This is a genomic window from Pontibacter diazotrophicus, from assembly GCF_003367245.1.
In the GTDB taxonomy this organism is placed as follows: domain Bacteria; phylum Bacteroidota; class Bacteroidia; order Cytophagales; family Hymenobacteraceae; genus Pontibacter; species Pontibacter diazotrophicus.
Genome location: NZ_QRGR01000002.1, coordinates 1 through 57,671, shown reverse-complemented (window position 1 = coordinate 57,671; position 57,671 = coordinate 1). Strand labels below are relative to the sequence as shown.

The following is a 57,671-nucleotide window of genomic DNA, read 5'->3' as shown; positions in this document are numbered from 1 at the left end:
TGTACCTGATGGGCCCGGTAGGAGGGGGTAAGAGCTCCCTGGCTGAAAAGCTGAAGCACTTAATGCAGCAGCACCCTATCTATGTGCTGAAGGCAGGTGAAGAGGTAAGCCCGGTATTTGAAAGCCCGCTGGGTTTGTTTGCCGATTATACCGAGGAACTGGAGCAGGAGTATAATATCCCGTCCCGCTATGTGCCGGGTTGCATGAGCCCCTGGGCTTCTAAAAGGCTTAGGGAGTTTGGTGGCGACATCAACAAGTTTAAGGTGATCATGCTGTACCCTTCTATTCAGGAGCAGATTGCCATCTCCAAAACAGAGCCGGGTGATGAAAACAACCAGGATATTTCGACGCTGGTGGGTAAAGTCGATATCCGGAAACTGGCTGAATTTCAGCAAAGTGATCCGGATGCTTACTCCTATACCGGTGGCCTCTGCCTGGCAAACCAGGGCCTGCTGGAGTTTGTGGAGATGTTCAAGGCCCCGATAAAAGTGCTCAACCCTTTACTGACAGCCACACAGGAAAAAAACTACAAAGGCACGGAGCCCATCGGCGCTATTCCTTTCGATGGCATCATCCTGGCGCACTCCAACGAATCGGAATGGTCCAAGTTCCTCAACGACAAAAAGAACGAAGCCTTCCTGGACCGTATCTACAAAGTACAGGTGCCTTACTGCCTGCGCGTGAGCGAAGAAATCAAGATTTACGAAAAGCTTATTCAGGAAAGCTCGCTGAAGAAAGCCCCCTGCGCTCCTAAAACCATTGAGCTGCTGGCAGAATTCTCTGTTATGTCGCGGCTGAAGGAGCCTGAGAACTCCACTATCTACTCCAAGATGCGGGTGTATAACGGCGAAACACTGCGGGAAACAGATCCGAACGCCAAATCTATACAGGAATACCGCGATGATGCCGGCATTAACGAAGGTATGCAGGGTATCTCCACCCGATTTGCCTTTAAAATCCTTTCCAGGGTGTTTAACTTCGACAGTGAGGAAATTGCTGCCAACCCGGTGCACCTGCTTTATGTGCTGGAGCAGGAGGTGATAAAAATGATGCTTCCTCCTGAAACAGAAACGAAGTACCTGCACCTGATCAAGTCGGTGCTGGCCAGCAAGTATGCTGAGTTTATTTCTGATGAGATCCAGAAAGCTTATATCGAGTCTTATTCCTCTTACGGGCAGAACATCTTTGACAAGTACGTGATTTATGCTGACCACTGGATGCAGAACAACGATTTCCGCGATCCGGACTCAGGGGAGATCTTCGACAGGAGCATCCTGAACGCCGAACTGGAGAAAATCGAGAAGCCAGCCGGCATCGCCAATCCAAAAGATTTCCGGGCGGAGGTCACCAACTTCACGCTGCGCTACAAGGCCAACCATGGGGGAGAAAGCCCAAGGTGGGACTCGTACGAGAAAATCAAAAACGTTATCGAGAAAAAGATCTTCACCAATACAGAAGACCTGCTGCCGGTGGTTTCCTTCACTGCGAAATCCAATGAGGAGGATGAGAAGAAGCACATGGACTTCACCAGAAGGATGAAGGACAGGGGCTATACCGATAAGCAGATCCGCATACTGGTGGATTGGTTTATGCGGGTAAGGAAGACGATGGGATAGGGGGAAGTTAGAAAGTTGGAAAGTTAGAAAGTTAGAAAGTTATGCTAAGTCAGAATGTTAGGAAGTAGAAAGTCGAAGTGCAATCCTTTCCTTATTCCAGCTAGACATTACATCCTAACTTCCATTTTAAAACTTTCTAACTTTCTAATTCTCTAACTTTTTAACTCAAAATAACTCTCTAACTCTCATGAGTAGCATAATCGATAGAAGAAAGAATGATAAGGGGAAGTCTACTGGTAACCGGCAGAAATTCCTGAAGCGGGTCGAGCACCAGATCAAAAAGGCCATCCCTGATATTATCAGCCAGGAAAGTATTACTGACAGCCAGACCGGGGGCAGTGTAAAAGTGCCTGTGCGTGGGCTGGATGAGCCGAGCTTCCGGCATGACTCCAAAAGCGGGAAAAAGCAAATCGTGAAGCCGGGGAACGATAAGTTCCAGGAAGGTGACCGTGTGCCCAAACCAAAGGAAGGCGGTGGAGGAGGCGGCAACGGGAAAGGTTCTAACAGCCCCGATACTACGGAAGATGAGTTTACGGTGGTCTTGTCGCGGGAGGAGTTTCTGAAGTATTTCTTTGATGACCTGGCGCTGCCCAACATGGTGAAGAAGCTGATGGAAAGCACCGAAAACTTCTCGATGCGGCGGGCCGGCTATACCAGAGACAGCGTTCCTTCCCGGTTAAACATCAAAACCAGTTATCAGCAGTCGCTGGGGCGGCAATTAGCGTTGAAAGGTGTGTTTGATAAAAAACTGAAGGCCCTGCAGGAGCAGCTTGCCGCGGCCACCGGTCCGGAAGAAAGAGCAGCCCTTGAATTTGAAATTGAGAAAGTGACCCGGCAGGCCAATACAATTCCTTTTTTCGAAGACCTCGACCTGCGGTACAACAACTTTGAACGGGTGCCGATTCCGGTTACCTCTGCTGTGATGTTCTGCATCATGGACGTGTCGGCTTCGATGGGATATCACGAAAAAGACATTGCCAAACGGTTTTTCACGCTCTTATACATCTTCCTGACAAGGCAGTACAAAAATGTGGAGCTCGTTTTTATCCGGCACCACACCGAGGCCAAAGAAGTAAACGAGGAGGAGTTTTTCAACTCAAGGGAAAGCGGCGGCACCGTGGTGGCCCCTTCCCTGAAACTGATGGACAAGATTATCCGCGAAAGGTATGACGAGAGTTGGAACGTGTACTGCTGCCAGGCATCCGACGGGGACGTATGGTCCAGGGAAGATGCGCTGGAGTGTAAGAAACTGCTGCAAAGCACCATATTACCTGCTATCCAGTTTATGGCCTATATCGAAATTAACAGGAAGGCAAGAGAAAGCGATCTGTGGCAGGCCTATAGACGGATCAGCAACAACGAGGATTTCTCAATACGCCACGTGTACGAGACCTACGAAATATGGCCTGTCTTCCAGGGGCTCTTCAAAAAGCGGGAGACCGTGGCGGCAGGGTAATTGTCTGCATCAGGAGTTTTGTCTGAATCAGGATTTTCTTGATGAGGAAGGATTTAGAGGATTTCTGGAGATGTAAAATCACCTTCATCTCCTGCTGTTACAATCTAGTGGACGAACCGTTGGTGAGAGCTTGCAGTTTGTACCTCTCTACCTGAAACAGGCCTGCTTGTGACGTACATTCCAGATAAGCTAATTTTGTGCTTCACCTCGAATGCCATTTATATTTGACAAAGCAAGTATTGTTTTTGAAGTATTAGCTGTTAGCAAATTTTAGTGCAGGGAGAGAGTTGTCCAACCACCCCTGCCCCTCCTTGTCTAAGGAGGGGAGTCTTGTATTACTAATTCACTCTGCCTTTACCATAGCAGGCTTTATTAATTTACGAGGTACAGGACTGAAAAAAGTAAATGAAATAAGATATGAAACAACCGTTTGCTATACAACAAGAGAGGTAAAGCCGGAAAAGCAGGCTCCCCTCCTTAAACTCTAAAGGGGGCCCCTGCACCCCCAGGAGGGGTTAGGGGTGGTTGGATACAGGAACCGGGGCAAACCTCAAGATAAAAGCAAAAACCCACGCTGCAAGTACGCACCTGCGACGGCAGCTACAGCTTTACATAATAAGCAAACTAAAAATCTTTAATTAAACCACTCATGATGGATAAAGATAAATACAGAGCGATGTTTTGTAATCCCAACTGGGACTACGACACGCTGGAGGCGGCCGATGAGGTGATCAGCAGATTCGGGCGGGAGTACCTGAAGCTTAAAACCTATCCGAACCAGATAGAAATCGTGACGTCGGAGCAGATGCTGGATGCTTATGCCCTGACTGGTTTGCCTACTTCTTACCCGCACTGGAAGTTCGGAAAGGACTTTGTCCTGAACCAGAACAACTATACCAAGGGCCGCATGGGGCTTTCCTATGAACTGGTCATCAACTCCAACCCCTGCATCAGCTATAACATGGAGAACAACTCCACCTGTATGATGCTGCTCGTGATTGCGCATGCCTGCCAGGGCCACAATGCCTTTTTCGCCAACAATTACATGTTCCTCGACTGGACCTCGGCCGACTCTATTGTGGACTATATGGTTTTTGCCCGCGAGTTTATTATGAAGTGCGAAGAGGAGCATGGGGAAGAGGAAGTTGAAATGGTGCTGGATGCTGCCCATGCCCTGATGTACCACGGGGTAGACAAATATAAAAAACCCTCTAAAGTAACTGCCAGGGAAGAAAACGAAAGGTTGAAAAAGCTGACGCACATCAAAAGGGAGAATTATAACGAGTTATGGAAAACGCTGCCGACACCGCCCCCCACGCCGGAGGCTATGGCAGGAGAGGAGGATAAGTTTCCAGACGAGCCGGAAGAGAACATCCTGTACTTTATAGAAAAGTATGCCCCGGCACTGCCGCAATGGAAAAGAGAAATTATCCGGATTGTGCGCAAAGTATCGCAGTACTTTTACCCTCAGGGCGCTACCAAGGTAATGAACGAGGGCTTCGCCACTTTCACGCACTATCACCTCATCAACAAAATGTTTGAGGAAGGCTACGTGAACGACGGCTTTATGCTGGAGTTCTTCAAAAGCCATAGCGGGGTATTGTACCAGCCCGAGTACAACAGCAAATACTACTCAGGCCTGAACCCCTACACGCTGGGCTTTAACATTTTCATGGATATCAAGCGCATCTGCCAGGAGCCGACCGAGGAAGACAGACAGTGGTTCCCTGACCTGATTGGTAAGGACTGGCTGCAGCAGGTGCATTATGTGATGGAGAACTTCCGGGACGACAGCTTTATTTTGCAGTACCTGTCGCCGAAGGTTATCCGCGACATGAAGTTGTTTACCATCGTGGACAACGAGCTGGAAGATACCTATGAGATTGGGGCCATCCACAACGAGCGGGGCTATAAAAAAGTACGGCTGCAGCTGAGCAACCAATACGACCGCTCTTCTTATGTACCCAATATACAGGTAACGAAAGTAGACCTGCACCAGACAAGCAAACTGTACCTGACGCATTACATTCAGAAAGACCGCCGCCTGGACACGGACAGCACCCAGACCACCCTCGAGCATATCCGTTATCTGTGGGGATTCCCGGTAGAACTTCAGTCTAAAAACAAGCTGGGAATAAATGAGAGCACCTTTGAGGTGAAGTAGGCAGGTGAGTGGGCGGAAACCTTCTGGCTTTGCAGCTGTACAAGCCCTACTTTATCATTTTCACAAAGTGAAGACAGCTTTACAGCTACTGCGCAGTCCCTTATTCAATATTTTTAGTCCCAGCGGGACGACCTGTTGATAGTATAATAGCCATCGGCACTTTTAGCTCCAGAGGAGCGGTCTGTAATTATATCCTAAACAGGCCGCTCCTCTGGAGCTTGGGTGTTATGAAGACTATTCGGCTATCAACAGGTCGTCCCGATGGGACTTTGTGGTGCCATCAGTTTTGTAAACCTGCTAAAGTCGGGATGAAGGCACGTTTGAAATTTATTACAAGGCTCACCTGCGCTTCAAAAACAAATTTAAACAGGCGCTAAAAGCCCTTTAACGAAATGGCCCCCTGTTTTGTGGAATTTCCACCGAGCAGGGGGCCATCATGTTTGCCTAGTTACCCGGCCACGAAATCCAGGGAATGCGGAGGAGAATCAGCGCCAGGCCAATCCCGTAAAAAATGGCGATGGACTTGAACCCTGCGTTCTTGCCCAGCATGCGCTTTGCGCGGGAGTAGCCAATCGTTATCAGCACAACGGCTATGATCATGGTAAGCGGGTGCTCCAGCATATAAAGTCTGGCTACGCTGTCGCCCATGGCTTCGCCTGAAAAGTTTGGCAGACCCCTTGGCGAAACAAAGTACAAAATAACGCCTATTACCCACTGCAGGTGCACCGGAATAAGGCCGAGCAGGCTTAGTTTTCTGTCTTTGTCCGAAAAAGTCCTGTTCCCAAACAAGCCGGCAAGCGCCGCTAAAAAGCTGATAATGAGCCCTAGCAATACCAGATAGGCTATGTAAGAATGTAAGTGCTGTAATCCTGTATACATTGTATCGTTTAATTTTTCAGCTGTAAATATAGGAAATAATAGTAAAGGAGAGGCGCATAAAACGCAGGCCTGTTTTTGTTGCGCTGTGTTTCCGGTGTTCCTGCCGGGCGAAATCAGACAAATTCATTTTCCGGCGTTTTTCAGGGAAAGGAAACCAGTCGCTTGCCTTTACAGGTCCCCGTCTTCCTGTTCACTGGCCCCTGGAGGGTTAAACAGGCCCCAGTCGTCCCAGACATAATTCCAGGGATCGAAGCCGGCAACCCACTCCAGGAAAAGCAGCCGGTATTCTTCAATGGCGTGGCGGAGGAGGGGTAGGTAGGTGGTATCCTGAAAGCCGTAAAGCTTTAGAGCTGTGCAGTTGGTGAGCAGGTCCCGGGCCGCTTTGCGTATCAGCACGGCGTTCTCCATCCGGATACTGTAGAGGTCGGCACCTGCCGCACCCGCCACCTTCACTGTGAGCAAGGCAGCATCCTGAAGCATAAACTCCCGGATGTGCTGCAGCATGATGTCTTCTTCGGGCACCAGTTCTACAATGCAGGAGGTGAGGTGATAAATTTCTTCCCCTTTGCGGTATATAGGGAGATTCTTGTGTTGATGCATTTGTGCCTTTCTGGTTTGTAACGCGTTTCTGAAGAACCGGCAGCCTTTGCCTTTGTACGAATAAACCCAATTCATGCGAAAAAGCCTATTGATCCCTGGCTGCTCCATCTGCCCATGATAATATATAATTAAACATTATAGCTACTCCTTAGTTAACCTTCTGAAAACCAACCAATCATTTAAATTTAAAACTATGAAGAAGGTAAGTATTTTTGTTTGTGCAGCTTTGTTCCTATATGGATGCGGCGGCAACGAACCAACCACAGAAAGCGCTGAAGTAATGACGGATAACACAGAAGCCATGGCGACTGATGCCACCACCATGGAAGCAGCAAACCCGAATATCGTGGAGCTAGCTTCCAACACGCCGCAACTGTCTACGCTGGTGCAGGCCTTGCAGGCAGCAGATTTAGCTGGCACCCTGCAGGACGGAGGCCCCTATACCGTTTTTGCGCCTACCAACGAAGCGTTTGAAGCTCTTCCGGCAGGTACGCTGGACGACCTGCTAAAGCCAGAGAACAAGCAGAAACTCATCGACATCCTGACCTACCATGTTACATCCGGAAGTGTGATGGCTGCAGACCTGTCTGACGGGATGAAAGTAAGCACCCTGAGTGAGGATGAAGTGGAAGTGATGACGGAAGGAGATAAAGTGATGATTAACGACGCCAATGTAACCATGCCCAATATAGAGGCATCTAACGGTGTCGTGCATGTGATTGATAAAGTGATGCTGCCTCCTTCAGCAATGTAATTTAACCAACACAGCACCTAAGTGGCCAGCCAGGTTTAAAAAACCTGGCTGGTTTTTTTATTTCTTCAGGTGCCGTGCACAGGCGCCGCCGCTTTAATTCAGCGGCACGCTGGTAAAATCTGCGCAAGCTATACAGCTTTTACCTCATAAAAGACAAAACAGGACGATGCAAAAAGACAGGACATCAGGGGGTGCTTTACGAATGGGATCAGAAAATATACCAGAACCTATCCTTTGCTGAAGTTGCTTTTTATCTGATCCGCAATATTGCCGCAACACCCTCTTCACGTCATATGGATTATTATCTTTGTAAGCATGTTCCGGCTTGCGCTCCGGCAAAAGCAATCTCACCTTATATTGTTATATGAATAAAATGAAAAAGAACCCTTTCGTGCTGCTTTTCTGCTTTTTGGTGGTAGCACTTTCTTCACATGCTCAGAATGGTAAGGAGCCTGTCAAGGTAACAGACTTACTGAAGATAAAGCAGATAGGCAGTATAGCACTTACACCCGATGGGAATAAGGCCGCTTTCTCCGTCACCAGCATTGAGCCAGACCCTGCTGATGCGGCCGAGTACAAGTACAGCACGCAGCTGTTCTTAATGCCTGTTAATAACACAGCGCAGGCTCCCCGGCAGATAACCTATGGCAGCAACAGCGCTTCGCAGCCTGCCTGGAGCCCCGACGGGAAGCAACTGGCTTTTGTAAGAGCAACAGACGGCAAGCCCCAGATTTACCTGCTTTCGATGGAAGGGGGCGAGCCGGTGCAGTTGACGAAGTTTACCTACGGCGCGAACAGCCCGGTGTGGAGCCCCGACGGCAAACAGCTTCTTTTTACTTCCGGCTTCGGCTTAAAGGAGTTTTTATCTGATTCCCTGCTCAACCCGAACAAGGAGATACCCAAGTGGTCTTACGAGAAGCCGGGTTTCTTTCAGAACGAGAACCTGAACCTAAATCCAACCAGGCCAAATGCTGATGGCTCCTTAGCTGAAATACGCTCTTACCTGGATAAAAACGAAAAGGACAACAAAGCCAAAGTTATTAACCAGCTCGACTTTCAGGAAGAAGCGGGGGTAACGGGCAGCATAGAGTTGTCTCACATCTTTATCATGGATGCCAGACCGGAGGCTACGCCACGGGATCTGACGCAGGGCTTTTCTACCAGCTACAATCCGGCCTTCACAAAGGATGGCAAACGAATTGTTTTCGAAGGAGACAACGACGAGTCTGAGCACCCCGACCGCTCACGGGAGTCAGAAATCTTCAGCATCAACACAGACGGAAGCGGGCTACAGCAGCTCTTAGGGCAGAAAAAAATGGCTTATAGCAATGCTGCCTTGTCACCTTCAGGCAAATGGCTGGCTTTCCAGTACCAGCCCATCAACGATGTCAGAATTCCGCAGCTTGCCATTATGCCTTTAAATGGTACGGAAGCGGACATGGTTACTATTCCTTATGACCGAAATAAAAGCAACCTCACCTGGACCGAGGACGACAAGTACCTGTATTTTACATCCCCCTCTAATGGAGGCGTGCTCCTGAACAGGGTAAGCCCTAAAAGCAAAAAAGTAGAGCAGCTCACAGACTTCACCAGTGGCGTGGGGAGCTTTGCTGTTCATAAAAACAAGCTGGTGTATGTAAAAACGGAGGTAGCCAATCCGAGTGAGTTGTACCTGGCGAATGCGGCGGCTAAAAATGAGAAGCGGATTTCATCCTTTAACCATGATTGGGTAAAAGACAAGAAACTGAGCCTGCCGGAGAAAAAGACCTTCACCAACAGCAAAGGCCAGACAATTGAATATTGGGTGATGAAGCCAACAAACTATGAGGCTGGCAGAAAGTACCCGATGCTACTGGAGATACATGGCGGCCCTACGGCTATGTGGGGGCCGGGTGAAGGCAGTATGTGGCACGAGTACCAGTTCTTCGCTTCAAGAGGATATGGGGTGGTATACAGCAACCCGCGTGGCTCAGGCGGCTATGGAGAGGAGTTTATGAGAGCCAACATGAAAGACTGGGGCAACGGACCAGCCACCGACATCCTCACTGCCCTGGACCATGCCGTAGCCGAAGGCTGGGCAGACACGGCCCGTTTAGCGGTGACAGGTGGTTCTTATGGCGGCTATATGGTGTCCTGGATACTTGGCCACGACAAGCGCTTTGCTGCGGCCTGCTCGCAGCGCGGTGTGTACGACCTGGGCACCTTCTTCGGAGAGGGCAATGCCTGGCGCCTGGTTCCGAACTATTTCGGAGGGTATCCCTGGGAAGCAGACAGTAAGCCTATTCTGCAATCAGAATCACCGCTCACCTACGTGCAGAACATTACGACGCCGCTTATCATTTTTCATGGGGAGAATGACTTACGTACCGGTGTGATACAAAGTGAAATGCTTTACAAAAGCCTGAAGATTTTAAACAGGCCGGTAGAGTACGTGCGCCACCCAGGAGCAACACACGAAATTACCCGTAGCGGAAACAACCGGCAGCGCATCGACCAGATGCTCCGAACCTATGAGTTTTTTGAGCGCTGGCTGAATAACAGCGATACTGCCAAACTCTAACTCCTAATTTTTATTTAAAACACAAAAGCCGCTTCATCTGTGAAGCGGCTTTTGTGTTTTAAAACGTTCTAATGCAGGAAGTAGATCAGGTACTTAAGTCAACCGTATTTGTCATTAAGCTAAGTGAGGCTCACCGAATAAGAAGATTTATAAATCTCTATAGCCGCCCTTGAAGACTTCGTTCACATGCCAGATAGTGAATTCCGGATCAGGATAGAAGAATTTCTTTTACGGTGGCTGGATAGATTTCCCATGGTGCTGTAGTAACCATTCGTTTGCACCTAAACCATTGCATTGTTTTTAATAAAATTAACCTACAGCCATTTTAGCTGCTCCTTTCCATAAGAAAGCAGGCATAGGCTCATGTAATTCCCAATTAATATTCATAGGTCTTGATCCACTATGAGAAAGATACTCTACTGGGCCTAAAAAGTAGTAAGGACTAGTAAATCCATAAGCATCCTTTTTCTCTTCTCTAACAAATAGAAGTAGATTCTTCTTGTACTCCTTGTGTTTGATGTAGGAGATACCTACTGGGCTTTCAGGAGCTGTTTTGTTTTGTGACTGCCAATGGAATATTTTTTCGTTAATGGCATAGTCTTCATACTGCGTGCTCGGGGAAAAATCTTTATCTGATTTATTCAAGGTAACTAGCAGTAATTCTGTATTTAGATCAGAAATATTAATAACGCCTTCCTGAGATGGAAATGCTCTTTCAGGAGTAGTTTTGCCAAAGGCGCACAATATTTCATCTCTCGAATAGCGAGCATGTACTTCCATCGCTACCGGATAGTCTAAATCAATTGCTTTGGTAGTATGGGTTAGATGACCTCTCAAGTAAGCGACAATCTCTTGTAGCTCATTCTTAAGCACCGGGTATCTCGCTATCTCCCGCAGCCCTTCTTCTATACTTGCAAAACCATATTCCCCAATGCCCTTTTGCCAAATGTCATAATAAAACATTAAAGCAAATTGTTTATCAAGCGCATCGGTGCTAGCGAAGTAAAAACCTTTGTCTATAAGATTAGCGATGAATTGTAAATAGGAGGGAGAGTCAATTTGAACCAGCCTCTTTAATCCTTTAGCTAGCTGGCTGTGATGCTCCTGTGTTTCGTCATTTAGCAGTCCAGCATCCTGCTTTAATTCAGACCATGTACTGTATTTATAAATTGAGCGGATATCCAGATGATGATATGTTAGGAAATTAGCAAGTGTCAATTCCTGGTGTGTATGATGCTGAAAGCTGATAACTTCACTTCGTAATCTCCTGATATTGAAAATAGCATTTTTTATGTTATCCAAAATATAGTTCTTGGCTTGCTTTTCCATTCGGATATTACAGCCCGGAGGTAAATGAGGGAAGTTGTTTTCGATTTCTTTTTGAATATTAAACCTCGATTTACCTGCTAACGCTCTAAACTTATCAGCAAAATTATACCGCTCATGTGCCTGGCTCACAAAGTCCAAAACCGTTAAACATTCTTTGCCTTCCGAAATCCTGAGTCCACGGCCCAACTGCTGCAGGAATACAGTTAAACTTTCTGTAGGCCGTAAAAATAAAATCGTGTCAATTTCAGGAATATCTACCCCTTCATTAAATATGTCAACCACAAAAACGAAGTTGATCTCACCTTTAATGAGTCGCTGCCGAATAGTAGCTCTTTCCGAGTCGTTGCCATTACCGCTAACTAAAGAAACCGCTCTATAGCCAGCCCTAATAAATGCTTCGCTCATAAATTGTGCGTGCGCTTTTGAGGTACAGAAGCAAAGTGTTTTCGATTCAAAGGGATCTGTCAGGTAATGCTCTACGGCATCTATAACTAAAGCTACTCGTTGCCTGCTCGACAAGATATGTGTTAAGTCAGTGGTGTTATACTTTCCCGCTTCCCACTTAACTTTTCTCAGATCGACGCTATTATCTGAAATACAGAAGTACTGAAACGGGCTGAGCAGTTTTAAAGTAAGCGCATCTGCTAACCTGATTTCCGCAGAAATTTTATCGTTGAAATCTGGCAGCAAACTTTTGCCGTCCATTCGTTCCGGTGTAGCAGTTAGTCCAAGTAAGATCTTAGGCAAAAACAGATCAAAGATAATACGATAGGTATCAGCTTGACTGTGGTGCGCTTCGTCTATTACAATGAAATCATAGTAGTCTGCTGAGAACCTTTCTCTAAAGAACTCCTTTTGAGAATTGAAAGTTTGTATGGAGACAAAGAGATGCTTTAAGTCACCATCTTGTGGCGTATGGTTCCCTACCCACAGTTGGCCGAAGTCGTTATACCCAGCACCGAGTACGGCTCTAAAAGAAACAACGGCCTGCTCTAAAATTTCTTTTCTGTGCGCTATAAACAGCAGGTTTGCTTTGCCTTTTTGTGACAGGAAAAACCGTTGGTAATCGAAGGCTGAGATAATCGTTTTGCCTGTACCTGTAGCAGCAACAATAAGGTTTCTATAGTTGCTGTATAACTCCCTTTCCACCTTCAGCTTTTCCAGTACTTCCTTCTGAAAAGGGAAGGGAGTTATCTTAAAATAATCGGTTAACGAAACTACATTATCTCTTTGCTTTTCCTGCTGTATGGCTTCCTTGAATTTAGTTATACCACCGATAGTAAAGTCTTCGAAATCGATGCTGTTCCAGTAATGGTCGAATGTAGCTTTAGCCTTTTCTATAATGTGCGGATTCTCCTGGCTGGTTACTCTTAAATTCCACTCCAGTCCTTTTGTTAAAGCTGATTTAGAAAGATTAGAGGAACCGATAAAAGCGGTATTAAATGCAGTGTTTCTTTCGAAGATATAAGCCTTCGCATGGAGTCGTTCAATCTTTGTTTGATAGGAAATCTTGATGTTCGTATTTGGAAGCCTCGATAAGAAATCCAAAGCTCTTGCCTCTGTAGCTCCCATATACGAAGTCGTGATAATGCGAAGTTCGGCGCCTTCACGCGCTGTAAACTCTTTTAAAGCTCGCTCAAATATTCGCAGTCCAGACCATCTTATAAAGGAGACTATCCAATAGATCTTATCAGCAGATAAAATGTCACGCTCGATTTCTGTATCAATAGAGATATCGGAGTTACTTCCTGTAAATAGGTTACTAACTGATAAGCCAGTTTGGGGAATCTTGCGATTCAGGTCTTCTAACAGTTGCTTGTCTTTTTTACCTATTTTGGCAAGTACAGCTGTCAGAATTTGTTCTTCAAAATATATCAAGCTATCACTAGCATCTAGGTTTATCTTTTCATCTACAAACTGAATGATCTCATTGCAGAATTTTACCTGCTTTTTAATATCTTCCTTTTTTAACTCCCTTAAAGCAAGTTGTATTAGACAGATCAAGTACTCAGACAGTATCTTAGCTGCTTCTTCTTTATCAATTTGAGCCTGAGCTATAAAAAACTTCTCTGATGATAAGCTTTCGATTTTGTTCTTTAGCGAAGAGGTAATTAGCTGTTCGTAAATTCCTTCTTTAAGCATCCTTTGTGGAAGTATAGTAAATCAAAATAAAATGGGGAATGATTTAGCCTTTAAAAACATGCTGGCGATGCCACGCCAGATTACCAGCCTCTGGATAGTGCTTTGCTCCAAAAGGTAAAGTCAATGGTTTCCTTTTTAGGTGTCGAAGTGCATAGTTATTTGTAGTATCTTCAGCTATTGCATCAGAAACCAGCACAGTTAGTCTTTCATCAACAGAGATAAGCCCCCGATCAAAAGCGCGGTGCAGGTTAGGGCAAAGAGCCAAACCGTTGTTTATCTTATCGTCTTTACTTAAGCTAAAAGGTACAATGTGGCAAGCATCGATCATTGAAAAGCCGTGATTGGAAACCAGACGCATACCTGAAATGCAACAAGTATGATTGTATACTTGTGGTACCAATTTTTTAAATAAGCCACCACGAATAAACAGCTCTTCTTCGTCTGTATCGGTTAATGCCAAAGCATAGCCTGCAGGGCTTTCGTTAAGCAGGTAGCTCTGTAAATTTTGTATATAACCGCCTTGCTTCGTCTTCAGATATTCTGATTTTGTATTAGGGAAATAATGATCTAAGAGCACTGTCTTTAGTATGTTCCGGCTCTCCGTGTTGGTCAGTAAACTATAAAGATCATCGGCAAAGCAGCCGTAGTCAACAACTTCGTTCAGAGTATTAATGCTTTTAATATGCACATTCAAAGCTGTTCCTACTTTTGTTCTTACAGTCCAGAAACCTTCAGCAGTTAAGTGGTAAAACGGTAGTGAGAAATCGGAAGTATGCGCCGTCCTTACCAAAAGTGCAAAGGTTTCTTTAAACAGCGCCACCAGTTCTGGTGAAATGTACACCATGTTGTCTGTGATTTCTCTTTTCTCAAATAGCTCAATAAAAGAAAGCAACAGTACAGGTTTATGAGGTGCTTTCCCATACTTGGTAACGCCCTGACGCAGTCTGGTAAACTTCTTTAAATAGGTATTAAGTGCAGAAGGATTAGAAGCCATTCTTTTTTACATAAATAAGCAAAAAAAACACCTTGATGATTACTTGACTTTCTAAGGTGATTCTCAAATATACAAACTTGAATATATAAAATATGTGAGCCTAGCTTTTAAGTTTACAACCTACTAAGCCTTTAACACCTCCAGCACCTACTAATGAAATTATGAAGAACCTCTCTTGCTTCCTCCTCCTGGCATAATTCCATTTCTCCTCTCATTCCCAGACTATCTCCAGACATGACGGAGGCAACATAACCGCTGCTGCCTTAGACCAGAAGATACAGTCGCAGATGGATGCCGCGGATGTACATCACGGTTTTCAATAATCAGGAGCCGGTATATTAAAAGAACTTTAATTATAAACGCCACGACATTATTCCCTGACACCTCTCTGGATACCTGCAGAGCGCGAAATTACAAAAACCGAAGTCTCAGGAACTTACGAGGTAGTATGCTAAACCTCCTGCCTCTGTTTGCGTTCACAACCTTATAATCCAAATACTAATGAGATAAAGCAAATGGGGCAGAACACAATTATTGATGCCATTGAAAAACAGGAGTGGCTTAAAACGGCAGGAGACGCTATACATCCTGCGGTTGTCAATGCTTTTGAAGCAGGCGGTGAAGCCGGTCAGCAGGTGAAGGATGCGCTGCACGGTACCTGGCTTGGCCACCCCTTGCATCCTGCTCTAACCGATGTTCCCATCGGATCATGGACGACGGCTGCCGTGCTGGACACCATGGAGCTCATGGGGAAGAAAAAATATGCCCCAGGTGCCGACGCCGCTGTGGCAGTTGGTCTGGTTGGAGCAGTTGGCGCGGCAGTAACAGGCCTTACCGACTGGACCGGCACGACGAAGGAAAGGCGGAAAATCGGGATGATGCATGGTATGCTGAATGCAGGTGCGGCCGCTCTTTACGTCACATCGCTGTTGCTCCGCCGGCGCAAAAATACCCGCGGAACTGCTATTGGCCTGTCTATGCTGGGGTATGGGGTGGTGAGTTTCGGTGCCTACCTGGGAGGGCACCTTGTGTTCGGCAAGCAGTTAGGTGTAGATCACACGGCTACGGCTGCAGAATATCCGGAAGATTTTGTCTCTGTTTTACCGGAAAATGAATTAGCCGAAAACTCCATGCGCTGTGTCAAAGCCGGAGAAGTTCCCGTGCTTCTTGCCCGAAAGAACGGGAAGATATTTGCCCTGGCCCATACGTGCTCGCACCTTGGCGGCCCCCTCTCAGAAGGTGATCTGCTTGACGATGGCCGCGTGCGCTGTCCGTGGCACGGGTCTGTTTTTTCTTTGGAAGACGGCAGCGTGGTACATGGCCCGGCAACAGAGCCGCAGCCCCGGTTTGAAGTACGGGTAAGAGATGGTCAGATTGAGGTTCGGACCCCTGCAAAAGAAAACAAATAGCGCAATTGTTCATGCGGACAGGTAACAGCCTTTTCGCACAACAGGCGTAGCCTTGAAACAAGGAATATGATACTGTCGCAGAAAACCTTGGCGCTGGGAAGCCTCAGGTAATTGCCTGTTATTCTTTGTATTGAAGGAGCATGTGTTATAAGTTTAAGTATGCTTGCTGCTTTATTCCCTGCTACTATGAAAAAACTGTACTTCCTTCTTCTTGCTGTTCTTCCCCTCACCACCCACGCTCAAACCATCACCAAACTTGACGGAAGTAAAATAACCGCTACAGCCTTAGACCAGAAGATACAGGCGCTGGTGGATGCTGCTGATGTTCACGGATTGGCGATAACTGTATTCAATAAGCAGGAGCCGGTCTATAAAAAGACCTTTGGCTATAAGCGCCTCGATACAAAGGAGCCGATAAAGACCAGCACTAACTTTTATGGCGCTTCGCTGAGCAAGGCGGTGTTTGCGGTGCTTGTGATGAAATTGGTAGAGGAGGGAGTGCTGGACCTGGACAAGCCCCTGCAGGACTATCTGCCCAAATCCATTTACACCTATACCCCCACCAAAAAATGGCACGACGACTTCCGTGATCTGGCACATGACACGCTCTATCAAGACATAACCGCCAGAATGTGCCTGGCGCATACAAGCGGATTCCCCAACTGGAGGTGGTTCGAGGAAGACCAGAAAATAAAAGTAAAGCATAGCCCCGGCACAAAGTATCTTTATTCAGGGGAGGGGATGGTGTACCTGCAGGTGGTGCTCGAAAAGATGACGGGCAAAGAACTGGAGGCACTCATGCAGGAAAAGGTTTTTACGCCTTTGGGCATGAAGCAATCTTCTTATACCTGGCAACCGCAGTTCGATGCGGATTATGTGGTGGGGCATAATGCAAAGGGGGAGCTTTACCCGAAGGACAAGGACAACGAGGCCAGGTCCGCCAGCACCCTCGAAACCACGCTTGATGATTATACCCTGTTCACGCAGGCGGTGCTTCAGAACAAGCTGTTAAAGTCTTCTACCACAAAGGAAATGTTCAGCCCGCAAATCAGGCTCCGGTCTGTCAGGCAGTTCGGCCCTTTGAGTGCGCGCGATACCACCGCCAACGATGCCATTGCCTTAAGCTATGGCCTGGGCTGGGGCCTGCTGCAATCGCCTTACGGCACGGGAGCTTTTAAAGAAGGGCATGGCAACGGTTTCCAGCATTACTCCATCGTCTTCCCGGAGCAGGGCACCGGCATCATCATTCTCAGCAACAGCGACAACGCCGAAAGTATTTTTAAAGCGCTGCTCGAAACCGCCATCGGCGACACCTACACCCCCTGGTACTGGCAGAACTATATTCCCTACAACCAGAAATAGAAAAGCATACAGTCAGCTTATTTTTGTGGTGCAGCCCGATGCCGCAAACATATGCTTACGCCTGGATGTACTTTTTGCCTGCAACGTGCCTGTTACTGCGCCTGAAATTCCTGATGGCAGCGGTGCTGCCTGTGCCGTGTCAGCTTTCCTGCACCTGGTGCAGACGGCTTTTCCCCAATCAAAAGATTAAGTTTTAAAAAAAATACTTTCTCCAGCAGGCAACGGTTCATGTATCGGCTTTGTCTATCAGTCAAAATAAACCTATGAAAATTAATATCATGAAACCAAACCATTTTGTGCTGCTGGCAGGACTAAGCCTATCCGTTTTCCTTTCTTCCTGCGACAAAGAAAACATTTTACCTTCCACGCCAGGTCAACCTTCTACAGGTACACCATCGCCAACAACTCCTACAACTCCACCACCGCCTGTTACGCCGCCACCCACCGACAACACGCCTACGCCTGTAACTACCAACAGCCTGCTCACGCAGCTGGGAACCAGAAACTTCCGCTACGACACACAAAACCGGCTGGTAGAGGTGAGCTATTCTGACCAGCAAACACAGGGCTATACTGTGGTGTATGAAGGCGATAAACCCGTGCGGCTCAATTTTAAGGGCGGCACGAATTACCTGCTGTATACTTATGATGGCGATAAAGTAGTGGAGGCCAAGCGCTATTACGGGGAGAACCTGGTAAACTACCACTACACCTTTGAGTACAGCGGAGAGAAGCTGGTGAAAAAGACCACTATGAGCTACGCCCGCTATGACGAAGGCAGGCTCGGAATTGCGGAATATAAGTATGATGCAAACGGCAACCTGACGGAAATTGTGCAGGCATGGTCGTCCAGCAACAGGTTAGAAGACCTGAGCACACTATATACAATATACTGGGGCAGTTATGACGACAAACCCAACCCCGTGCCTTACGCCGAAAGTGAGATGTACCTGCCGGGTGTGAAACTGTTTGAAAATAACCCAGGCTTTCGTGATGCTGAACGCTATACCTATGTTTACCACGAATCCGGCATGCCGCAGCAACGGTACACGAAGCTGGAGACACACCCGCACGTGCCCGCTTTTATAGATAGCTATAATTATGAATAATGGACGTGAGGTAATCATTTCTTATGTTCTCCTTTGAGGAGGGACCTTTATACCGGTTAGTAGTTGCAGCCTGGCATTTTTTGGTTGGAGCTTTTTTGCATGACGCTTTCATAAGTAAAATTTAAACAGGCTACAGCAGTCAGGCAGCCTTTACAGGCTATAGAAGAAGAACTGGTTTTTACCTGAACGAAAACAGCCGCTTTACCTCAACAGGGAAGCGGCTGTTTCTTTTTTATAACAGGGAATGGCGTTTCCGGGTATCCGTTGCCTTACCGGGTGCTGAGTAAGTGGGGGATGCTTTAAAATTTAGTGCAGCTAAATCGTTGACTGTGAAATGTATGAAAGGTTTTAGTGTTATACACCGTCATAAAAGGTACAATTTATTACGTCCTCCCCTATACATATGCCCGTATACAGGCCGATTAATACCCAACCAAATACAATACGATTATGATGAAGAAACTATTTTTTGCAGCCGCCCTGATAATTGGCTCTTTCTCTGCTGCGCAGGCGCAGGCCACTTTCGGCGTAAGGGGAGGGGCTAACCTCTCGAACCTTTCCGGTGATTTGCGTGACGAAGATATGTTTGAGAATAAAGTGTCCTTTCATGGCGGTGTGACTTTAAACCTACCGGTGGTGGAGGATTTCGTTTCCATTCAGCCGGAGCTCCTTTACTCCAGGAAAGGCTTTAAGAGCAGTGGGGTGGAGTACACTAACCTGCTTTTACAGCAAAGAAGACGCGAAGGCCGCGTGAACTATAATTACCTGGATCTGCCTGTGCTGGCCCACGTGAACGCCGGTCCGGTATACTTTGAACTGGGGCCGCAACTGAGCTACCTGCTCAGCGTGAACAACGAGACGGAAGTGTATGATGGCAATGGAAACCTCATCTCCAGCACCGAAAACGAGCAGAACAAAGAAGGCCTTGCTGATTTTGAGATCGGCTATGCCGCCGGCATTGGTTTTGCCGCCGGCAACGGCATCAGCCTTGGCCTACGTTACAATGGTGCTTTCACTGATTTTGTGAAGGATGATTCCAACTACATGGAAGGAGACCTCTCCAACGCCCGCCACTCCGTGTTTATGCTGACACTAGGTCTACGTTTCCCATCCGGTAACTAAGATAACATAAAGGCCTGTTATACCAGCCAGCCTTGCCCTTCGGGCAGGGCTGGTTTTTTTATGGGTTGATTATGGTTGTTACTTCTGTGGCTGATTTGTCGTGCGGAAGTCTGTTTTATCTTACGGGGTATTGTTATGTATGCTGTTATAGCTATACTGCTCTCATGGCTGCTCCGAGTAGAGGTTAGTGAACTGACTGTCAGGTATTTAAAGGTTGTTCCGTGTCCAGTTGCTGTAAAGTTTTTAAAGGGTTTGGTGCCTGAATTTCCAGTTAATGCCGAATAACCTGTTTGTTTGGTTATACTTCGCTATTATTTTATTCGTTCTATTTGTTCCCGAGTTAAACCGGTTGCTTTTGAAATTATGTCCAAATCAACTCCATTTTTTAGTAACTCCTTTGCTATTTCTAAAGCTTTTTCTTCCTTTGCCGTATCCAAAGAATTTTTCATATCCCGGTAATACTTCAAGCTATCTTCATAAAAACGTACTTGGTCTGGAGTGAACCTTGCTATCTCGGCGGTTTCAAAAAGCTTATTGAAAACCCTTTCTCTCAATTTATCCGGCACTTTGTCAAGTCTATTCAGGTTTCGTATCACGTATAGCCACTTATCAAATCTTGTTTCCAGTTCATCTACCGTTTTATTGAACTTAGGCATTTCCAGGTAGATGAATGTGAGCTTATTGTAGAACACCTCCTTTGTTTCAGTATCTGTCAACTTGATGTCATACCGGAATTTAGCAGGGTCATTCTTATCCTCATCAAATACAAAATCAAGGATTGCTATAGTATAAACAGCCTTCAGTTCATAGTTCCAGTCTGCCCGCTTTGCCTGTTCACGAATGGGAAAGGTGGAATAATAGACAGTTCTGTCTTTAAAATAATTTTGTTTTGTCTTTTGTAATTCAACAATGAACTTTTCACCTTTCTCATTTTCGCAATAAAGGTCAAAAATTGCTTTCCTATCCACTTCACCTGTTCCAAGTTGTTCACCTTTTAGATAAGTCAGGTCTTTAATCTCCCCTTGCTCTTCTTTTAAAAGTACGTTCAAGAAATCCAGTAATAAGTCTTTATTAGGCTCTTCCCCAAACAGCTTCTTGAAACCGTAATCGGTAAATGGATTAATATATTTTTCTGCAAATTCAGTCATTGTCATTATCCTTTACTCAAATATACAATTTTTTTTAGGTTGAATGTTTCTGCTTTTCCGGGTCAAACCACCCCTAACCCTTCCTGGGGGTGCAGGGGCCCACTTTAGAATCCAAGGCGGGGAGTCTGCTTTTTTCATTCGCTGATAGCTATTGCCATTGTTATTGTTTTAGGCTGTTCTAGTTTGGTCTACTGGTCGAATTCAGCTTGTTGGTTCGGAGGAAGAACGATTCCAGTTTTCCCGGAAGGCGCCTTGTAAATAATGCGGTGCCGAACGAAGTGAGGCAGCCTGCAGCGGAGCGAAAGAGGGCCCCTACCCCCGGCAGCTTTATTTACACAGCGCTGAACGGGAAAACGCGCCCCCGCGGACGTGGAGCGCAAAGGCAGAAGCGATGGAAAAGGTGGTTAATGAGTAGCTGAATAAGCCAATACTACGGCAGGTAAGATAAAAGCAAAGCTGAGACAAAATATGATATGAAAACCTCGGAAATAGCGTTAAGTATATAATTACTGCTTACTGAGGATAACAGGCTGATGAGCCCTCAACTCGTCGGGATGACATCGTTCCTCGTATAGAAAAGTAAAATCTAAACCTTACCATTACCTATGCTAGTATTCTGGACATTTGTTGTGGCGGCACTACTCGGGTACGTGATCGGCCACTATGTAAAACCAAACCACCGCTTACAAAAAGAGATAAAGAAAGCCAGGGAAATTTGCATGGCTGCGCTGGAGCAGGGGAATAAAGGTGTGTACCGCACCCTTGTAACGGAGCAGAATAAGTCGTCGGAACTGGTGATAGAAGTGAAGGAGCTGGCTGTAACCCAGGGGGGGCAGGTAAAGGTGGAGTACCTAGAAGCCTACTATAAAAATCCGGAATTCAGGACAAGGAAAGGAGAGGCCCTGTTGAAAGAGGTGCGGGAATTATTAGGAGATTACCTCCCTTTAAACGATATTGAATGGTATGAAACGACGGAGCGTCATGATAACATAAAAAAGCACCTTAACACTCTGGATAACCTACGCAATCACCAACCCGAAGAATAAAAACCATGGAAAACACCAATATTTCGGCTGCCGAAAACAAAGAGCAGCAACAGCAAAGAGCAGTGGAAATCTCTAAGACCATTGATTTTTCCAAACCGGATTCCCTGACCAATTTCGGGGTGGAGACGCAGCGCAAGCTGGGCTATTATTCAAACGAGCTGCTGACCAAAGTGAAAGCCAAGGATTCCGGTGATGCCGGTACCGCCATCAATGAGTTGCTGACACAGGTGAACATGATTAAGATTGACGAAGAGGAGAAAAAGGGCTTTCTGTCCCGCCTTCCTTTCGTGAATAAGATAAAGGACCGGTCGCAGCGCCTGGCCAGCCAGTACAACAGCATTGCCGAAAACGTGGATGATGTAGTGATCAAGCTGGAGAAAACGCGGCAGAGCATCATGAAAGACTCCACCAGCCTGGATGTGATGTTTAACCAGGCAGTGGAATACATACACGAAGTGCGGGCCGTGATTGCTGCCGGTAAAATGAAGATTGAGGAGCTGGAGAATGAGGCAATTCCGAAGCTGAAAGCAGAGGCAGAGGCAAGCGACAACGACGAGCTCATCGTGCAGCGCCTCAGCGACATGATTGCCTTCAAAGACCGCCTCGAGAAAAAGGTACATGACCTGACGCTTTCCCATACCATCGCCACCCAGTCGATGCCCCAGATCCGCATGATCCAGACCACCAACGATGTGCTGGCCCAGAAGATCCAGAATTCCATCGTAACGGTGATACCCGTGTGGCGCCAGCAGGTAGCCATTGCCCTTGGCCTGGAGAAGCAGCGCAAGGCACTGGAAATACAGAAAAAGGTAACCGACACCACCAACGAAATGCTGCTGAAGAACTCGCAGCTGCTGAAGACCAACGTGGTAAGTGCCGCCCAGGAAAACGAACGCGGCATCGTGGACGTGGATACCCTGAAAAAGGTGAACAAGGATATGGTGGAGACCTTAGACGCCGTTTTAAAGATATCGGAAGAAGGAAGCAAGAAGCGGGCAGATGCCGTGAAAGAACTCGCGCAGGTGCAGGAAGAGCTGAACAACAAGATAATCGGCACGTTCGGCAAGTCAAAGAAAATTGAGACAGAATAATGGCAGACGAAAAAGATCGGAAGAAGGCCTCCAACAACGTGCTGACGGCGGAGCAGGACGACCTCCTCGATCTGTACATACAAAACCTGGACGGGTATTATGAGGAACTGAGGGCGTCTGATGCCATACAGGTCGAGATAGAAACGCAGCATCTTAAAAAGATACTTAGTACATGACGAATTTCTGGCGTTCCCTTTTCGGGCTCAACGGCGCGGCTGGCGACAGAACCGTTGTCGGGACTCCGGAAGGTATAGAGGTAAAGGATGTACACTATATAAAAGACTCAAAAAAGCGGCTGACGGCACTCCAGGAGCTGCATAACAGGTACAGTGCCACGCCGCATGCAGACAAGATAGAGGCAGTGTACCATAAGACCAAAGAGATCCACAGCTACCTGATAGACAGGAAAAGGGTGCATGAGCTGGAGCTCTTCCACCTGCAGCACACCGACCACTTCCTGAATACCTTCACGGTGATAATGGATGCGCACCAGCAGCATTATGCCAAGGCTGCTGCCCTTAAACGGGCCGCAGCCAGAGCGGACGGTGTTATCCGCAAAGTGGCGTCCGTCACCTTCCGGAAAGACAGGAAAGAGGTGAAGGCCGCGCAGCAGGCCAACCGCGAGACCAGCGAGCGTGCTTTCGCAGACCTGAACGAAGCCAAATTAGAAGTGCCCGGGCTTACCGTTCCCCAAATCTCCATTAACACCTATTCCAAAATAGTCTACCTCAGAGAAAACATATCCGGTGGCCTGGTCACCAATGAGATTGGCTTTACCTCCTCGCCGGAAGAGAAAGAAACCTTTATAGACTACGTTTGCGAGCGGTTCGGCATTGACAGCGTCGCCTACCTCGGCAACGCCATGGTGTTCATCCCCACCCACAACACCTCCCCACCAGCAGAAATGATCCCGGTCATCCACTGGAACGGCTCCCCCTACGCCCTCATCCTCGAAGACTGCCGCCTCTTCCCGGTCCGAACGTACAGGAAGAGCAGGTGAGTGAGAGTTTTATGGTGCCAGTGGGTGCTTTAGAAAAAGAACGAATGACACAGTATAAGAGCAATAACGGGAACAAAGGAAAGTCCCATCAAAGAAATCCCCCCTTTGAAGGTAGGGTCGTTTCATTCTAGCATATTCTCCCCTTGAGGGGAGCGGGAGGGGTGTTTACACCTGTGGAAAGAACGCAAATAGGGTAAATCAGGCAATATAGATCCGAAATTTAAACCTCTTGAGCTACGCTCGCAAGCTACGAACTCGCGTTCTTGCTTGTCCTCAAGGAGATAGTCTTGGAGAATGAAACAGCCCTGCCTTTGAAGGGGGTAGGGGGATGTCTCTGTATGAGAGGATAAAACAATATTATGTCTTTATGAAGCGAAACAGCATAATTCCTTACCGACCAGACCTAAAGCTTAAAGCCCGAGAGCTAAGGAAAAACAGTACTCTTTCGGAGGTGTTACTGTGGCAGGAAATTAAAGACAAGAAGCTACTTGGTTATCAGTTTCACAGGCAGGTTCCTATGCTGGATTACATTGTTGACTTTTATTGCCATGAATTAAAATTAGCAATTGAAGTAGATGGAGATAGCCATGAGTACAAAGTGAGCTATGACATTATGAGACAGAAAGAACTAGAAGCTTATGATGTACACTTTTTGAGATTCGATGATATGGACGTGAAGAAGAAAATCATGTATGTGCTGAGCGAAATAACATTTTTTATACAAGACAACAAAAACAAACAATAAACACCCCTCCAGGGAAGGGCCGTTTCTTTCTCAAAAACTATACCCTTTAGGACAAGCAAGAACGCGAGTTCGTAGCTTGCGAGCGTAGCTCAAGGGGTGTCTGTAACGGAGGTAGACAACTAGAAAAACGGTTTTTGTAATTTCTCTGCACATGTAAACACCCCTCTTGCTCCCCTCAAGGGGAGAATCCTGTAGTATCAATTGGCCCACGACTTTCATAGGGAGACTTTTGTCTTGCCACTATAAGAAACATTTCATCTCACTCCCGCCACCAATCCTGCTGCGGCACCTTAGACTGTAAGATAACCGGTTCCCCGATACGGGGAGTTGTGACCGGCACCCGGAGCTCCGCCGCTTTATTGGTAGCACGTTCTATAGGGTCCGTCCAACTGTGCATGGCCAGGGTAAAGGCGCCCCAGTGGATGGGCATTAGCAGTTTCCCTCTCAGGTCGATGTGCGCCTGCACGGTTTGCTCGGGCATCATGTGTATGTTGGGCCAGAGTTCATTGTACTGGCCGCACTCCATCAGCGTGATATCAAAAGGCCCGTACTTCATTCCAATTTGTTCGAAGCCGTTAAAGTAGCCGGAGTCGCCGCTAAAGAAGATACGGTCATCGTTGCCGAGAATAACCCAGGAGGTCCAGAGCGTTTTCATTCTGTCGGAGAGCCCGCGGCCGGAGAAATGACGGGAGGGGGTGGAGGCAAAGGTTAATCCCTGGTACGAAGTTTCCTGCCACCAATCCATCTCCGTTATCTTTGCTGCAGGCACCCCCCAGCGTTCCAGGTGCGCCCCCACACCGAGCGCCACGAAAAAGTGCCCTGTTTTCTCTGACAGCTTTTGAATGGAGCTATAGTCGAGGTGGTCGTAGTGGTCGTGCGATATCAGAACGGCATCTATACGGGGCAGGGCCTCAATGGAAACAGGCAGCTCAGAAAACCGCTTCGGGCCAATAAAGCTGAAAGGGGAGGCTCTGTCGCCCATCATCGGGTCCAGGAGCAGACGTTTGCCGTCTATCTCTACCAGGAAAGCAGAATGCCCCAGCCAGGTGATGACAGTGGCCGTGTCCTGAACAACATCAAATCTGCTTGTATCGATTTTCTGAACCGGGAGGTCATAATCCGGCTGCTGTTCATCCGATTCCCCGAAAAGCCTCGAAGATAGTAATTTCATATAACCTTTAAAGCCGATGTCCATGTTCGTTTCGACCGGGTTATGAAACTCACCTTCAAAGTAATTGGGAGACCTCTTAATGGTCTCTAATCGATCTCCTTTCGCCTCGGCGCCAAACTGCGGGGAGAGCCTCTGCAACGAACAGCCTGCTACTATAGCCAGCAGGAGTATGAAACCAAGAACGTACAAAGAGACCCGTATACTTTTCTTCATCAAATTTTAAGTTTTAATCCTTCTGTCAGTCTTATCAATGCCACAGGCAGCACCAACAGGCAATAATAAAGTCCCTGTATGCCTGCGCTTTTGTTACGTGTATTTTGTGTAGACAGTGTATAAGGCAGGCTGAAGGTACATAACCGTTCGGCAGAAGATTAGTTTCAAATTTATTATTTCCAGGCTTCATCAATGCCAGGGCCTTCCTGTAAAGCCTGTAACCGTAACGTGCTCTATGCTATCTCTGAGAAAAAAGTAACCAACAGCATTCATTTCCGGTCTAACCTATAGTAAAATGCTTAACACCTGTTCTTGTAAAATAAAAAATCTGCAACGGTATGCCGACACTTAGCGACCTGACTGCCATGATCACCCCAGTGGTGCTCATTCTGGCGGCAGGACAACTCATTTTAACTACCTCTCAGCGACTTGCCCGCAGCGTGGAGCGTGCCCGCAAGTTATCGGAGCAGTTCGAGGAATTGGTTTTAAATAAAGATCAAAATGACTCGACTGTTAAAAGGGAGCTGATCTATAAGCTTCTGGAAAGAGCCGCCAGCCGATCCAGGAAATTGCAACAGGTGATGAGCCTGCTTTACATCGCGCTGTCCATTTTTGTGGCCACCACCTTATCCATTGGTCTGCTAGAAGTATTCGGCATCTTAGTCGTCTGGGTGCCTGTTATGCTGGGTTTAGTGGGCGCAGGCTTTCTGTTTTATGCCACTATCTTACTCATTGTAGAAACACGCATAGCCCTGGGTGCCATCGATATCGAAATGGACTACCTGGTAAAAAACTACAGCGAAGATTTGCCTGATACTGCAAATAAAGGGGAAGTGTAAAGCAGAGACACAAGCGCTGAAGCTAAGAGGTGGTTTTGTAATAAACAGAAACTTTTTAGCTCCATTGCAATACCTTTACATTTTATAATTGTGAATGCCAACCAGGCAAATACGAATGCTATGAATAATATTAATTGGGCCGGAAACATAAGCTACAGGACAGAAAGTGTTCATTATCCCGCAACTGTTGCGCAGGTACAGGAAACCGTAAAGAAATGCAGCAAAATCAAAGCACTTGGCTCCCGGCATTCTTTTAACAGGATAGCTGACAACACAGAGCACCAGATTTCGCTGAACGCTTTGAACAATGTTGTATCCTTAGATACAACTGCGCATTCTATAACGGTAGAGGGTGGCATGCGCTACGGCGAACTTGCGCCATACCTGCATGAGAAAGGCTATGCGCTGCCAAACCTGGCTTCTCTGCCACATATATCCATTGTGGGTGCCTGTGCTACGGCTACACATGGTTCCGGAGTAAGCAATGGTAACCTGGCAACGGCTGTTTCTGCCATGGAGTTGGTTAATGCTGACGGAGATATAGTCCAGCTATCAAAAGAAAAAGATGGAGAGGTTTTTAAAGGTGCTGTTGTCAGCCTGGGGGCACTGGGCATCGTGACAAAAATAACGCTCGACCTTCAGCCTACTTTTAACATCAAGCAGGTGGTGTACCGGAATCTGCCAATGGGGGAACTGGAAAAGAACTTCACCGCCATTATGTCCAGTGGCTATAGTGTGAGCCTGTTCACTACCTGGAAAAATAAAAGCATCAACCAGGTATGGGTAAAAAGTGTTGCCGATGAAAGTGACCCGGCAGTAGCGCCTGAATTTTATACCGCTACGCTTGCCACACAGCACATGCATCCCCTGGAAGAACTATCGGCGGAGCATGCGACAGAGCAAATGGGTATCTCCGGGTTTTGGCATGAACGGCTGCCGCATTTTAAGATGGGTTTTCAGCCAAGCGCGGGTGCTGAACTGCAGTCGGAGTATTTTGTGCCGTTAGAGCAGGGATACGAGGCGATGATGGCAATAGAGCAACTGCACGAAAAAGTCTCCCCTTACCTGTTTGTTTCGGAGATAAGGGCCATTGCTGCGGATGATCTCTGGATGAGCCCTTGCTATAAGAAAGCCTGCGTGGCTTTTCATTTTACCTGGAAGCAGGAGTGGCATGCTGTGAAAGCCTTGCTTCCGCTGATAGAAGAAAAACTGGCCCCGTACAATGCAAAGCCGCACTGGGGGAAGTTATTTACCATGGCTCCAGCTGTTCTACAGTCCCGCTTCCCTAAGCTGGCTGATTTTAAGCAGTTGGTTCATCAATACGATCCGGAAGGAAAATTTCGCAATGAGTTTTTAGCAGATAATCTTTACAGCTGATTCGTTTGTAGATAGAACAGCATCAGCCGGTCATCACCCCTCTCTTAACTGCGAAGCCAGGAACATAACCCGCACCAACACGTTCTGCTATAGATAACCAACACTAGTATCGCTTATGCTCGAACGCCAGGTATACCGCATGCCGAAAGCTGGTTCAATCAATGATCTGAAACTGCTGACGGAACAATTAGGACAGCCAAAAGCCAATGAAGTGTGCGTGAAAGTGAAGGCGGTCGGGCTCAACTTCGCAGACATCTTCGCTATGCAGGGCCTCTACAGCGCCACACCTGCAGGTTCTTTCATCCCAGGATTAGAGTTTTCAGGGGAAATTACAGCAGTAGGCGATGAGGTGGAAGAGTGGAAAGTGGGTGACAAAGTGATGGGGGCCACTAAATTTGGGGGCTATGTTTCGCACATCAACATCCATCACCGCTATGTGCTTCCCCTGCCTGCCGATTGGAGCTTTGAAGAAGGGGCAGGTTTCCTGGTGCAGGGACTCACAGCCTACTATGCCCTCACAGAATTAGGTAACCTTCAAGAAGAAATGACGGTGCTCATCCACAGTGCTGCAGGTGGAGTAGGAATTCTGGCGAACCGCATTTGTAAAAAAGTAGGGGCCTATACCATTGGTAGCGTCGGTCAGGCGAACAAAGTTGATTTCCTGCAGAACGAAGAATCCTATGATGCTGTCATTCTCCGGGACAGTCTATTTTATGATAAGCTGAAAAATGCACTCGGAAACCGTTCGCTACTTCTGATAATGGAATGCATTGGCGGTGAAATTCTGGAGCAAGGCTGGAAGGCAATGGCCCCTATGGGACGTATGGTGGTGTACGGTAACGCCAGCTTTGCCAGCCATGGGGCAAAACCCAATTACCCAAAGCTTATCTGGAAGTTCCTGAGGCGGCCCAAAATAGACCCCCTGCGTTTGCCCACCCAGAACAAATCGCTCATGGGTTTTAACCTCATTTACCTTTATGAACAGACGGATATGATGCATGACATGCTCAGCGGGCTGCAGGCGCTGCATCTGAAGCCACAGCATATTGGCCATGTCTACGACTTTGAGGCAATGCATGAAGCCATTCACCTGTTTCAGCAGGGCAAAACGATAGGGAAGGTGGTCGTGAAGTTAAGCTAAGCCGGCTTTTGTTATCGCATCAATTTTTCTTATTATTAGGCTTACAAAGTTTTGCTTATGGTTCATTTCCTGAGTTGCGACTGGGGCACTTCATCCTTTAGGTTACGGCTTGTAGACGCTGAGAGTGCAGATATAATCGCATTCAGGAAAGCTGATAGAGGTATTGCCGCCACCTTTAACAATTTAGACGACAGGAAAAAGGAAGACCCGGAGCAGCGATTGCTTTTCTACCTGCGCATCATACAGGAGCACATTTCTGAGATTGAACAAGACCAAAATATCAGTTTAAAAGGTGTTCCGCTGGTTATCTCCGGAATGGCTTCCTCCTCCATTGGCATGGCTGAACTGCCTTACCGAAACCTGCCTTTCAGCATAGATGGAAGTGATATTGAAGCAGCTTATTTTGAAGTAAGCGCCAATTTTGCACATCCTGTGCTGCTGATTTCCGGGGTTAAAAGTGAAGTGGACGTGATGCGGGGCGAGGAAACGCAGCTCATCGGTACCATCAGGGACAGTACTGCTGTAGAAGGCCAAGTACTTTATATTTTCCCTGGAACACATTCCAAGCATATTGTGGTCAAAGGCAAACAGGTCATAGATTTTAAAACCTATATGACAGGTGAATTCTTTGCGCTTTTGTCGAAGCAAAGTATATTGAAAGGAGTAGTAGAATGGAATGATGATCTGCAGACTCCTAATGCCCTGCAAAGTTTTAAAGAAGGTGTTCGGGATGCCAAAGGTGCTAATTTGCTGCATATGGCTTTTCGGGTCAGAACGAATGATCTCTTTGAGAAACTCACAAAAAAAGAAAACTACCATTACTTAAGCGGATTGCTAATCGGAGCGGAACTGGATGGAATAAAGCCTTCAGATTATGCGCAGGTGTCTGTCTGCAGTGATTCCGGTCTCAGGTTGAGTTACGAAACAGCCTTGGAAACTTTAGGCCTGAAAGAAAAAGCACATGTCTTTCCCGATGAGTGGACGGATGAGGCAGTCGTGAGGGGGCAGTTAAAAATATACAAGCAATTTACCCGCAAACTATGAAATCATCCTTTTCCTGGGAAGCTTTTGACAAGATTCCGGTAGTAGGAATATTAAGAAATGTGCCGTCACAACATCTGCAAAAGCTGTTTGCCGTTTACCTGGATGCCGGATTGACTACGATAGAAGTGACCATGAATTCAGCGGGTGCTACAGAAGCGATATCCTCGCTGGTTAAAACCTATGGAGACCGGTTAAACATCGGTGCAGGCACCGTCTGTACCCTGGGAGATCTGGATAAGGCACTTTTAGCCGGGGCACAATTCATCGTAACGCCAATCCTGAATGAGGAAGTTATCAAGGCATGTGTAGCGCGCAATGTGCCGGTATTTGCTGGAGCCTATACACCCACAGAAATATACCGGGCCTGGGAGTTGGGAGCAAGCATGGTGAAAGTATTTCCGGCTGGCCAGTTGGGTGCCCGCTATATAAAAGAGGTGTTGGCGCCACTCAATCAAATAAAGTTGCTGCCAACCGGCGGCATCAGCCATGATAATTTTGCAGAATTTTTAGAAGCTGGAGCCAGTGGCTTGGGCATGGGAAGTCAACTGATTCCTAAAGCACTTGTTGAGAAAGAGCAGTGGGAAGAGCTAAGTAAACATTTGTCTGAGTTTGTGGAGAAGTACCATTCTTATAAACAACAACATGCCTGATTTGAGCAGCTGTTTAGTTTAGCTTCGTAGATCAGGCTGTTTATAATTTTAAATTTAAGGTTCTTCTAAGCTTTTCGCCTCGCCGGCGGGGCCTCACTTTTCTCCTTGATGAGAAAAGTAAGCAAAAGAATCAAGACAATTCGAAACTCGCTGAACGCTCAAACATCGAATTGTCAAATGGTGCACCTGGCAAGCTTTTGAGCTTCATAGTTTGAGCTACATCAGAATTTGAAAATGGCTTAATTGACTGATAATTCTAAATTTTAGGCATTAGCACGAAGTGAAACAGATTCCAGTCTTTGGGTTGAGCGCCTTGTATTTGATGCGGTGCTGAGCGACAGCGAGGCAGCCGGAGCAGAGCTAAAGAGGGCCCCTACCCCCGGCAGCTTCAAATGCACAGCGCGATGCCCGAAGACGAGGCCTCTCGGCCTTGAGAGCTCAGAGAGAAACAATGGAACAGTAGGTGAGATGCCGCTGGATGAACTAAATCTACGGCAGCTTAGACAAATATTCCCTGAACTAATTTTCAGATTATCAATACAAGTATGATTACCTGATATTTATGACTCCATCAACAAGCAAAGAAACTAATGAAAATTAAAAGCTACGAATTATTCCAGGTGCCGCCGCGCTGGTTGTTTTTGAAGATTGAGACAGATGAAGGAATCGTTGGCTGGGGCGAACCTGTAATAGAAGGAAAAGCGGCAACCGTGAAGACAGCGGTGGAGGAACTGATGGAATACCTGGTAGGGAAGGACCCGATGCACATCGAAGACCATTGGAATGTAATGTACAGGGCAGGATTCTACCGGGGCGGACCCATTCTAATGAGTGCGATTGCCGGAATAGACCAGGCACTGTGGGATATAAAAGGCAAGTACTACAATGCTCCGGTCTATCAATTGATAGGAGGCAAGGCCCGGGACACCATGAAGGTCTATTCCTGGATTGGGGGAGACCGCCCGGCAGACGTAGGAAGCGCAGCGAAAGAAATGGTGGCCAAGGGCTTTAAAGCCGTTAAAATGAATGCGACCGAGGAACTTCAGTATGTGGATTCCTATGATAAAATAGATCTCGCCATCGCCCGTATCGAGGCCGTTAGAGAAGCAGTTGGCCCGGCGGTGGGTATAGGAATTGACTTTCATGGTCGGGTGCACAAGCCGATGGCCAAAATACTGGCGAAAGCACTTGAGCCGTACCGCCCCATGTTTATAGAAGAACCAGTATTGCCTGAGAATAATGAAGCACTTCGGGAGATAGCGAATCATGTTTCTATTCCGATTGCCACCGGGGAAAGGATGTTCTCGAAGTGGCAGTTTAAAACTTTGCTGAAGGAAGGGTACGTGGATATCATCCAGCCTGATTTGTCGCATGCTGGGGGCATCACAGAATGCAAGAAAATCTTTTCCATGGCAGAAGCCTTTGATGTGGCGGTAGCCCCTCATTGTCCGCTGGGCCCTATTGCATTGGCAGCCTGCTTACAGGTAGATGCCACCTGCCATAATGCTTTTATACAGGAACAAAGCCTGGGAATCCATTATAACCAGGGCAGCGACCTGCTCGACTACCTCGTGGACCAAACGGTTTTCGCCTACCACGAGGGCTATGTCAACATTCCGGATGGCCCCGGACTTGGAATAGAAGTAAACGAGGCGCATGTCAGAAAAATGGCAGCAATTGGTCACAACTGGAAAAACCCGTTGTGGAGACACTCTGATGGAAGTATAGCAGAATGGTAATATGATGGATGAAACGACCTACCTCTTAATCATTACCGTACTTTCAATTCTGCTGCTGCTGGTGCTGGTAATGCGCCTGAAAATCCATGCCTTTATCTCTTTACTACTGGCCAGTGCTTTTGTAGGACTGGCAGCCGGAATGCCCTTTATGGAGCTCATTCGGAGCCTTCAGACTGGGATGGGCAACATCCTGGGGTTCATTGCTATAGTAGTTGGCTTAGGCGCTATACTGGGGAAATTACTCGAAGTATCCGGTGGCGCTGAAACGCTGGCGCACTATATCATCAAAGCCTTTGGAGAAAGCAGAACCTCCTGGGCCCTCATGTTTACCGGGTTTATCGTTTCTATTCCGGTATTTCTGGATGTGGGCTTTATCATTCTAGTCCCCATTGTGTATGCACTCGCCAAAAAATCAGGCCTGTCGCTTTTAAAGTTTGCCATACCCTTGCTGGCTGGCATGGCGGTTACCCACTCCTTTATTCCCCCGACACCGGGCCCGGTGGCCGTGGCGGAAATTCTGAATGCCCCGCTTGGCTGGGTGATTGGTTTTGGAATAGTGGTGGGTTTGCCGGCTGCTGTTGTAGCAGGTCCACTTTTTGGCAACTATATCAGTAAGAAGATTATGGTAGGGCCGCCGGATTTTGTGGAGTATAACACAGACAAGGTGCTGGCAAGCCGCAAGGATTTCTGGATGATCCTGTTTATCATCGTCCTGCCTCTGTTCCTCATCCTAATTGCCACTTCCCTTGACATGGTGGTGGGGATGGGAGAGTTGTCCGGGGAGAATTACTGGGTGTCCCTGTTTCAATTCTTAGGACATCCTTTTGCCGCCCTGACCATTGCCACGCTTGTAGCCGCCTACTTTCTGGGAATCAGAAAAGGATACAAAGCGAAGCAGCTACTGGAGTTTTCTGACAGGGCTCTGGCGCCTGCCGGTTTAATTATCCTGATAACGGGTGCCGGGGGTATGTACAAGGAGATACTGATAGAAAGTGGTGCCGGGGAAGCGCTGGCGCAACTGTTTATCACCTACAATGTAGCGCCACTCTTCATGGCCTATGTGTTGGCGGTGATTATCCGGGTTATACAGGGTTCGGCCACGGTGGCCATGATTACGTCTGCTGGTATGATGGCTCCCATTATCGTGCAACTGAATATCTCTGATCCGATGAAAGCCCTTATCTGTTTGGCAGTGGCAGCAGGAGCCACCATCTTGTCGCATGTGAATGACAGCGGTTTCTGGCTGGTGAAAAAGTACCTTGGTCTAACCGAAAAAGAAACGCTGCAGTCCTGGACAGTCATGGAAACGATCATCTCCATATCAGCTTTTATTTTTATTCTGTTGGTTTCATTTTTTATAGACTGAGATAAAAGGCCTTTACAGAGAGAAATAGATGAATGAAGGCTATTATATGAATCCTGCAGTGCAGGTGCAACGGGAGTTTATCTGAAATAATGCGTAAAGCATAAATCATAGGTGAGTCAAAATTTCCCGTACGCTACATAAAAAGCATCTGGTATGAAAGATGAGAAAAAATTCAGTGACAAGATTAATATTGCATCCACATCAGGATCCAGCCGAATCAGCCATTCTAAAGAGGCGATAAAAGCCTCCTTCTTAGACAGTCTGTTCTATGGCATTGGTCGCGTTCCAGCGCTAGCCACGCCAAATGACCGGTATACTGCCCTGGCCCTGACCATACGTGACCGGATTTTTCAACAGTTTATACTCACTACTGAGAGCATTTCAAAGCAGGATGCCCGGGCTGTTGCCTACCTCTCTGCAGAATACCTGCCTGGCCCACACCTGGCCAACAACCTGCTTAATTTAGAAATCACAGCGCAGACGCGTGAGGCAATGGAAGAACTGGGCATTGAACTGGATGATTTGATTGCGATAGAAGAAGAACCTGGCTTGGGAAACGGTGGCCTGGGCAGGCTGGCATCCTGCTACCTGGATTCTCTTGCAACCCTGGGTATACCTGCTATAGCGTATGGCATCCGGTATGAATTCGGCATTTTCGACCAGGTGATAAAAGACGGGTGGCAGGTTGAACTTACTGACAAGTGGCTTCATTATGGTAACCCCTGGGAAGTGGTGCGCCCTGAAATAGCCTACGAAGTAAAATTTGGTGGCAGGACCGAGCATGGGGCAGACTCTAACGGTAAATTCCAGGTTACCTGGGTTCCCGGTTCAGAAGTAAAAGGGACCGCATATGACACGCCCATACTGGGGTATAAGGGCAATGGAGCCGTCCTGCGGCTCTGGAGAGCGGAAGCCATCGAGTCGTTTGATTTTGCTGCTTTCAACCTGGGGGACTACTACCGTGCTGTTGAGGCAAAAATGCTTTCAGAAAACATCACCAAGGTACTGTATCCGAATGACCAGGCGCAAGGTGGGAAAGAGCTAAGGCTGAAGCAGCAATACTTTTTTGTCACCTGCTCACTGCAGGATATTATTCGTTTACACCTGATTCAGGGGCGGAACCTGGAGCGTTTGCATGAGAAGTTTGCCATCCAATTGAATGATACCCATCCCGCTATTGCCATTGCGGAACTGATGAGGCTGTTGGTGGATGTGCATCAGCTGGATTGGGCGAAGGCGTGGCATATTACTCAAAATTGCTTTGCTTATACCAACCATACCCTCTTGCCTGAGGCACTGGAAAAGTGGTCCATTCCTTTATTTGAAAAAGTATTACCCCGGCACCTGGAGATTATTTATGAAATCAACCATCGGTTTCTGGAGGAAATCCGCCATCAACACTCCTACAATAACGCGCAGATTGCCGGGATGTCTATTATCGATGAAAGTGGTGAGCGTTATATTCGCATGGCCCATCTGGCAACTATTGGAAGCCATAGCGTTAATGGAGTTTCCGCGATGCATTCTGAGTTGCTTAAAAAGGAGGTGCTTCACGATTTTGCAGGACTTTGGCCGGATAAGTTCTGTAATGTAACAAATGGAATCACTCCCCGGCGATTCCTCTATCTTAGCAATACGCCGCTGGCTGAACTTATCTCCAGTTACATCGGAAATGGCTGGATAACAGACCTGGACCAGCTAAGGAAGCTGGAGCCTTATGCGGATGATGTCTCCTTTCAAAATAGTTGGATGGAGATCAAATTAAACAACAAGCAGCACCTGGCCGCACTTCTTCAAAAGCAAACAGGAATAGAAATAGACCCGGCCATGCTTTTTGATATTCAGGCTAAGCGTATTCATGAATACAAGCGGCAACACCTTAAAGTGTTACATATACTTAGTGTATACCTCCGCCTCAAGAAGGGAGAACTGATAAACTTTTCCCCTTCCGCGTTCATTTTTGCGGGAAAAGCTGCACCCGGATATATCATGGCAAAGCTACTCATCAAACTAATTAATTCGGTTGCTGATTTAGTCAATCAGGATACAGAAGTTAACGATAAGATGAAAGTTGTTTTCATGCCTGACTTCAATGTGAAAAACGCGCAAAATCTGTACCCTGCAGCAGACCTTTCTGAGCAGATTTCGATGGCAGGTATGGAAGCCTCGGGTACAGGAAACATGAAGTTTTCCCTTAACGGGGCATTGACCATAGGCACATTAGATGGGGCAAATGTAGAAATCAGGCAGGAGGTAGGGGAGGATAACTTTTTCCTTTTTGGGCTAAGCGTAGAGCAGGTGCAGGCAAATAAAACAGCAGGCTATCAACCTTATGACATATATCAGCAAAATCAGCATTTACGGGAAGTGCTGGATTTTATAGTATCAGGAGCTCTATCGCAGGGCGACACGCAATTGTTCCGACCGCTGTACGAAAACCTCCTTTACCAGGACCCTTTTATGCTGTTAGCAGATTACCAATCTTATATCGACTGTCAGGAGCAAGTGCATGAACTGTGGCGTGAACCAAAAGAATGGGCCCGAAAATCCATTCTAAATGTAGCACGCATGGGAAAGTTCTCTTCCGACCGATCCATCAGAGATTACAGTGACCTGATATGGAAAGTAACTCCCATCAACAAGAAGTAGTCTATGTTTGCATAGCGCATTGAATCTTGTTCCCTCTGATTGTCTGCTCTTACAAGGTTCAGGTTGCTCTTCCATTCTGTTGGCTGGAGCCTTCGGGAGGATAGGAGATTGAGTTTCTTAAATTCTGAATGCGATCAGAATTGAAGCTGGGGATTTGCATCTCACCGGCTTCACGCCACTTTCGCACCTGTTCTTCTGCTTCCGCCCCTTTTTCTTTAGATAAGCCCTGGTCACGTGCAATGTAGAGTGTCTGAGAAGGGAAGGCGAAGCCGGTACCACTTGCCTCCACTATATCCATCATGCGCAAATACAAATCCTCCTGCACCTCCAGAAACTGATCAAAATCTTTGGCAAGAATGTATGCAAAAATTTCTATGTTAAGTGAGTCAGCCCCAATTTCAATAAAACGTACCCGTGCCGGAGTAGGGGATACTTTCGGGTGTGCATACAAAATTGCGCGAAGTTCTACCAGTAGAAACCGGAGCTGATCCGGAGTAGATTCAAAGCGCAAGCCGAAAGTTGGATGAAACCAGAAGCGGTCACGATGCGCGTAATTTTCAATTTTTGTGGAGGCGAGTTCTCCGTTGGGTATGGTGACAATCGTACGGGCAAGCGTACGGATACGCGTGGAACGCATTCCTATCTGTTCAACGGTTCCCACTATATCGCCTACTTTGCAGAAGTCACCTACACGCAAAGGCTGATCGGCTATAAGGGTTACGCTCCCGACAAAGTTCTCCACTGTTTTCTGGGCACCCAGTGCCAGTGCAATACCGCCAATACCCAGTGCGGCGAGTCCGGCGGTGACATCAACCCCAACTGTGTCGAGTATGGCGATAAAGCCCAGTACCACAATAGCTATTTTGGCAGCGCGGCGCAGAAACAGCACAGCGGAAACCCCGGCCATATTGTTGCGCCGTGTCAGCCGCCTTTCTGTAAACCGGGTGGTAGCATCCAGAAGCCGCCATATTAACAGCAAAATAGCGGCCACACCTACTATAATCGTTACTTCGCTGAACCGCTGGCGCACGATAATGGAAACACCTACCTGCTCGCTCGCAACCACAAAAAGCCACACAGCAAGGTAAATTTTTATGGGCAAAGCAAATGCTCTGATGATGCCTGCTGTGGCTTCCTGTCTGGCTTTGTACCAGAGTAAGCGGAGAGTGTAGAGCGTGAAGGAGGTGATGCTCCATGCCAGCAGGTAAGCTCCTATTACCAGCAACAGCATAGCCATCCAGTGCGCAATAGGCACACCGCCCCACTTGGTTTCTCTCAGGAAGCGGGGCGAAAGCCTGTCAACAACTGAGCCGGTTGCCTCTTCTTCGGTGAGAAGCGGCACCCTTTGTACTGTCTGTGACGAGAACAGCCAGATCGGACCGCCATCTGGTCCTTCCGTCTTTTCAAGAATCACATTGAAAGTCTCACCGTTAACGGTGGCTGTACCTACTCGGTCCAGGTTCGGCCCCAGGTTATCATCTTCAAGCCCCCCGGGGTCATTGCTAATCTGAGAGTAGGGAAATATTCTTCCATTCTGATCCAGTAAGCGTTGCAGGGACTGTGCCAGTGCTGCTCCATCCATGTCATCCTGCAAGTCTGGGTCCAGCCTTAAAAACTGCGCGGCTTTGTCGTAGTCTTCGTTTGCTACTGCTTTGATGAATCCCTCTACAGTTCCACGCGGGGTGCGTCTGCCGAGGGAATCGTTCGCCCACTCTGGCTCCGCTTGTTCAGTGTTATTAGTTGTGTCAGTAGACAGCAGCTGAGCATGTGCCTGGGTAATGGGAAGCTGAAGTGCCAGTACGCTGCAGATAATGAAGAACAGCCAGCTATAGTCACGAAAGAGTTTTTTTGATATTTGAGATGATGTTGACACAGGTCTATCAAAAACCATATAAAGTATTCAAATGTAATATTAAAAACGGGTGCTTTGTACGGTGAACAGCGGAATGGGCACCGTGCTTTAGCATTGCCACAGCGCTCTCTAGTGATGCTTTCACCCGGAACAAAGCCTTTGATTGCTTCATTTGTAACGTTCCCTGCGCGCAGTAGTTGCAACAGAATGGAGGTGTTTGAAGGTATGGACCTGTTAGTCTGAAGGTTTCAGTATGATAACCAGGAAGATATGGAAACAGAACAAGGTACTCATTTTCTACGCGGCAACATTAGCGGGAAAAAGTTCAAAATCGGTAGTACAGATAGCCGTTGTTACTGATTCTCTTGCATCTGCTTATAGGCTGCAGTCCACAGCAGGAGGGTTGCTGGCAGCCGTGATAGTTGCGGCCCTAAAACTCCAGCCAAACGATATAATTGTTCTTAGAGCAGCATTATGAGTATGATGGCGAAGATCACCTTTTTACGCGCCACTACTCGTTTATTCAATGCATTCAGGATGTACAGTATAACAAAGCCTGGCAAGACGCCAATACCAATGTGCTGGTTATTTACGGGGGAGCCGATATTCCTTCTATCAGTCCGCACAATTCAGAGTTGCTCGTAAATGCCCTCAACACCATGCATCCGGGAACGGCTTCTTATAAATTTTTACCTGATACCGATCATAGCTTTATCAAGGTCGGCACGAAGCAGGACTTGTTGCGCCTACGGCAGAATGGTCAGTTCGAAAACTACGCGCGTGATAACTTTAACCCGGCGCTTATAGAAATGGTGGATACCTGGATAAAGCAGATTCGGGAAAATCCGAAGGTTGGCAGTAATTTATAAGGCCTCCAAGTGCGGATGAACATTTGTAGCGTAAATATTTCAGCTACAGGTTCGTTTGCTCTCAGGCTATTATTCAGTTTATTAGCTCCATATCAGTTGCAGTCGAATAATGCCTGCCTTCCACTGTTGTATGTATACCTATTTCTCTGCCCGTATTTAGGCAAAGAAGTCCTGTTAAGGTAATTCTTCTCTACACTGTACAAGTGCTAGAGTTGTTCAAGCGTACCTGCTATTTCCTGCGTACAGTGCTCTTTATAACTGCTTTCTCTTTAATACTACAAGTATGATCGAAGTAGATGCTGGCTGATCAATCTAACATCAGCCAGCATATCACCTTATGTAACTGAATTTTCTACTGTTACTTTTCTGCTGTTTTATGTAACCTTAAAATTAGATAACTGTGCGTTTGAATGAGTTCAACGCTGTTTAAAATTATTGAAGCCATAAAAAGATTAAAATAATTATGTTACTTCTAATAATCATTATTCCTTTTGAATTAGTTATATTTAATATTATTTTGTTTATAAATAATTAAATTCAAGTAAAGATAGAGGTGGAATTTATGATTTCCATCATTACTGGATTATAGCTTCTTACACTTAATTCCCTATTTCTTCTGTATCCAAAGGATATATAAGAATACAGTTCTAAACGCTGCACTCTCCCTTCTAACCATCCCCATTGGTTTGGAATTGTTGATGTCCTAAAGATTTGAGTAAACCAACACATCGCTTCACATGCAGCCATTTACAGATAATACAGTAAATAAAACTTATCCGAAAGAGTTTTACGATTTAATAAAGGTTTGGCAAAGTAAAGCCTATGGTTCGGTTCCAGTAGATTACAGCCAAAGCTTTCAGAACAATCCGGAATTTTTAGCTGTACTCAATCATTCCCCGTGCGTCACTTCAATTCTGGACCTGCGCACGCAGCAGTTCGCTTTTATCAGCAGCAATGTAAAAGAAATCTTAGGATATGGCAGCTGCCATTTTATGGAAGAAGGCATAACTTTTTATAACACCATCGTTCATCCCCAAGACCTTCAAATAACCTGGAAGCTTAGAAAAGCTATCTGGGACTTTATACTAACACTGCCGCCCTCTGAGCAGGCCCAATATAAATTCAACTATGATTATCGCATCCTCAAACCGGGTGGAAAAGAGGTAAGGGTATTGGCTCAGAATTCTGTCTTGCAGTCAGATTGCAAAGGTAATATCACGCATATACTGGGAATGTATTCAGATATATCCCATTGGAAGAAAAGTGAGCAGCAGGTAGCTTCTCTCATTTCAACTGCCCATGACACCTGCCTTTTCTTTTCCCAGGAAGACAACGATAAATTTCATCCACAAAGCAGCTTAAGTAAGCGGGAAATTGAAATTGTAAAGATGCTTGCTGAAGGCTACAGCAGTAAATTGATCGCAGATAAGCTCTTCATCAGTTTTCATACTGTGAACACACACCGGCAGAACATAATGGAGAAAACGAAAACTAAGAATACAGGAGGGCTGGTACAATTTGTGGTATCTCATGGGCTGATATGAAAATATACTGAAAATAGGTATTGTTTACAAGGGCAGGAAAAATTGTATCATGAAGGCAGTTGTACAGGAATGGTTTTATCAGCGGTATTTACGATGGAACCATTAGTGTCTGGGATTTGATAAGTGGCTCTCTTGCTACCAGTATGCACACGAATGAGGCAATCTCCCTGGTAAAGATGATATATCCAACAACATCATAGTGGCAGGAGGAACAAGAGGAGGGATGTTCTTTTACAGGCTTAACGAAGCGAATATTCTTTCCCGTTGATGAGTACAATCGCAAGTAAGACTGGTGAGATACCTCATCTTTGAAAGTTATTGGAAAAGATAAAGTTTATCTCTTCTTTATTAATTCCTCTCCCAGGAGGTGTGGGTTGTTCTTGCTAAACAAGCGCATAAATATTATAGAATATCTTTTTAAGAAGCTTTGAAATACTGAATTTTAAGTATTTCCTGATTCAGCAGTACACTGTACATTGCACTAGTTCAAATTCTAACATCATTAATCAACAAAATTTTAAATAAAAGATTTTGAAGCTGTACCTCTGTGCTACCATATCCCTTTTTGTCACAGAACAATATTAGCTATCAAGTCCTCTAACTGCAGTCTGCTTAATTTATAACAAATCAAAGTAAATAATATCTAAAAGCTAGCTAACGAAATTTATTGCTTCACATGAGCTATATGAAAAGAACTCAATGAATATATAGCAAATAGCCTCCCGGAAGAGGAAAGTACTTTCTCACTTGTGTTCTCATTTCATATTTATAAATTTTAAGTTTCTTATTTATTTAATGGCTTATGAAATCTTTGAAGAGTAAAGCTATTAGAAAATATAAAGTAGTAGCCATGTCAGTTCCGATTTGGTTTAACAAGTGGGGAGACCACAATCATAATGGAATGCTGTTTGCACTTAAACAGAATGAGGAAAACATAAAGAAGTATAAAAAGGAAGCAGGTGAAAAACCTGGAGTCTCTGATGAAGAAAGAGTAAAACATCCGTATTACCATCTTGTAAGGCCTTTAGTTCTTCGGGCCTGTGTAGGGGAAACGGTTAAAGTCAAATTTAAAAATAAGATTAAAAACAGAAGTGTAGGAATACATTTGCTAGCTGATGGCTATGATGTTACAAAATCTGACGGAGCGGCAGTAGGAAATAATCCTTCCACTCTTCATAAGAAAGGAGAATGCTCAATTACATATACCTGGACATGTCACCACGAGGGTGTTTATGTTTTCCATGATGCGGGAAATCTTTCAGGAATGGAAGACGGTACTAACCTACATGGACTTTTCGGAGCTTTGGTGGTTGAGCCTAAAGGAACAACCTGGCGTAATCCGGTAACAGGTAAAAATGATCGTGAACCTACTACCATGGTAGATGGAAAAACATCTGAAATGAAGTGGTACGGAGATGGCCTTTACGTGGACGTGATACCTAATGAAGCAAATGAGAAAAACAAAACTCCCTGGTTAGACATCCCAAAGAAACATCCGGAAGATGTGAACCCTGGTGTGCCCAGAAAATGCTTTAGGGAATACGTTATTTTTTTTCATGATGAGCCTGAATTCAGGATGTCTCACACCAACCATGAGAGAGACATTTGTCATGATCAGCCGGACCTGTGTGGCAATCCTCCGCTTCTTGAACATGCAGCACATCCTATAATGCCTGTAAGTTATAGGGCAGAACCTATGGTGTCCCGACAAAAGGAACTTTGGAAAAAGATTAGGCAGGGATTCCTTGAAGCTCCGGTTGTCCATGAAGAGCAGCATCATTCCTCCTGGCTCTATGGCGATCCTGCCACTCCGATATTGAAAGCTTACATTGGTGATCCGGTTCGAATTAGAATGGTGGACGCCGGCGTAAAGGAGACCCATGTATTCCATTTACATCTGTACTCCTGGTATCACGATGCCAACAACCGAAAGTCACCCATCATCGACGCTATTTCTATTGGACCTCTGACAGCACATACCATTGTTCCCCTTTGGGGGGCCGGTAACCGACAAGGCGCTACCGGGGATATAATCTGGCACTGCCATTTGTATCCCCACTTTCACGAAGGGATGTGGGGAATGTTCCGCACCTTCGATCGGTTACAGGATGGATCTAATTTTTATCCTGACAAACAAACCCCAATCGAGAAGTTAGCGGTATTGCCAGATCGTGAAACCCCACCTACCTACAAGGCTGCGGGATTAGGTTTTCCCAACTTTATAGAAGGGATATTTGGTCAGCGCTCCCCATTACCCCCCTGGGAATCAGACAATCCAGCGGATATCCCGGAAGGTTATGATTACCGACCTTTATCAGCAAAAGAAAAGAAAAGGCTAGAGTGGTTAAAGGATGACCCCCGGGCTCATCTAAATCACCAGCCCCGGGCAGGTTGGATGTTCAACGCCTTCAAATTACCAGAAGACGGAAAGGCGCCATTAGACGGAGAATCTGAGGTGCCTATCCGCTTCAAGAAAAATGTTGTTCACTTGTCTGTTGAAACAGAACGTTTTAAATACAATAAGCACTGTTGGCATGACCCGGAAGGACACCTTTACAAGCTTATTGATAAACCCAGGATTTTGTCGGGTGATAAGCCACCTTGTGTTTTGAATCAACAGGGGCAACATGAACTGCTTCATATTGCCTGCAATGAATCTGACACTTTAAATACCAAAGAAACTAATACCCCTGGCAGTGCGAATGTTTCTCCTGAACCAACGGATCCTTACAATAGCGATGATAAGCCACTTTTTATTCGGGCAAACCATGGCGATGTGGTAACACTTGAATTGGAAAATTGCCTGCCCCGGGCTTTTTGTCGTAGTCCATTTGATGAGCCTCTTCCCCCTTGCGAGAAATATACCATCCCTATCGAATCTAATGGGGAATACTATAAAAATGACCGGTACTGGAAGGCAGACTTAACCCCACCTATGCAGTGCGGCTTGCATGTGCACCTGGTAAAGTTTGATCCTCTTGTGTGTGATGGCGCCTCTACTGGTTGGAACTATATTTCTGGTCCCCGAGCCCCGTATTACGATAAGGAAAAGGGGAAATGGCGGTACTTAAGGATGCGCTACATTTGGTGGGTGGATGAAGAGTTTGGCGTAATTTTTACCCATGATCACCTTTTTGCTAATTTTCGGCAGAAGCGTGGCCTTTTTGGCGCAATGATCGCTGAACCACATGGGGCTCAGTACTTAGACCCTACTAATCTGACTAAAGAAGTAAAGAACGGAGATGTGGCCGTTATAAAATATACTAAAGATGGTAAACCGACCTTCTTTAGGGAGTTCTGCTTTGGCTTAGGAGACTTTGTTCCGCTATATAACCGGCAGCATTTGCCTTTAAATGAACCTCCCATTCCAGGAGGCCATAGCGACCATGGGGTAGTAGGCGTCAATTATCGATCTGCCCCAATTCGGGAACGGACCGTGAGGACGCACGATCCAGCACTTTATCACGGTGGCGAGGAACTAAAAAAAGACCCAGCCTACTGCTTTTCTTCTCGTGTATGGTGCGATCCTGACACGCCTATTTTTCACGCAAACCCAGGCGACCCTATCCGAATCAGGCTGTTACAAGGTTCCCACGAAGAACAGCATAGCTTCCAGATTCACGGCATGCGGTGGCGCCGTTTTCTGGACGATCCTGATTCACCATTGGTGAATCAGCAAACAGTTGGGATCTCCGAAACTTTCAACTTTCACATCGACCATAACTATGGACCCGGAGATTACCTGTACAAGTTCGGAACATCCGATGACTTGTGGATGGGGGCATGGGGCATTATCCGGATAGGGGAGAAGGCAGATTTACCCTATCCTGAAGGTGCTAAACCCACAGGGAAGGGTAGTCTCTACGCGTCTCCTGGCGCCAATGTTCGCCGTTTTATCATAGTAGCGGAAAGCCAGGAAGTGAATTACTGTGCCAATCCAGCCCTCTCAGACCCTAAAGGTATGGTTTACCGGCTATTAGATGAAATCAGTAAAGATGGAAAACCATTAGGAAGGAAAAAGCCTCCCTTAAGCCAGAAAGGGGCAGTTCGAGAACCTCTTGTTTTAAGGTGCAGAAAGGGAGAGAAGATAGAGATTGAGCTCCATAATGAAACAAAGGAACACCCTATAATAGAACCAGCCGCTCCGATGGTGCCTGTTGATATTTTAGACCGTCCGGTTTCGGGAAGAGTTTCTATCCATGCAGATTTGCTATTGTATGATATCACAACTAGTGACGGTTGTAATGTAGGGTATAATCCGGTTGATCATTGGATGAAGCCAGAGCCTGATAACCGAATCGATCAAACAGTTGGACATGGCAAGAAGAAAATTTACACCTGGTACGCGGACATTGAGGGGCCCATATTGCTTCAGGATTTCGCTGACTTCCGAAATCACCGGCACCACGGCCTTATTGGGGCGCTTATAGTTGAGCCAGAGGATGCCAAAATAAATTATAATTATGAAAAAAATGGAAAAATAAGTTGTGCTGTCAATGTGGTAAGCAAAACCCATGGAGTGTTTGAAGAGGTGGTACTGATCATTCAGGACGGGCTGCGGCTTTTTCACTTTGGCAACCTCTCCCTTCCCATGGGTGATGCTCCCCCTGATTTAGGAGAGGACAAGCCAGATCCAACCGATCAGGGCCAAAAAGCATTCAATTACCGCGCCCAACCCATCGGAAAACCACACTGGATGCACCTGAGAGAGGAAGACAACTTAACTGACAGACAACCTCTTCCGGAGCCACTACTTTATCATCTGCCTCGGGAAAGGAACCTACGCCTGCATTTATTAACAGCTGCAGATAAACCACGAAACCATAGTTTCCATTTGCATGGACATACATGGCCGGAGTGGCCAACAACAAATAGTTTAACTCAAGTTGGCAGTGCCACTTCTCTTAGTGCTGGATCGGTACAGACATTAAAAATTAAACTAAATAAAAAACCGGCTGATTATGCCTTTAGTTCTGGAGCCTTACGATGGTCTGTGTCTCAAGGTCTTTGGGGAATCCTGAGAGTGAAAAAAAGAGTAAGGTCTAGCTTTATTGCGAACTCGATTTCACTGGCCATCATAGGAGGTATTGGATATGGGTTATTTAAAATTTTTAACAAGAAACAAAAAGTAAATAGAAAGTAAATGTAATCTTCCAATTAATTATGACCACATTTTATTCAAACTATTTCCGATGCAAAAAGTAAAGTGTTACTTTACATTTGTGAAAGTTAATTAGTTGCCATTAAATTAGAAGCGAAGAGGTACAAAGGAGGAGCAGTTTCTTTCAAGGTACTTTATATTTTTCAGCATTTAGTATTTTCTTATAAGTTTTAATCTGAACGAAAGTATCGGTTTATAGTTAATGAGATTATGAGGCGGGTCAAAATCTCTTGCTGTTTTACAAACTATAGAATTAGGTTACAAAGCAAAATAGAAAATGTTACTTAGTTATTAACTACTTTTTTGATGCCTTTAAGCGGGAGCTAAAGATAGTAACACTGATAGCTGAAGGATGCATTAGCAAGATCATCGCAGACAACCCCTTTATTAGCTTCCACACAGTCAATAACATCTTCGAATGATCATAGAAAAGACCCAAACCCAGAATAAGGGAGGCCTTGTACAATTTGCTATCCCTAATCAGCTAATATAATAATACTTATTTTTCAGTATTGTAGGTTCAAAATGGATTTAAGTTATTTGATGAATAAATAAAATGTCAAAAAACTTTTTAATTAGTTTTAAATCTATAACAAGAGGTGCTATGATTGTAAATGCTGCAAATGTTAAATCTATTCATTGTAACAAATCATTTTGCCCAGTTCCTCCATCTCCAAAGCTTCTTTTACAATTATTTGTAAACTACAAAGGACTGAAAGATGAAGGAAAGCTACCACATCATCTAACTTTTGAAGACTATTATTATGTTTGGTTATCTAGTAGACGGGGTGAGAATTATGTAGGCTTAGATGATGGAAAAACAAAAAAAGGGTCTAGCAGTGATTTACAACTTATAGATCGACCACCTAAAGAATTAAAAGGCACAATCAAAACTGTAGTTTTACTAGTTGATTTTGATGATAAACCACATAGCTCATCTAGAAATGCTTCTTATTACAGAGAAATGTTATTTGGTGATATTGATGTGTTTCCTACAGGTAGTATGGCAGAATACTATCGACGAATTAGCAACTATAATATTAGTAATGGTACAACAGGAATAAATATAGGGGGTGAAGTTCATGGCTGGATAAGGCTTCCTCGAACAAGCAATTATTACACTGCTGACTCCACGGGGACTGGAGAATACCCATATAATGCACAAGGAATGGCTGAAGATGCTGTTAAGGCTGCTTTAGAACAGGGCGTAAGTTTTACTGGATATGACGTGTTAGGTGAGGGTTTCGTTACTGCTCTTTTTATTATTCATGCAGGTCGAGGCGCTGAAGAAACGAATGATCCTAATGATTTTTGGAGTTTGAAGTGGATATTAAATAAAGAGATTGAAGTTAGTGTTAATTTATCCGTTAAGACTTTTTTAACAGTTCCTGAAGATTGCCAAGTAGGAGTATGTGCTCATGAATGGGGTCATTTGGCAGCGAGATGGGCAGATTTTTATGACACAGGAAAATCTAAGTTTACCAAGTCGAATGGGCTCGGTAATTATTGTCTTATGGCATCGGGCTCCTGGAATAACTATGGAATTACACCTTGCTTGCCCAACGGAATGTTGCGAATGTTTCACAATTGGATTACACCTAAGATAGTAACAAACAGCGAAAAAAATATTGTTGTTAAACCTGCTTCAGAAGGAGGTAGTATTGTGTTGATTCATAATACTGCATTTATGAAGGATGAGCAGTATGTTTTTGTAGAGTATCGCAGGCGGACTAAGCAAGATACATTTCTACCTGACGAAGGTTTAGCTATTTACACCGTTGATGAAAACATAGATAATGTTAACGATGAAAGTAATCTTGCTGTTGAAATTATTCAGGCAGATAATAAACGAGATTTAGCAAAAGTTTTTGGACAGGGTAATAGAGGTGATGGTGAAGATCTTTATCCAAGTGTGATAAATGGTTATGAAAACAGATTACTCGGGCAAAATACAGAGCCACCCTTAAATCTTAATGGCATTTGGACAGGAATCACAATTGAAGTTACGGGAAATCCAAGTGATTCTGAAATGATGATTGATGTTACAATTACTCCACAAGTAGTTGCAAAAGTATCTAATTAAAAATTCTGATTTATTCTAGGAATGGATTCAATACAAAGCGTTCCTAGTGCGCCCAACGAAAGTATTATACAAGGAACGATTCTAGATATTCAGAGGTGCCCAGAAGGGTTAGGGTTTGTTTGGCAGGTGAAGGTTATTGAATCACAAGATGTAATAGAATATGCCAACTTCGCCACCCGCCACATAGGGAAAGAAATAAACATTTTAATACATCCTGAATTGAAGAAATTCTTTGTTGTGGGCGATAAAATAGTTGCCCATATTTTCTTCCAGGGTGATGAGAAAGGAGGAGCTTTTTTTCTTATTGGAGATAAAATAGAGATGGTTAAACCTGATCCAATTTAGTGAAGGAATAGGATTTATCATTATAAAAACATTAGCTACAAATCAAAATCTATGTATTATGAACAATGCTATAGAATATTACCTTCCTGAAAGGGTTTTTAAGCTAACAGTAAAATTCTTGGTAAAACAGGAATTAACTTATAACGAGAATTATGAAGTAATTAAGATAAAGTTAAAGGATTGTTATATTCAGGATGATCTACTTTTAGAACCTCTATTACATCCTGTTTATACCCATAAATATATTTTTGATTATAGTAAATATAGAAGCTTTTGGTACCAGTTAAGTTTTGAAGCCCAATTTGATGAAGAAGGTGCGGGTATATTACAATCTATAAATATTGAAAGCACCCCTGTTGTTAAAGAAATTATAAGTGGCGTGGTTGATGTAGCGTCTTCTTTAATAAAACTTGGTACAGGTACTTTTTTAACAGCCCCACCTGCCGAAGCAGAATTGATCAAAGTAGAAACAATAGAAAGAACACTTACTGAAACATATTTAATCAAAATAGGAGACATGGAAAGTGAAGAAGGTGGTTACTCATTAACACTGCCTAAACCTGTTATTGGAGATTCAATTTTCCAGGTGCCAACAATAGAAGTTTTTATTAAGCCAAACCAAGTATTTGAAAAAGAGCAAAATACTGCTAATGTAATTACATCGAAGGAAGGAATATTTTATAGGGAACCTGTATTGAGTAATATCAAAGTTAAAGTTCTAAATAATGGATCTATTAAAGAACAAAATGTAATAGACGAATATAGCTTCTTCCCTCAGTTTGGAAAAATAATGCCACTTAAGTTAACTGCAGGGAATATTCTGAATAAGGCTGGTAGTAAAGTAAGCTTTAGTAAGACAACCGGAGGAATAGAAAAATTTTCTCTTACTACTGAAAGTACAATTAAGGAAACCTTAGATAGTTCTCACACCTCTGTTAATGCAATAAATACATTGGTAGGTGAATTGCAGAACATTAAGAAAGAAAAAGCCGCCAAAACTATAGAAAAGAATAAAGCAGAAATAATTGAAAAAGAAGCAAAAGTTAAAGCCGAAGATGATAAAGAATTAGAAAGTTTAAAAAGGGAAAAAGAAATTCTTGATAGACAGAAAGAAATTATAAAAATCAAGCATGAGATAGCAAAATTAAAACAAGAGGCTGCTTCAAATTTTAACCAGTAAAATGAAAAATAAAATAATTAATCAATACCATGAATAAGATAACTGCTACAATTGCTTATACAAAACTCAGAGAATTTCTTTCAGAAATGACTAATTGGTCTGTTGATATAATTACTGGTAATTTAAAGTTGTCCAGATTTAACATTGATGCTTTGGGTATGGTAAAATTTACAAATAGTTTAAATGAAGTTTATAAAGATTATAGACTTCATTTGAGTGATGAAAAGGTTAGTGAGTGTAAAATTGTAAATGACCTTTTTATCTTGATTTGGAAGTCTATTCCATCAGAATTAAGAGATGAACCATCCTTATCAAATGCTATTAACACTATAAAAGATTCTGCTGAATTGGCTAGTTCGGAAAATATAGACCAAAGTTTGGTGTTTTATAAAATGTTGATTGATGAAATTGATGCGTCTAACAGAATATATAAGAAAACTGAAGGAGCAGATAAAGTAGTTGAAAAAGATCTTAGAGGCGGAAATATTTATATTAATATAAATTTATGAAATTAGATTTACCTATACTAATATGAATAAGTCTAATTCTCTACTATTTCTGATCTTTGGTTTAACTATCTGCTTAGCCAGAGAAGCTGTTGCGCAACGTGTGGCTACTACTAGTGAGTTAAAATTTAATGCAAATGAAACTGAATGTAAGGGAGCAGAAATTAGGTGTTTTGATGAGGATAATAATTTTATGATCTCCTTAGATGAACTTACTAAGTATCTAATTGAAAGGTATAACATACAACTTAGTTCTGAAACTGATGCTGATGCTGATGGAAAAATAGACGCTATACATACTTTTACTTTTATAAGTGATATGCAACGTATATACGGGACTGATACCTTTTATTTTGAACAAGTAGAAAGAGTATACCCTTCGCCAAAGAAATATCTATTTTTTAAATTACCTATTCTTATTAGAGAATCATTAGAAAATGTTTCACCCTACGAAAACGCAAAAGGGAGAGACAAAGCTAAACCAGCAATCTTTTCCTTTGGTAGAGACTATAATAAAGAGGCGAACACTTGGATTGCTAAGGGTACAATAATGTATTCACCAGATTCTAAGAATGAAAAAAAGATTTTTATTTTTCCTTCTATATCTTTTAATAGAGTTATGGTTTCTGATACAAGTCAGTCTGAGAACGAAGCAAATTCTTTAGTTCTGCGTGTTGGATTGCATAGAGTATTTACATCAACAAATCCACAAGATTTCATTCAAGTTCAGGCTTTAAGAGTTTATATAAATTCTGCTACCGATTTTTCATTAGAAAGCAAACAATCAGGAATTGAGGTAGAATGGGAACCACTTTTGAAATACAGATTTTTTGGTAATTACTATAGCATAGTTCCGCCTCCTAGTATTGGTAAAGTAAGTAGATTCGATGTAAAATTTTCTGCATTTCTTAAAGCCGAGACTGGTTATATATTTGTAGCAGCTGAGAAAGAAAATCTTAAAAACGATGAAGGCTATTCTAGAGCAGGAGGTAAAGCAGCTTTAGATTTAAGATTTTTTGAAAGACTTCAGCTTTCAGCATCAAAAACTTACTTACATGGTCTAAGGGATTCATCTAAGAACAGCCAATTAACAGAATTTTCTGCTAATTATTCTTTAGGGGAGAATGACGAATTTGGTCTTAAATTAGAATATCAAAAAGGAAATGTTCCTATTACACTAGAAGAAGTAGAAAATATTCTTTTCGGAGTCTCCATTAAGCTTTAGTGGGTGTTTATTTTGATTATCGAACGGCTGTTCTGAAAATGGTTTCTTTTCGTCTTGCCCCAATTTTTAAAAACCTTGAAGAGAAACTTAAGAAGCTTTTAAACTCCAGGAAAACTTTATACAATCAAAATTAAACAGAAGGAGGATCATATGATTATTAAAAAAGCAATCAACAGCGAAGAGATTCCTGAATACCATGAAGGGCAACTCATTGTAAAAATGCGTACCATGGCTAGTCCTGCGGGAATACCTGCTTCAGATTACACCGCCGCTAGCCCCTTAGCCACTTCGGGTATGTCAGCACTTTCATTTTTTGAAAGAGGAGGTTTGATTAAGCGCGTTATTCCATTATCCGCGCCGGCTGAAGCGGAAGATCTGCCCGCCGGAGCTATGTCTTTCGGCCAAAACCGTAGTGCGTTATCTATGCTTGCCACGTCAGCCTCTCCTACGGCAAATGATCCGAACGAGGGAGTAAGCATCATTGAACTTCAACGTGACCGAGACGTTTCGGATCTGCAAATTGCCTTGGCACAAGATCCTAATGTCGAATTTGTCTCTCGTGTTCCGGTGCGTTATTTACACGCGACTAGCAAAAGAGGAACAACAAATAAAGATACTGAGGCAGACAAGGATTCAGCCGAATCTGCTGACTCAGGAGGAGGCGTGGGAATTATGGCAATTCCACCTCCGGTTTCGACGATGTGGAATTTACAGAAAATTTTATGGCAACAGGCGAGAGCTTTGCCCAATTTTAGAGACGCCAACAACATTAAAGTTGCTGTTCTCGACACCGGGATTGAGCAAACGCACCCGGATTTAAACGGGCGCGTCTCCCGCTACTTATTTAATTACACCGGAATTCCTAGCGCTTCCGGCAACAGCGATATTATTGGACATGGAACACATGTGGCAGGTACCATTGCCGCCCTCTTCGGCAATAATTTCGGAATCAACGGTATCTGCAATTGTCAGCTTCATGCTTATAAGATTTTTGATGATACGCCGGATTTTAATTCTAGACGAGGGGAGTTTGTTTATTATGTTGATACAGCGATGTATCACCGCGCGCTCGCCGAATGTATTCAGCAAAGAGTAGATGTCGTTAACTTAAGCATCGGCGGGGGTGGTGCCCCGAGCCCGCAGGAGAGAACATTATTCAATACGCTTCTCGCAAACGGAACAACTATTGTTGCGTCGATGGGTAATGACCGACAGGCGGGTAGTCCGATATCATATCCGGCTGCGATTCAAGGGGTGATTGCTGTCGGAGCGACAAACCTAGATGATACTGTAGCGCAATTTTCAAACCGTGGAAATCACATTTCGATTGCGGCTCCTGGCGTTGCCATTTGGTCAACTTTGCCAACCTATCCCGGACATTTCGGTTTTTCAGCAGCTATAGGACCTAACGGTCAGCCGATAATTGGAGCTCCGAAAAGACGCGAGACGGCTTATGACGCGTGGAATGGAACTTCAATGGCAGCGCCACATGTGGCGGCGGCTGTCGCATTACTGTTAGCCAATAAAGGACCAATGAGTCCGGCAAACGTTCACACGCGGTTGATGCAGTCCGCTGATCCAGTAGCTGGAATGGGCGGACTTAATCATCATCCGGATTTTGGCGCAGGACGACTCAACTTATTACGGCTTTTGCAGTAAACTAAAGATGAAAAGATATTGTTTAGATGCGTCAAATAGAAATCACCTTTGAACCGGATGTAAAGCCCGAGCGGCAAAAAGCCATTCTAGAGAACATAAGCGGCTGGAGTTCAATTGAAGCGGCTGTTCCATTAATGCCTAATGCTGATGACGCTAAAATTAAGCGCATGGCTTTTGCCTACATAAAAGATGACGCAAAAATAGAAGCGGTATCAAAACAGTTGGAGAAAATCCCTGAAATAAAGATCGCTATTCCACCAAAGCGTGAACTTGAGTAAAGCGATTGAATGCAAAAACAATCTTCGATGCGATGTTTGTCGCATCGAGGATTGTTCCAGCAAAAGCCTTCTTCCAAATGTCAAAAAAGGCAGGGGTACTATGTAAGGAGTTGCTACATTTGACTGCAGGCTTTCTGATTGAGACCTATCTGGATGGAAACCGTATAAAAGTGAATCCCTTGTTTGCCATCATTGCCGTCGTTATCGGGTCTGCGCTCATTATTGCTGAGCCTTGCCGGCTCAGCAACCACTCTCGGCAAGCCGCCTTTCCTCTAGGTGGCAGTTTCCCATAAGGCTGTCCCATAAAATGCCGTACTTTAGAGACTATAAAGAGATCTTAGCTGCTTACCTATAAATAACTTTCTAAAGTGTTCATCCAGTTTTATGTAAGGCGACACAATCATCAACCGCTCATCTGCTTCCCAAATAACTCTGTCTACGGCTTCTTCAAGTTCTTTTCCGGTAACAAATTTTGACATTTCCACTTAAAAAAGTGCATCCACTCTTTACTTATTTCTCCTGAATACTCATATTTAACTTTTGTTGCAATGCTGGGCAAATAACAGTTTGCTCTATATGCGCTGTCCTTTAAAACCAATTATACAAACCAATCTTCTATTCTCCTTGATGAATCTAAGATGATTAAAAATTCATTTCTTGTAACTAAATTAGGCTTTATTGTAGTTATAGCATTCTGAAGTGAAGGCCAATTCTTTTTTGATCTTCCGCCAATAGAAGTGGTTTCTCTATAAGTTGTATTCTTGGGTTCTAAAAATCTATAATTTAGAGCAGACCTTATATCGTGTTCTTCGATCTTCTTTATCAGATTAGAATTTACTTGCCTGCATCTAGCTGTTAATAGGATGTCTAAGGCAGCAGCAATTGTCAAAATTTCATTTTTTATATTGGCAATCCATACATAATCGTATTGGAATGAGGCAGTATGAGCAGCATTATGTCTTCGGGATGCAGCATTTTTATAAGCTTGTGCTAAATCGGGCAAACCTCCGCCAATTCCATCAGAAACCTCTTTCATTAATCCCCAGCCTCCGCTCATACCAAAAGCCTTAAGTAGATCAGCTATTTCATTGGCTGATATGTTTGAACCAGCATAAACCAAAGAATATTTGGAAATCTCATACATTTCTCTACTTGTAGAATGTATTTTTAATGTTTCCTCTTGAATGAGCGTTCTCCAATCACTGCTTTCCTTCTTTAGCATATTGCTTCTGAAGGCTAATGCATTTAATGCGCCTATAATGGCAGAGTCTTGTAAAAATGATGTTAAGTTATCAAATGCTAATCCTGAATTTGATAAAGTATTAAGTGACTCTAAAGATTTATCTTTGATAAAATCCTCCAAAATGTTGAACGCAACAATACCTAACCCTTTTCTTAAAAGATTTGCAACTCCATTGTGTTCAGTAATATTTATTCCATTGTCAATTAAAGTAGGTAGGTTAACAGCGGCATTAAGATATTGTAGACGAGTAAAAAGATCGCTTTTAGCCGACATTTAAATAGTATTTAATATTTCTCTAAATGTTTCAATTCTATATTTAACATTTTTAGGGTTAGATGTAAACTGAGAAACAGATTCAGAGAAATTCTCGTCATTATCTAATTTATCTTTTAAAAATTTTCTTACCTTATCTTTTTTAGAAATTGCTTTTTCCCTTTGCTCTTTTGATATTAAACTCACGCATACCATTTCGATATCATAAAAGCCTTGCAGAACACGTTTGCTTGAATCGGGCTTCATAAAACCTTCATCACCCCAAACTATTTGACAGAAATTAAGTGAGTTCATGAATATATCTTTTTGAAGTTGAACTTCTTTCTTTGTGTTTTTATAGTTTTCCTTCATAAAACTATCCATAGCAACATCCATATTACCAGGAAAATTTTCCCAATAATTGCGCATGGTGAAGAATCTAAGCACATATTGTACATCGATCATTTCACGATATACTTTTGTGCCTTTTGTTGACTTTAGCTGAGTAGATAAATAAGCAGATTCAGATAATTCGAAAAGCATGTCGTTAAAATCTCCTCTAAAAGCTACATTTCTTATTTCTTGAGAATTTAAGGCTACTCCAGCTTTATTCAGCCTCAAAAATACTTCATGTTTTAAATCAGGGTCTGATTGTCTCAATAATGTTACTACTCTTAAATAAGGCCTAATTTTTAAGGCATTACTTAGAGAAATTGGGAGATTGTTAAAAGCAAATCCTTCAAGCTCTTTGAATTTATCTAGATTTTGTAATTTTAAATTTCCATTTAAAAACTTATTAATAGCAGTTACTCTTTGCTTGCCGTCAATAACTGAATATGTTCCATATTCATCTTCTGCCAAATAAATAGGAGGAACTGGAATATTTAACAAAAAAGATTCTATCAAATCAGACTCCTTATCAGGATCCCATCTTTCACGTCTTTGATATTTAGGACTTATATCAATAGAACCACTATTCACCATATCAGAAATAGATTGTAGAGATAAATCTGATTGCTGTAGAACTAACGAATTTTGTGACTTAGCAAATTTCTCTTCTATCTTTTTTATGTTTGCATTCATATCTTTAGTGATTATCCAATCTGATCATATATTCATAAACATTATATATATTGAATATATACTATGTCTGTTATTTTAAAAAGTGGAATTGATTTATTCAGAATTTATACTAAACCTATTTTAAATAAATATTATTTTTAACTCTAACTAAATCCCAAACCCAATCCCCGCCAGATTCTCCCGAATCCGTTTCTCCAGCAGGGCGCTTTCCTCAAACTGAGCGGCCAGTTCGGTAGTCAGCAGCTTCATTTTCTCTTCATAAGGAACGCCATCGTCTTCCTCGGCTTCGGAGCCCACGTAGCGGCCCGGCGAGAGCACGTAACTATTGGCGGCTACCTCGTCTAAAGTAGCGGCCTTGCAGAAGCCTTCAGTGTCGGAGTAGCTGCCGCCATTGTTGCGCCAGCTGTGGTAGGTGTCGGCAATGCGGGCCACGTCTTCTTCTTCAAACACGCGCAGGCGGCGGCTTACCATGTTGCCCAGTTTGCGGGCATCTATAAACAGGATTTCGTTTTTGCGCTCGCTGTGTTCGCCGTCGCGGCCGTCGCGGTTCTTGCTCAGAATAAAGATACAAGCGGGTATGCCGGTTGTCAGGAACAACTTGTCGGGCATCTGCACAATGCAGTCTACCATGCCCTGCTGTATCATGTGCTCGCGCACGTTCTTTTCGCCGGCGCTTCCGGTGATCATGACGCCGTTGGCCATCACCACACCGGCCGTGCCGCGCTCGCTCAGGTGGTGCCACAGCGTCTGGAACCACATATAGTTGGCGTTGCCTTGTGTGGTAAAAATGTCTTTAGAGCCGAAGAGGCGCGGGTCGTTGTCGGGCAGCAGTTCCGGGTGCCAATTGCTGATATTGAATGGCGGGTTCATGAGGGCGTAGTCGGCCTTCAGGTCAGCGAAGCGGTCCTGCAGCAGTGAGTCGCCCAGCTTCACGTCGAAGGATAGGTTGCGCAACAGCAGGTTCATTTTGCAGAGGCGCAGCGTACCTTCGTAGCGCTCCTGCCCATAAATGGAGATGTCGTTTTTGTCGCCGCCGTGCGCCTGCAGAAACTTCAGGCTCTGCACGAACATACCACCCGAGCCGCAGGCCAGGTCCATGATGCGGCCCTTTAGTGGCTCCAGCATCTCCACGAGCAAACGCACCACAGAGCCGGGGGTAAAGAACTGCCCTGCACCGGAGCCTTCGGCCATGGCAAACTTGCCGATGTAGTATTCATACACACGGCCGTAGATGTCAGATTCCGGGTTATTTATCTCGGAGAACTTCTCTTTGGAGAACAGGTTGATGAGCCCCGCCACCTGCGTAGGGGAGAGCTGGCTTTTCACGAAGATAGGCTCCAGCACCCCTTTGTAGTCGGAGTTGCGTTTGGCCAGCAGCTCGTCGAGCAGCACAAAAGCCTGGTCCACCTTCACCTAGATGTCGTCCTGCTCGGCGTTCTCGCGCAGGTACTCCCAGGTGGCTTCTTTGGGCAGGCGGTACACGTTCTTTACCTGGTACTCCAGCTCGTCTTCCAGCACCTGTGCCTGTTCGTGCTTTTCTATGTTATAGTAACGTGAACTCGGGAATTAAACAGGTTTAAATCAGAAGTTTGTGCAACAAAAAAGGCTAAGGATTAGGTAGAAATATTGCCTGATGTTTCACCTAAATCCTTAGCCTCATGCACTTTATCATAGAT

44 protein-coding genes and 1 pseudogene (1 of these 45 running past the window's edge) are annotated in these 57,671 nt (G+C 44.8%); 34 read left to right on the top strand and 11 right to left on the bottom strand.

Annotated elements, in window-relative coordinates; translation table 11 throughout:
- The 3 genes from DXT99_RS01970 to DXT99_RS01960 all read left to right on the top strand — a co-directional run.
- A protein-coding gene (locus DXT99_RS01970) for a PrkA family serine protein kinase (RefSeq protein ID WP_115563838.1) crosses the window boundary here: on the top strand, positions 1-1,616 show its 3' portion. The gene continues 313 nt to the left of window position 1, outside the view; only the last 1,616 of its 1,929 coding nucleotides appear in the window; the start codon falls outside the window, past its left edge; it ends in the stop codon at positions 1,614-1,616.
- A 187-nt stretch (positions 1,617-1,803) separates the two neighbouring features.
- On the top strand, positions 1,804-3,072 hold the full coding sequence (locus DXT99_RS01965; RefSeq protein WP_115563837.1) for a YeaH/YhbH family protein: 1,269 nt from the start codon (positions 1,804-1,806) through the stop codon (positions 3,070-3,072).
- A 649-nt stretch (positions 3,073-3,721) separates the two neighbouring features.
- Positions 3,722-5,236, top strand: a complete 1,515-nt coding sequence (locus DXT99_RS01960; RefSeq protein ID WP_115563836.1) for a SpoVR family protein — start codon at positions 3,722-3,724, stop codon at positions 5,234-5,236.
- A 444-nt stretch (positions 5,237-5,680) separates the two neighbouring features.
- Here the strand turns inward: DXT99_RS01960 and DXT99_RS01955 are convergent, their stop codons facing one another.
- Positions 5,681-6,115 carry a hypothetical protein gene (locus DXT99_RS01955; protein WP_115563835.1) on the bottom strand — a complete coding sequence of 145 codons (435 nt, stop codon included), beginning with the start codon at positions 6,113-6,115 and terminating at the stop codon, positions 5,681-5,683.
- Between the two features lie 168 nt (positions 6,116-6,283).
- Complete coding sequence (locus tag DXT99_RS01950; RefSeq protein ID WP_115563876.1) at positions 6,284-6,715, bottom strand: hypothetical protein; 432 nt, start codon at positions 6,713-6,715, stop codon at positions 6,284-6,286.
- Between the two features lie 193 nt (positions 6,716-6,908).
- Between DXT99_RS01950 and DXT99_RS01945 the strand changes: the two genes are divergently transcribed.
- Both DXT99_RS01945 and DXT99_RS01940 read left to right on the top strand, forming a co-directional pair.
- Positions 6,909-7,469, top strand: coding sequence for a fasciclin domain-containing protein (locus DXT99_RS01945; RefSeq protein ID WP_115563834.1), 561 nt, complete (start codon positions 6,909-6,911; stop codon positions 7,467-7,469).
- 373 nt (positions 7,470-7,842) lie between these two features.
- The gene (locus DXT99_RS01940; RefSeq protein WP_115563875.1) at positions 7,843-10,029 is read left to right on the top strand and encodes a S9 family peptidase; all 2,187 of its coding nucleotides are present in this window, start codon (positions 7,843-7,845) and stop codon (positions 10,027-10,029) included.
- 147 nt (positions 10,030-10,176) lie between these two features.
- On the opposite strand, the pseudogene DXT99_RS27925 reads toward DXT99_RS01940, so the two are convergent.
- The 3 genes and pseudogenes from DXT99_RS27925 to DXT99_RS01930 form a co-directional block, all read right to left on the bottom strand.
- Positions 10,177-10,326 (bottom strand): annotated as a pseudogene (locus DXT99_RS27925) (phosphorothioated DNA-binding restriction endonuclease); the annotation flags it as partial.
- Between the two features lie 12 nt (positions 10,327-10,338).
- A complete protein-coding gene (locus tag DXT99_RS01935; protein ID WP_115563833.1) occupies positions 10,339-13,500 on the bottom strand; it encodes a DEAD/DEAH box helicase in 3,162 nt (1,053 codons plus the stop codon).
- Between the two features lie 43 nt (positions 13,501-13,543).
- On the bottom strand, positions 13,544-14,494 hold the full coding sequence (locus DXT99_RS01930; RefSeq protein WP_115563832.1) for an HNH endonuclease: 951 nt from the start codon (positions 14,492-14,494) through the stop codon (positions 13,544-13,546).
- Positions 14,495-15,009: 515 nt separating this feature from the next.
- Between DXT99_RS01930 and DXT99_RS01925 the strand changes: the two genes are divergently transcribed.
- From DXT99_RS01925 to DXT99_RS01910, 4 genes are all read left to right on the top strand, one after another.
- Positions 15,010-15,903, top strand: coding sequence for a Rieske 2Fe-2S domain-containing protein (locus DXT99_RS01925; RefSeq protein WP_115563831.1), 894 nt, complete (start codon positions 15,010-15,012; stop codon positions 15,901-15,903).
- Between the two features lie 186 nt (positions 15,904-16,089).
- The gene (locus DXT99_RS01920; protein WP_115563874.1) at positions 16,090-17,265 is read left to right on the top strand and encodes a serine hydrolase domain-containing protein; all 1,176 of its coding nucleotides are present in this window, start codon (positions 16,090-16,092) and stop codon (positions 17,263-17,265) included.
- A 263-nt stretch (positions 17,266-17,528) separates the two neighbouring features.
- Positions 17,529-18,374: a hypothetical protein gene (locus tag DXT99_RS01915; RefSeq protein ID WP_246000403.1), complete on the top strand. Its 846-nt coding sequence runs from the start codon at positions 17,529-17,531 to the stop codon at positions 18,372-18,374.
- Positions 18,375-18,824: 450 nt separating this feature from the next.
- Entirely contained in the window at positions 18,825-19,496 is a 672-nt protein-coding gene (locus tag DXT99_RS01910; RefSeq protein ID WP_246000402.1) for a porin family protein, read from the top strand.
- A gap of 311 nt (positions 19,497-19,807) precedes the next feature.
- On the opposite strand, the gene DXT99_RS01905 is transcribed toward DXT99_RS01910, so the two are convergent.
- Positions 19,808-20,644, bottom strand: a complete 837-nt coding sequence (locus DXT99_RS01905; protein ID WP_115563830.1) for an Rpn family recombination-promoting nuclease/putative transposase — start codon at positions 20,642-20,644, stop codon at positions 19,808-19,810.
- A 605-nt stretch (positions 20,645-21,249) separates the two neighbouring features.
- Between DXT99_RS01905 and DXT99_RS01900 the strand changes: the two genes are divergently transcribed.
- The 5 genes from DXT99_RS01900 (at position 21,250) to DXT99_RS01885 (ending at position 24,526) form a co-directional block, all read left to right on the top strand.
- The gene (locus DXT99_RS01900) at positions 21,250-21,690 is read left to right on the top strand and encodes a hypothetical protein (protein WP_115563829.1); all 441 of its coding nucleotides are present in this window, start codon (positions 21,250-21,252) and stop codon (positions 21,688-21,690) included.
- A 5-nt stretch (positions 21,691-21,695) separates the two neighbouring features.
- The gene (locus tag DXT99_RS01895; RefSeq protein WP_115563828.1) at positions 21,696-22,781 is read left to right on the top strand and encodes a toxic anion resistance protein; all 1,086 of its coding nucleotides are present in this window, start codon (positions 21,696-21,698) and stop codon (positions 22,779-22,781) included.
- On the top strand, positions 22,781-22,957 hold the full coding sequence (locus tag DXT99_RS26935; protein ID WP_181884998.1) for a hypothetical protein: 177 nt from the start codon (positions 22,781-22,783) through the stop codon (positions 22,955-22,957). The genes DXT99_RS01895 and DXT99_RS26935 overlap by 1 nt, the downstream gene beginning before the upstream one ends.
- Positions 22,954-23,781, top strand: coding sequence for a hypothetical protein (locus tag DXT99_RS01890; protein WP_115563827.1), 828 nt, complete (start codon positions 22,954-22,956; stop codon positions 23,779-23,781). Before DXT99_RS26935 ends, DXT99_RS01890 begins: the two co-directional genes overlap by 4 nt.
- A gap of 367 nt (positions 23,782-24,148) precedes the next feature.
- Positions 24,149-24,526 (top strand): endonuclease domain-containing protein, encoded by a 378-nt coding sequence (locus DXT99_RS01885; protein ID WP_115563871.1) that lies wholly within the window; start codon positions 24,149-24,151, stop codon positions 24,524-24,526.
- Positions 24,527-24,785: 259 nt separating this feature from the next.
- Here the strand turns inward: DXT99_RS01885 and DXT99_RS01880 are convergent, their stop codons facing one another.
- Positions 24,786-25,910: an MBL fold metallo-hydrolase gene (locus DXT99_RS01880; RefSeq protein ID WP_115563826.1), complete on the bottom strand. Its 1,125-nt coding sequence runs from the start codon at positions 25,908-25,910 to the stop codon at positions 24,786-24,788.
- A 338-nt stretch (positions 25,911-26,248) separates the two neighbouring features.
- On the opposite strand from DXT99_RS01880, the gene DXT99_RS01875 reads away from it, so the two are divergent.
- The 8 genes from DXT99_RS01875 to DXT99_RS01840 all read left to right on the top strand — a co-directional run bounded on the left by DXT99_RS01875 (position 26,249) and on the right by DXT99_RS01840 (position 36,715).
- A complete protein-coding gene (locus tag DXT99_RS01875; RefSeq protein ID WP_115563825.1) occupies positions 26,249-26,749 on the top strand; it encodes a DUF2721 domain-containing protein in 501 nt (166 codons plus the stop codon).
- A 120-nt stretch (positions 26,750-26,869) separates the two neighbouring features.
- Positions 26,870-28,126, top strand: a complete 1,257-nt coding sequence (locus tag DXT99_RS01870; protein ID WP_115563870.1) for an FAD-binding protein — start codon at positions 26,870-26,872, stop codon at positions 28,124-28,126.
- Positions 28,127-28,241: 115 nt separating this feature from the next.
- A complete protein-coding gene (locus tag DXT99_RS01865; protein ID WP_115563824.1) occupies positions 28,242-29,267 on the top strand; it encodes an alcohol dehydrogenase catalytic domain-containing protein in 1,026 nt (341 codons plus the stop codon).
- 57 nt (positions 29,268-29,324) lie between these two features.
- Entirely contained in the window at positions 29,325-30,311 is a 987-nt protein-coding gene (locus DXT99_RS01860) for a 2-dehydro-3-deoxygalactonokinase (RefSeq protein ID WP_115563823.1), read from the top strand.
- Positions 30,308-30,961: a bifunctional 4-hydroxy-2-oxoglutarate aldolase/2-dehydro-3-deoxy-phosphogluconate aldolase gene (locus DXT99_RS01855; protein ID WP_115563822.1), complete on the top strand. Its 654-nt coding sequence runs from the start codon at positions 30,308-30,310 to the stop codon at positions 30,959-30,961. The genes DXT99_RS01860 and DXT99_RS01855 overlap by 4 nt, the downstream gene beginning before the upstream one ends.
- Before the next feature lie 590 nt (positions 30,962-31,551).
- The gene (gene dgoD / locus DXT99_RS01850) at positions 31,552-32,700 is read left to right on the top strand and encodes a galactonate dehydratase (protein ID WP_115563821.1); all 1,149 of its coding nucleotides are present in this window, start codon (positions 31,552-31,554) and stop codon (positions 32,698-32,700) included.
- A gap of 1 nt (position 32,701) precedes the next feature.
- Positions 32,702-34,066, top strand: a complete 1,365-nt coding sequence (locus tag DXT99_RS01845; protein ID WP_246000401.1) for a GntP family permease — start codon at positions 32,702-32,704, stop codon at positions 34,064-34,066.
- Between the two features lie 153 nt (positions 34,067-34,219).
- Positions 34,220-36,715, top strand: a complete 2,496-nt coding sequence (locus tag DXT99_RS01840) for a glycogen/starch/alpha-glucan phosphorylase (RefSeq protein ID WP_115563820.1) — start codon at positions 34,220-34,222, stop codon at positions 36,713-36,715.
- Between the two features lie 58 nt (positions 36,716-36,773).
- Here the strand turns inward: DXT99_RS01840 and DXT99_RS01835 are convergent, their stop codons facing one another.
- Positions 36,774-38,588: a mechanosensitive ion channel family protein gene (locus tag DXT99_RS01835; protein ID WP_246000400.1), complete on the bottom strand. Its 1,815-nt coding sequence runs from the start codon at positions 38,586-38,588 to the stop codon at positions 36,774-36,776.
- A gap of 232 nt (positions 38,589-38,820) precedes the next feature.
- Here DXT99_RS01835 and DXT99_RS26930 point away from each other — a divergent pair, with 232 nt between their 5' ends.
- The 12 genes from DXT99_RS26930 to DXT99_RS01775 all read left to right on the top strand — a co-directional run bounded on the left by DXT99_RS26930 (position 38,821) and on the right by DXT99_RS01775 (position 53,710).
- Positions 38,821-39,045, top strand: coding sequence for a hypothetical protein (locus DXT99_RS26930; RefSeq protein ID WP_115563818.1), 225 nt, complete (start codon positions 38,821-38,823; stop codon positions 39,043-39,045).
- Positions 39,023-39,436, top strand: coding sequence for a hypothetical protein (locus DXT99_RS01825; protein ID WP_115563817.1), 414 nt, complete (start codon positions 39,023-39,025; stop codon positions 39,434-39,436). The genes DXT99_RS26930 and DXT99_RS01825 overlap by 23 nt, the downstream gene beginning before the upstream one ends.
- 737 nt (positions 39,437-40,173) lie before the next feature.
- Entirely contained in the window at positions 40,174-40,980 is an 807-nt protein-coding gene (locus DXT99_RS01820; protein WP_115563816.1) for a LuxR C-terminal-related transcriptional regulator, read from the top strand.
- A gap of 802 nt (positions 40,981-41,782) precedes the next feature.
- Positions 41,783-46,123: a cupredoxin domain-containing protein gene (locus tag DXT99_RS01815; protein ID WP_115563815.1), complete on the top strand. Its 4,341-nt coding sequence runs from the start codon at positions 41,783-41,785 to the stop codon at positions 46,121-46,123.
- A gap of 574 nt (positions 46,124-46,697) precedes the next feature.
- Positions 46,698-48,224, top strand: a complete 1,527-nt coding sequence (locus tag DXT99_RS01810) for a M6 family metalloprotease domain-containing protein (RefSeq protein WP_220273340.1) — start codon at positions 46,698-46,700, stop codon at positions 48,222-48,224.
- Between the two features lie 21 nt (positions 48,225-48,245).
- Positions 48,246-48,569, top strand: a complete 324-nt coding sequence (locus DXT99_RS01805) for a hypothetical protein (RefSeq protein ID WP_115563814.1) — start codon at positions 48,246-48,248, stop codon at positions 48,567-48,569.
- A 58-nt stretch (positions 48,570-48,627) separates the two neighbouring features.
- Positions 48,628-49,749, top strand: a complete 1,122-nt coding sequence (locus tag DXT99_RS01800; protein ID WP_115563813.1) for a hypothetical protein — start codon at positions 48,628-48,630, stop codon at positions 49,747-49,749.
- A 29-nt stretch (positions 49,750-49,778) separates the two neighbouring features.
- Positions 49,779-50,258 carry a hypothetical protein gene (locus tag DXT99_RS01795; protein ID WP_115563812.1) on the top strand — a complete coding sequence of 160 codons (480 nt, stop codon included), beginning with the start codon at positions 49,779-49,781 and terminating at the stop codon, positions 50,256-50,258.
- A gap of 22 nt (positions 50,259-50,280) precedes the next feature.
- Positions 50,281-51,480, top strand: a complete 1,200-nt coding sequence (locus tag DXT99_RS01790; RefSeq protein ID WP_115563811.1) for a hypothetical protein — start codon at positions 50,281-50,283, stop codon at positions 51,478-51,480.
- 150 nt (positions 51,481-51,630) lie between these two features.
- Positions 51,631-53,139 carry a S8 family peptidase gene (locus tag DXT99_RS01785; RefSeq protein WP_115563810.1) on the top strand — a complete coding sequence of 503 codons (1,509 nt, stop codon included), beginning with the start codon at positions 51,631-51,633 and terminating at the stop codon, positions 53,137-53,139.
- 26 nt (positions 53,140-53,165) lie between these two features.
- Positions 53,166-53,417 (top strand): hypothetical protein, encoded by a 252-nt coding sequence (locus tag DXT99_RS01780; RefSeq protein WP_115563809.1) that lies wholly within the window; start codon positions 53,166-53,168, stop codon positions 53,415-53,417.
- A 5-nt stretch (positions 53,418-53,422) separates the two neighbouring features.
- Positions 53,423-53,710: a hypothetical protein gene (locus DXT99_RS01775; RefSeq protein WP_115563808.1), complete on the top strand. Its 288-nt coding sequence runs from the start codon at positions 53,423-53,425 to the stop codon at positions 53,708-53,710.
- A gap of 305 nt (positions 53,711-54,015) precedes the next feature.
- On the opposite strand, the gene DXT99_RS01770 is transcribed toward DXT99_RS01775, so the two are convergent.
- The 3 genes from DXT99_RS01770 to DXT99_RS01760 all read right to left on the bottom strand — a co-directional run bounded on the left by DXT99_RS01770 (position 54,016) and on the right by DXT99_RS01760 (position 57,402).
- Positions 54,016-54,933, bottom strand: coding sequence for a HEPN domain-containing protein (locus tag DXT99_RS01770; protein ID WP_115563807.1), 918 nt, complete (start codon positions 54,931-54,933; stop codon positions 54,016-54,018).
- Complete coding sequence (locus tag DXT99_RS01765) at positions 54,934-55,995, bottom strand: DUF262 domain-containing protein (RefSeq protein ID WP_220273339.1); 1,062 nt, start codon at positions 55,993-55,995, stop codon at positions 54,934-54,936.
- 147 nt (positions 55,996-56,142) lie between these two features.
- Positions 56,143-57,402: an N-6 DNA methylase gene (locus DXT99_RS01760; protein WP_246000399.1), complete on the bottom strand. Its 1,260-nt coding sequence runs from the start codon at positions 57,400-57,402 to the stop codon at positions 56,143-56,145.
- Positions 57,403-57,671 lie beyond the last annotated feature (269 nt).

What these genes read in the sequence shown, in the direction of transcription:
- DXT99_RS01890 (WP_115563827.1), top strand. Translation starts at nt 22,954, where the DNA reads ATGACGAATTTCTGGCGTTCCCTTTTCGGGCTCAACGGCGCGGCTGGC.
- DXT99_RS01840 (WP_115563820.1), top strand. Translation starts at nt 34,220, where the DNA reads ATGAAAGATGAGAAAAAATTCAGTGACAAGATTAATATTGCATCCACA.
- DXT99_RS26930 (WP_115563818.1), top strand. Translation starts at nt 38,821, where the DNA reads ATGATAACCAGGAAGATATGGAAACAGAACAAGGTACTCATTTTCTAC.
- DXT99_RS01905 (WP_115563830.1), bottom strand. Translation starts at nt 20,644, where the DNA reads ATGACTGAATTTGCAGAAAAATATATTAATCCATTTACCGATTACGGT.
- DXT99_RS01925 (WP_115563831.1), top strand. Translation starts at nt 15,010, where the DNA reads ATGGGGCAGAACACAATTATTGATGCCATTGAAAAACAGGAGTGGCTT.
- DXT99_RS01920 (WP_115563874.1), top strand. Translation starts at nt 16,090, where the DNA reads ATGAAAAAACTGTACTTCCTTCTTCTTGCTGTTCTTCCCCTCACCACC.
- DXT99_RS01935 (WP_115563833.1), bottom strand. Translation starts at nt 13,500, where the DNA reads ATGCTTAAAGAAGGAATTTACGAACAGCTAATTACCTCTTCGCTAAAG.
- DXT99_RS26935 (WP_181884998.1), top strand. Translation starts at nt 22,781, where the DNA reads ATGGCAGACGAAAAAGATCGGAAGAAGGCCTCCAACAACGTGCTGACG.
- DXT99_RS01940 (WP_115563875.1), top strand. Translation starts at nt 7,843, where the DNA reads ATGAAAAAGAACCCTTTCGTGCTGCTTTTCTGCTTTTTGGTGGTAGCA.
- DXT99_RS01795 (WP_115563812.1), top strand. Translation starts at nt 49,779, where the DNA reads ATGAATAAGATAACTGCTACAATTGCTTATACAAAACTCAGAGAATTT.
- DXT99_RS01945 (WP_115563834.1), top strand. Translation starts at nt 6,909, where the DNA reads ATGAAGAAGGTAAGTATTTTTGTTTGTGCAGCTTTGTTCCTATATGGA.
- DXT99_RS01965 (WP_115563837.1), top strand. Translation starts at nt 1,804, where the DNA reads ATGAGTAGCATAATCGATAGAAGAAAGAATGATAAGGGGAAGTCTACT.
- DXT99_RS01875 (WP_115563825.1), top strand. Translation starts at nt 26,249, where the DNA reads ATGCCGACACTTAGCGACCTGACTGCCATGATCACCCCAGTGGTGCTC.
- DXT99_RS01950 (WP_115563876.1), bottom strand. Translation starts at nt 6,715, where the DNA reads ATGCATCAACACAAGAATCTCCCTATATACCGCAAAGGGGAAGAAATT.
- DXT99_RS01780 (WP_115563809.1), top strand. Translation starts at nt 53,166, where the DNA reads ATGCGTCAAATAGAAATCACCTTTGAACCGGATGTAAAGCCCGAGCGG.
- DXT99_RS01885 (WP_115563871.1), top strand. Translation starts at nt 24,149, where the DNA reads ATGAAGCGAAACAGCATAATTCCTTACCGACCAGACCTAAAGCTTAAA.
- DXT99_RS01810 (WP_220273340.1), top strand. Translation starts at nt 46,698, where the DNA reads ATGTCAAAAAACTTTTTAATTAGTTTTAAATCTATAACAAGAGGTGCT.
- DXT99_RS01815 (WP_115563815.1), top strand. Translation starts at nt 41,783, where the DNA reads ATGAAATCTTTGAAGAGTAAAGCTATTAGAAAATATAAAGTAGTAGCC.
- DXT99_RS01865 (WP_115563824.1), top strand. Translation starts at nt 28,242, where the DNA reads ATGCTCGAACGCCAGGTATACCGCATGCCGAAAGCTGGTTCAATCAAT.
- DXT99_RS01770 (WP_115563807.1), bottom strand. Translation starts at nt 54,933, where the DNA reads ATGTCGGCTAAAAGCGATCTTTTTACTCGTCTACAATATCTTAATGCC.
- DXT99_RS01930 (WP_115563832.1), bottom strand. Translation starts at nt 14,494, where the DNA reads ATGGCTTCTAATCCTTCTGCACTTAATACCTATTTAAAGAAGTTTACC.
- DXT99_RS01800 (WP_115563813.1), top strand. Translation starts at nt 48,628, where the DNA reads ATGAACAATGCTATAGAATATTACCTTCCTGAAAGGGTTTTTAAGCTA.
- DXT99_RS01915 (WP_246000403.1), top strand. Translation starts at nt 17,529, where the DNA reads ATGAAAATTAATATCATGAAACCAAACCATTTTGTGCTGCTGGCAGGA.
- DXT99_RS01895 (WP_115563828.1), top strand. Translation starts at nt 21,696, where the DNA reads ATGGAAAACACCAATATTTCGGCTGCCGAAAACAAAGAGCAGCAACAG.
- DXT99_RS01900 (WP_115563829.1), top strand. Translation starts at nt 21,250, where the DNA reads ATGCTAGTATTCTGGACATTTGTTGTGGCGGCACTACTCGGGTACGTG.
- DXT99_RS01820 (WP_115563816.1), top strand. Translation starts at nt 40,174, where the DNA reads ATGCAGCCATTTACAGATAATACAGTAAATAAAACTTATCCGAAAGAG.
- DXT99_RS01845 (WP_246000401.1), top strand. Translation starts at nt 32,702, where the DNA reads ATGATGGATGAAACGACCTACCTCTTAATCATTACCGTACTTTCAATT.
- DXT99_RS01790 (WP_115563811.1), top strand. Translation starts at nt 50,281, where the DNA reads ATGAATAAGTCTAATTCTCTACTATTTCTGATCTTTGGTTTAACTATC.
- DXT99_RS01880 (WP_115563826.1), bottom strand. Translation starts at nt 25,910, where the DNA reads ATGAAGAAAAGTATACGGGTCTCTTTGTACGTTCTTGGTTTCATACTC.
- DXT99_RS01870 (WP_115563870.1), top strand. Translation starts at nt 26,870, where the DNA reads ATGAATAATATTAATTGGGCCGGAAACATAAGCTACAGGACAGAAAGT.
- DXT99_RS01860 (WP_115563823.1), top strand. Translation starts at nt 29,325, where the DNA reads ATGGTTCATTTCCTGAGTTGCGACTGGGGCACTTCATCCTTTAGGTTA.
- DXT99_RS01805 (WP_115563814.1), top strand. Translation starts at nt 48,246, where the DNA reads ATGGATTCAATACAAAGCGTTCCTAGTGCGCCCAACGAAAGTATTATA.
- DXT99_RS01785 (WP_115563810.1), top strand. Translation starts at nt 51,631, where the DNA reads ATGATTATTAAAAAAGCAATCAACAGCGAAGAGATTCCTGAATACCAT.
- dgoD (WP_115563821.1), top strand. Translation starts at nt 31,552, where the DNA reads ATGAAAATTAAAAGCTACGAATTATTCCAGGTGCCGCCGCGCTGGTTG.
- DXT99_RS01910 (WP_246000402.1), top strand. Translation starts at nt 18,825, where the DNA reads ATGATGAAGAAACTATTTTTTGCAGCCGCCCTGATAATTGGCTCTTTC.
- DXT99_RS01855 (WP_115563822.1), top strand. Translation starts at nt 30,308, where the DNA reads ATGAAATCATCCTTTTCCTGGGAAGCTTTTGACAAGATTCCGGTAGTA.
- DXT99_RS01765 (WP_220273339.1), bottom strand. Translation starts at nt 55,995, where the DNA reads ATGAATGCAAACATAAAAAAGATAGAAGAGAAATTTGCTAAGTCACAA.
- DXT99_RS01960 (WP_115563836.1), top strand. Translation starts at nt 3,722, where the DNA reads ATGATGGATAAAGATAAATACAGAGCGATGTTTTGTAATCCCAACTGG.
- DXT99_RS01955 (WP_115563835.1), bottom strand. Translation starts at nt 6,115, where the DNA reads ATGTATACAGGATTACAGCACTTACATTCTTACATAGCCTATCTGGTA.